The following is a 55340-nucleotide window of genomic DNA, read 5'->3' as shown; positions in this document are numbered from 1 at the left end:
GGGCCGCCGACAGGCTCGCCGCGGCCGCGCGGGCCGCCGGGCTGCCGGTGAGCATCCATCGGCCTGCCCGGATCAGCGGCGACACCGCCACCGGCGCCTGCCCGCCCGGCGACTTCCTGGGCAGGTTCTTCGCCACCTGCGTCACGCTGGGCGCCGTCCCGGACGGCGAGCGGTTCGACATGACGCCCGTGGACCACGTGGCGGCGGCGATCGTCCACCTCGCCCTCGGCCGCGCCACCGGCGACTTCCACTACTACAACCCGCGCACGCTCAGCTCCGCCCACATCGTCGCCGGTCTGCGGGAGCGCGGCCTCCCGCTGCGGCTGATCCCGGGCGCCGACTGGCGCGCCGAGGTGCGCGCGCGGCTGGCGGCCGGCGAACCCCTCCCCGTGGCCGCCTACCCCCGCTCCTTCACCGAGTACGGCCCGGCCAAGGGCCCCGCCTTCGACTGCACCCGCACCGAACACACCCTGGCGGAAGCCGGCCTGACCTGCCCGCCCGCCGCCACCCTCCTGGACGGCCTGCTCACCCACCTGATCACCTCGGGTGAGCTTGACGCCGCCGGCCCTCGTGAGCGTTGAATAGGCGAGCTCACAAGTACCACAGGAGACACCAACACATGAACACGCCATCATCCGTCCGGATCGGAGCTCTCGCTCCGCTGACCCGGCCCGGGTGGGCCGAGGCGGGCCGCCACCTGCTCGCCGGGCTCGAACTGGCCGCCGGCGAGGTCAACGACGCCGGCGGGATCGGCGGACGGCCGCTCGAACTCGTGGTCCGTGACACCGCGGCCGATCCGCGGAAGGCCGCGGCGGCCGTGGACGAACTGGCCGGTATGGGCGTGGCCGCCTTGGCGGGGGAGTACCACAGCGTCGTCGCTCGAGCCGCCGCCGCCCGGGCCGACGCGCTCGGCCTGCCGTACCTCTGCTCGTCGGCGGTTCTCGACGCGCTCACCGAGCACCCGACCGACTGGGTCGCGCGCCTGGCACCGGCGCAGTCCCGAGGCTGGCGGATCTACGCCGACTACCTCCGCGGCGCGGGCCACAGCCGCATCGCCGTGGCCGCCCAGCCGAGCGTCTACTGGGCATCGGGGGCCCGCATCCTCCGGGAGCACCTCACCGTCATCGACCTCGACATGGGCACGCTCACCCCCGCCGCCGTGTGCGACGAACTCGCCGGCAACGGCGCGACCGCCCTCCTGCTCCTGGTCGGCCACCCGGACCCGGCGGTGCCGATCGTCAAGGCCGTGCGAAGCGACCCGCGCCTGTCCGAGATCATGATCGGTGCCCCGGCCGGGCAGCCGGAGCTCCCCGAATGGGTGGCGTCGCTGGGCGAGGACGGCGCCGCGATCCCGTTCCTGCGCTACCTGCCCGAGCGCCTCAGCCCGCTGGGCGCCCGCGTCGAGAGCGCCCTCCGCGATCGGCTGGCCGAAACGCCGTCGTTCGTCGCCTTCGAGGGCTACGACACCGTCACGGTCCTGGCCGACGTGCTGCGTTCCCGGGGCGTGGACCGGCCACGCATCGCCGAGGCCTGGCCGAGCGTCGCGGTCGAGGGCACCCGCGGCCAGATCCGGTTCTCCCGCACACCGGGCATCGACGTCTGGCAATGGGCCTGGCCGCCCATCCAGGTCGCCGACCGGGATCCCGCGGAACCCGGCCGCTTCCGGATCCTCCACACCGGCTGAGGGTGGTGGAAAACTCATTGAACGGGGCGGGAATGCCGCACTAAGGTGCCGTCACGACTTCGACGTGAGGACATGCGCTTGACCCCGCCCGCTCTTTAGACCTGACCCCGCTTCCCGACGCCGCGCAGCCGCCGGCTGCTTCGGCGTGCCCGTCAGGTCTTGAGAGATCATGTCTTCACAACCCCATATCGATCATGTCGTGCTGCCCTGGAACGTCCGGCGCACCCGCCTGCCCCTGCTGACGCTGCGCTGCGTCGGCTGCGGGGCGGCGTCAGCCACCACGGGCGAGGGCCGCTTCCGCGTCAACGCCAACGGCAAGCTCCTCGACGTCTGGCTGCTGGTCCGCTGCGTCTCCTGCGACCGGACCGGCAAACTCACCGTGCACGAGCGGGCTCCGGCCCGCTCCGTAGCGGACCTTCAGGCGTATGAGAACAACGATTGCGAGCTGGTCGCGCGCTGGTTGCTCGACCCGCTCTTCGCCCGGCGCAACCGCTTCAGCCTGGACTGGACGGACGCCTGGCGCCTTGTCACGCCGCCCGAGCCGCCGGATCCATGCTGGCCGGTGAAGGTGGAGGTGTCCTTCGCCGACCCGGTGCCCGTCCGGCCCGACAGGCTGATCGCCCAGGCTCTGGGCATCAGCCGGGCGGAGATCGACCGCCGCATCAAATCCGAAATATCCCTCGTCCGCCGGATCAATACGGACTTCTCGTTCATCGTCCTGCCGGCGGACTGACCGGCACCTTCGGGCCCGCCCTCCGCGAGGAGGGCGGGCCTCAAGGCCGCATCCGGGCTATCGCACCAGCACGATCGAGTTGATGGGAGTGAAGTCGTACGGCGCGTAGGCGCCGACGCCCCGCAGCACGGGGTAGCAGTCGGTGCCGTTGTAGCCCTTGCATATCTGGAAGCCGGCGCCGCCGGTCTGGCTGTTGATGAGGATCTTGATGCCGATCACGTTGGACAGGTTGTGCGGCCCGTAGGAGTACCAGATGTTCCTGCGCGCTATGGAGCCGTCCGGTTCCTGGAGGCAGACCGCACCGCTGGGGCAAGTGGCGGCGACGGCTGACTGGGTGACTGGTTCGGCCCGCGCGGGGCCGGTTGCGGACAGGGTGGTGGCCACGGCGCCGATGACGGCCAGGCTCATCATCCGTTTCATGGATCTCCTCTGTTCGGCGAACTGCGAGTCGATCTCGGTCTACCACCCAGGTATTGATTGGCTTCAGGGCGCGCGGAAAAGACAATCAATTCCAATCAACCTCGGGGCTCAGCCGCCGGGGCCCGTCGGCTGGATCGGCGCGCCGTCGCCGTTCGTCGGCAGGTCACCACGTTCGACGGGGCTTCGCGGCGGTGCGGGTGTCCCGTCGCCGACGGCGGGCCTGGCGCCCTCGGCCGCCCGCTTCAGCACCGCCCGGTCCACCTGCCCGGCCTGGCAGGTCAGCCGGATGTAGAGGCCGGCGCGGACCGCGACGTACTCCTGATTGCCCTCGTGCTCGGTGTACCAGCCGTCACCGTCGCGCTCGCAGGTCCCCACGCACTCGTACGGCGTCCGGTCGACCCGTGACTCCACCTGCCTGCCGTCCGTGGAGGTGTAAACGGCGCCGAACCCGTCCTCGCCGACCGCGCCCACCGACTGCTCGGCCAGCTGGAACCCGGGCAGCTCCACCACGTACATCAGCTCGGGCGCCACACCCTGCCGGGTGGCCTGGTCGATGACGGCCTGGCTCAGCGGCGAACCGGAACCGCAACCGGACAGCACGATCAGCGCCAGCAGCGCGACCAAGGAACGCATCCTTCCACTGTGGTCCACGAGGATGTCACCGAGGTCACGGCACCGCGATGGCGGGGGCCACGCGGGCTGATCCGATGCCGCGATCGGGCTTGCCGAGCCGGAACCGTACCCTGCCCTTGAGCACGGTGCCGGACTCGGCCAGACCCTCGGTGAGGCCCTCCCCGGGGAAGAGGGTGAACGTCCATCTCTCGTTGGCTTCGCAGTCGGGCAGGTCGCGCCCACCCTGCAGCACCCGCGCCCCCCAGAGCTGACGGATCATGAGAGGCCTGGTGTCGGTCCCCGCCACCGTGTACGCCGCCGCCGGCCCGCTCACGACCTGGTGGTGACTGCCCAGGGACGGGCCGTAGGCGCCGGTGACCGTGGCGACCATGGTCCACGGCCGCCCGTCGCCCACGCCGAGGACTCCCGAGGGCAGCCGGTCGTCGAACACGTCATCCGCAGGCACGCCGAGCTGACCGGCCCGCACCTCCGCGGGCATCGGGCGGCGGGTGTCCAGCTTGCCGGGGTCCGGCACCAGCAAGATCCCATAGGTCGTCTCGTCGGCGAAGCGGGCCGAGGCGAAGTGCTCGCGGAGGGCGCTTAGCGCACGTTCGGCGACCTCCCACGACTCGTCGGGAAAGGCCGTCGCCAGATACCCGGGCGTCACCGCGGGCAGCCCGGCCCGCGCCACCGCCTCGGCCACCGGCGCGCACGTCGCCCATCCGGACTCGGCCAGCCTCTCCACCTGCTCATCCTTCACCGACATCACCCCGGAACCGGAAACCGCTCATCCCCGTACGTTATGCGCAGCGGTCATACGGAGTTCGCTTCCACCGGGTCGCGGAGAGAGCGGGCGGCGCGGATCACCCAGGTGGTGGCCGCCGCGGTGGCGAGCAGCACCGCCGCGGCGGCTGCCAGGGTCGGCGCGTCGGGGTGGATGAGGGACTGGCCGCGTCCGGCCTGCCAGGTCACGGTCGCGACGAGCCCGGCGTAACCCAGGGCCGCGACGCCGACCAGCCGGGCCCGGACCTTCTCCTCGCGCAACCACGAGCGGCGGGCGGCGAGGGCGGCCAGCAGGGCGGTGAACAGGAGCAGCGCCTGGATGCCGTGCAGGGCGAAGAAGTGGGGGACACGGAAGTCGCCGCCGGTGACGCTCCAATGGGTCAGCGGCATGCCGTTGCCGTCGGGGTCGCCGATGCCATGGCCCTGATACAGCGGTACGGCGTGGCCGTTGGCGTCGGTGACCGTGCGGGGGTGGATTTCGGTGGTCATCCAGTAGAGGGGGACGATCATGCCGTAGACGGCCAGGGCGAGTCCGGCCCGGATGGCCCGGTTGAGTGCCGGTCCGCCGGTGCGCTGCAACAGGACGGCGACCGCCACGACGAGCTGCGTGATCAGGATGATCATCACGCCATAGGTCAGGACGGGCACCAGGGCCAGGGTGATCGGGTCGGTCTGGTCGGCGTTGAAATGGCTGACCGTGCCGCGGGCGGCCTGGACGGTGATGGCCCCGACCTCCACGATCGCGGTCAGCGCGAAAACGGTGCCCATCCACCAGCCCAGCCGCCTGGCCCTGGTCAGTTTGCCCAGCAGCCAGGCCAGCGTGGCGGCGTACAGGCCGAAGGCGAAGCCGAACTTGAGCGGCTTGACCCAGACCGGCTCGCCGAGGAGCGTCCGGTCGTCCACCAGGAGACCGGCCAGGCAGACGAGCATCAGTACGGCCATGACGGTCGCGCAGGCCATCAGCGGGCGATGCCGGACGCGGCCGTCCGGGCGCGGAGTGTGTCGGGTCATGGCAGGCAGTCTGGCGACGCCGCCGACACGGAAACAGTGGCCGGAAAACCATTTACCGCAGGTTTCGTGCCAAACCTTCACCGCTGGCGTTGCATGGACAGGGCCTGCCGCCAGTGCTCGGCCGCCTGGGCCATGTCGTGGCCGAGGAGCTCGAAGAACTGGCTGGTGGTGTGGAGCCGGTCGCCCGTGGGTGTGTCGGTGCCGAAGATCCCGGCGCCGTGCCGGGTGGTGGCCGCCCACATCGCCATCGACCGGGCGCTCGCCGCCCAGGTGCGATACCAGACGTCGACGTCCACGACGTATCGCATCCGGCGCGCCTCGCGCTCGCGGGCGACCATCTCCCTGCCCTCCAGCCACCTGATCGCATGGGAGATCGTCGCCGGGCTGACCTGGAGGTGCTGGACCAGCTCAGCGGCGGTGAGGCTGCCGCCCTCGCTGGTGAACAGCGCGGCGAACACCTTGGCCGTCATGGGCGCCATCCCGGTCTCGACCATCATGGCGACGAACTGCTCTTCGAACTCGCGCATCGTGGGGGTGTCACCGGCGTGGGCGGACGGGACGCCGGTGTGGGGAGCGCGCCTGCGCCGCCGGGCGCGCCAGCTCGTCGCGTGCTGCGCGCGGGCGGCCAGATAACCGTGCGGGCCGCCGTTCCTGGCGATCTCGCGGGTGACGGTGGATCTGGAACGGCCCAGCCTGCGGGCGATCTCCGCGTACGTCAGTCCGGCCGCCAGCCCCTCGGCGACGCGGCGGCGATCCTCGGCCGTCAGCCGGTCTCCTGGCATGTGACTTATCTTCCCGTTGTTGCACTCAGCTGCACATTCATTGCACCAGTATAGGGGCGTCTACCTGCGCAAATGAGTTTCGTGAGTTGTCTCCGTCCAAGCGCAATCCTAGCCTTCTCCGCAGGAAGAAGAGGAGAGTCACCATGGAAAAGGTCGTCATCGTCACGGGCGCCTCCGCCGGGATCGGCAAGGCCACCGCCCTCGAACTCATCCGCGCCGGGCACGTCGTCTACGGCGCCGCCCGCCGCGTCCACAAGATGGACGACATCCGCGAGGCCGGCGGGCACGCGCTGGCGCTGGACGCGCGCCGGCCGGAAGACCTGGAACGGGTCATCAGCACCGTCGTCGAGGAGCAGGGCCGCATCGACGTGCTGGTCAACAACGCGGGCACCGTGTTGCACGGCGCGGCCGAGGACGTCTCCATCGAGCAGGCACGCGACCAGTTCGAGGTCAACGTCTTCGCCCCGGCGCGGCTGGCGCAGCTCGCCCTGCCGTACATGCGCGAACGGGGCTCCGGCACGATCGTCAACATCTCCTCCATCGGGGGCGAGATTGCGCTGCCGCTAGGCTGCTGGTACTACGCGACCAAGCACGCGCTGGAGGCCTACTCCGACACCCTGCGCATGGAGGTCGAGCCGTTCGGCATCGACGTCGTGATCATCCAGCCCGGCATCATCAAGACCGAGTTCGAGGACCACACGCCGAGGGACCTGCGCGAGATCTCCGGCGCGACCGCCTACGGCGCCATGGCCGAGGCGATGGCCGTCCGCGCGGAGTCGCAGCTCGGCGCCGACAGCCAGGGCTCCGACCCGAGCGTCGTCGCCATCGCGATCCGGGAGGCCATCGAGGCAGGCAAGCCCGCCACCCGCTATGCGGTGGGCTGGATGGCCGAGCGGCTCCTGGAGCTCAACAGGACGTTGCCGGACCGCGAGTTCGACAAGCTCGTCACGAACTTCTCCGGCAAGTAGGCCGGGCGATGCCACAAGAACCGAACCCGCGCAGGTGGTGGGCGATCGCCGCGCTGGTGCTCACGTCGCTGGCCGTGGGGTTCGACGTGACGATCCTGAACCTGGCCCTGCCGAGCATGGCGACCGAACTGGGCGCGGGCAACGCCGAGCTGCAGTGGTTCGTCACCGTCTACACGCTGGTGTTCGCGGCCGGCATGATCCCGGCGGGGGTGCTCGGCGACCGCTACGGCCGCAAGAAGACGCTGCTGGCGGCGCTGGTCATCTTCGGGATCAGCTCGCTGGCCGCCGCCTACGCCCCCTCGGCCGGGGTCTTCATCGGGGCGCGTGCCGTACTCGGGCTCGGCGCGGCGCTGATCATGCCGACGATGCTGGCGCTGATCCCGGCGATGTTCACCGCCGAGGAGCGGCCCAAGGCGATCGGGACGCTGGCGGGCGCCTCGATGCTGGCCTTCCCCATCGGCCCGGTGCTCGGCGGCTGGCTGCTCAACCACTTCTGGTGGGGCTCGGTCTTCCTGATCAACATCCCGGTGGTCGTCGTGGCGTTCCTCGCGGTCGCCGCCTGGCTGCCCGAGTCGCGGGCCGAGCGCCGCAGGCGGGTCGACTGGGGCGGGCTGGTGCTGTCGTGCGCGGCGCTGACCGCGCTCACGTACGGGCTGATCGCGATCGGCGAACGCGGCTGGGGCGACGCCGCCGTGATCGCGCCGCTCGCGTCCGGGGCGGCCGCGCTGGCGTTGTTCGTGCTGTGGGAACGGCGGGCCGCCGAGCCGCTGGTGGACCTCTCGCTGTTCACCAGCGCCCGCTTCACCGCCGGCACCGCGGTGGCGACGGTGGTCAACTTCACCATGTTCGGCGTCCTGTTCACGCTGCCCCAGTACTTCCAGGCGATCCTGGGGACCGACGCGATGGGCAGCAGCCTGCGGCTCCTGCCGCTCATCGCCGGGATGCTCGCCGGCATGCTGACGGCGAGCAGGCTGAGCCGGACGATCGGCCCCAAACTCGCCGCCGCCCTGGGCCTCACGCTCCTGGCAGTAGGCCTGTTCTACGGAGCCACCACCGGTACGACGAGCGGCACCGCGATGACGGCCACCTGGACGGCCGTATACGGACTCGGCCTCGGCTTCGTCCTGCCCACCGCGATGGACGCGGCGCTCAGCGCGCTGTCGCCGGGCAACGTCGGCGTCGGGGCCGCGGTGAACCAGTCCATCCGCACCCTGGGCGGCAGTTTCGGCGCGGCGATCCTGGGCTCGATCCTGACCTCCGCCTACCGCGCAGGCGTGCCGGAACAGGCCCGCGAGAGCGTCTTCGCCGGCCTGGCCACGACCTCGGCCGACACGGTACGCGCCGCCTTCATCCACGGCCTGGACCTCGTCCTGGTCACCTGCGGCGCCCTGGGAGCCGCCGGAGTCCTGCTCGCCCTGGTATGGCTGCCCGCGTCCTCCACCCGCCCCCGGCACAGGTCGCCGGAGACGATCCGTACACCCGTGGGAGGAAGCGGCTGACGCGAAGGATTCTCCGTGGCGCAGTTATGACATGACCGAAACCGCCACCGCGATGACTTGTCGGCGCATCCGACCCTTGATCGACTCTCTTCGTCAGGAAGAGAGGAAGACAATCATGGTAGGCAGAACCTTACTCGCGGCGGCCGTCCTCGCGACGGCACTGGCCGCGACCCCGTCGGCAAGCGCGGAGACACCCCCACCCGACACTGCCGCCGCGAAGAGCGTCACGCTGGTCACCGGCGACCGTGTGAGCGTGGACCGCGGCCGGATCACCTTCACGGCCGGTCCCGGCCGGACGAACGTCCGCTACATCACCGAGGGCACCAAGGACGACTGGACCCTCATCCCGCTCGACGTCGCGGGCGACGTGGCCAGGGGTGTTCTCGACCGCAACCTCTTCCGGGTCCCGCAGCTGATCAAGGACGGTATCGGCGAGAAGCAGCTGCCGCTGATCGTGCAGTACCGCCAGGGCGCGGCACCGATGACAGCGCTGTCCGGCGCACGTCCGCTGGCCTCCATCAACGCCGTCGCCACGCCCGGCGCCGCCTGGGCTCAGCTCAGCCAGGACCGGTCGGTGCAGAAGGTGTGGCTGGACGCGCCGGTCAAGGCGACGCTCGACCGCAGCGTGCCGCAGGTCGGCGCGCCGGAGGCATGGAAGGCCGGTTTCACCGGCGAGGGCGTGAAGGTGGCCGTCCTGGACACCGGCGTCGACGACCGCCACCCCGACCTCGCCGGGCGGGTGGACGCGGCGGCCAACTTCAGCGAGAGCGCCGACGCCATGGACCGCGCCGGTCACGGCACCCACGTGGCCTCCACCATCGCCGGTCAGGGCGTGGCGGGCTCGCCCGCCCGCAAGGGCGTCGCGCCGGGAGTCCGGCTGCTCAACGGCAAGGTGCTCGACGACGGAGGCAGCGGCTACACCTCCGACATCATCGAGGGCATCGACTGGGCCGCCCAGCAGGGCGCCAAGATCATCAACATGAGCCTCGGCGCGCCCGACCAGGCGGGCCTGGACCCGCTGGAGCAGGCGGTCGAGCGCTACTCCGCCGAGCGCGACATCCTCTTCGTCATCGCGGCGGGCAACGAAGGCCCGCGGGCGGGCAGTCTGGGCAGCCCCGGCAGCGCCGACGCGGCCCTCACCGTCGGCGCCGTCGACTCCGCCGACAAGCTCGCCGGCTTCTCCAGCCGTGGCCCCCGGGCCGGCGACTTCGCGCTCAAGCCCGACCTGACCGCTCCCGGCGTCGCCATCGCCGCGGCCAAGGCGGGCAGCGCCGAGCACGTGCGCATGTCCGGAACCTCGATGGCCACCCCGCACGTCGCGGGAGCCGCGGCCATCCTCGCCCAGCAGCACCCCGGCTGGACCTCGCGCGAGCTCAAGGCCGCCCTGGTCACCACGGCCAAGACCGGCGGCAGCGTCTGGGAGCACGGCACCGGCCGTCTCGACGTGGCCAACGCGGTACGCCAGAGCGTCACGGCCGACGCCGGCACCGTCGCCTTCGGTCACCTGCGCTGGCCGTACGAGGACAAGCCCATCGCGCGCACCCTCACCTACCGCAACGCCGGCACCGCGCCCGTCACGCTGAACCTCGCCCTGGAGGCCACCGACCTCGCGGGCAAGGCCGCGCCGCAGGGCGTGTTCACGCTGAGCGCCGCGCAGGTCACCGTCCCGGCGGGCGGCAGCGCCCCGGTCACCGTGACCGCCACGCCCAAGGCCGCAGCCACCACCGCGTACGGCGGGCGGATCACCGCCACCGCCGAAGGCGTGACGCTGTCGACGCTGACCAGCTTCGGCAAGGAGCCGGAGAGCTACGACCTGCACGTCAAGCTGATCGACCAGCTCGGCACCGTCCCCGACGACTCCGAGGACTTCATGCCGATGACCTTGATGCCCGAGGACGGCGGGCCGCTCATCCAGATGGGCATCAACCACGGCGACAGCGAGGGCCCGATCCGCGTGCCGGCCGGCCGCTACCTGGCCTACACCGTCATGCGGACCCAGTTCCCCGACCGGCGCGCGGAGCTCAGCGTCGTGCCGATCACCGGACTGGAGGTGAAGGCCGACCGCGAGGTCGTCTTCGACGCCAGGACCGCCAAGATGATGGACGTCAAGACCGACCGGCCCGACGCCAAGACGGCCGGCGAGGAGTTCGTCTTCTTCCAGAAGCGCCAGGACGGCCAGGAATGGGCGGCCAGCTTCTCCATCGACCGCTTCTCCCTGCCGCGCAACGTCCCGCCGGACCCGCTGCGCTTCCGCGTCGCGCCCACCACGGCCAAGACGTCCGGGTTCCGCTTCGAGACGTTCACCCAGCTCGCCGCCCTGCGCTCGGACGGCACGTTCACCAACAGCCCGTACGTCTACAACCTCGTGCTGCGCAAGGACGGCGTGGTCCCCGGGGAGCTGCGCACCCGTGACCGCGAGCTGGGCAAGGTACGCGCCGACCTCGCCACCCTGCGGGCCGAAGCCACCGGCGCGCCCGGCGCCGGACCCATGGCGGGCGGACCCCTCGGCGACGGCTACACCGGCTGGAGCCAGGTCGTCACCGCCCTGCCCGTGACGCAGTCCTGGTACTTCACCCCCGGCATCCCCTGGGAGCGCGCCTTCGAGACGATGCCGAACGGACGGCTTCACCAGACGATCGAGTACGCCGACGCGCGCACCTTCCGCGCCGGACGCGAGGAACACGAGCGATGGAACTCGGCGGTCGTGGGTACGGCCCTGCGTGAGCGGACCCTCGTCACCAGGACCGACACCGAGTTCGAGGTCGGCAACCTGCCCATGTGGCACGCGGCCGGGCGCGACCGCGTCACCGGCAGCAGCGACTACGGCGACGGCACCACCACGCTGCTGCGCGACGGCAAGGTCGTCGCGACGGCCGGCCAGTTGCCCAACTACACCGTGAACCTGCCCGTCGCGCCCGGCTCGGGGCGCTTCCAGCTCCGCGTCGAGGGCACCGCCGACCCCAGGGCCAGCGAGCTGTCGTCCAAGCTCACCACCGAGTGGTCGTTCACCTCGGCGGGCGCGGGCCCGGTCCCGCTGTTCGTCCTGCGGGCCGAGCCCAAGCTCGACCTGAACAACGCCACCCGCCCCGGCCTGATGACCCTGCCGCTACGGCTGGAGCGCATGGAGGGCGCGACCAAGCCGATCACCAAGGTGACCGCGGAGGTCTCCACCAACGGGACCTCGTGGCACCGGGTCGCGGTCGTGCCTACCGGCCGTGACAGCTGGCACGCGCTCCTGCTGAACCTGCCGCGTACGGGCGACTCGGTCTCCCTGCGGCTCACGGCGCGCGACAGCGCGGGCGCCACGGTCAGCCAGACCGTCGAGCGCGCGTTCCGGGTGCGCTGAGTCCCGGGCTGATCCGGTGGAACCGCGGCTCCACCGGATCAGCCACGACAGTCCCACCTCGGCCAATACTCTCTGTATGTAGCTAGCTACAGAAAGAGAGGTCTCATGTTCGTAGCCTTGGTGGGCGTCGCCGTGGCGCTGGTCGCGGCCACCGTCGCGGGCTTGGCCGCCTACCTCGCCGACCGGGCCATCTCCCAGAAGGTCCGGCAGGACTTCCGTGAGGGCAGCGGCCTGGTGAGCGGCATCATCGGCACGCTGTTCGCGATCAGCGTGGGTCTTGTGGTCGTCGCCTCCTGGAACCAGGTAAACTCGGCCACCCAGACCAGCTCCACCGAGGCCAGCAACCTGGTCGACGTCTACTGGTACTCCCGCAGCCTGCCCGAGCCGCAGCGCGAGAAGCTGAGGCGCCTGGCCGACGAGTACACGACCACGGTGATCCGCCAGGAATGGCCGCTCATGGCGGAGCAGCGAACGTTGTCGCCGGCCGCCTGGCGCTCGGTCGAGCAGTTGCGCGCCTTCTTCCAGACCATCGAGCCGACAACCTCAGCCGCATCCACCCGCTACGGGCAGGCCATGAGCCGCGTCCAGGCCGTGCTCGACGCCCGCAGGACCAGAGCGCAGATGGCCGACACCGGCGTGCCGCCCCTGCTGTGGATCGCCCTGGCCGGCTGCGGGCTCACCGTCGTGGTGCCGGCGGTCGTGTGCGGCGGCCCGGTCCGCAAGGTGCACATCACGATGGCGGCCGTGGTCGGCGGGCTCGTGGGCATGGTGCTGTTCCTGGTCTACCAGCTCGACTTCCCGTTCAGCGGCGGCGTGACGGTCTCGCCGGCCGCCTTCGAACAGGCCCTCGACCGCTTCGCCAGCATCCGCTCGCTCGGCACCGGCTAGACCGGGTAGTCAGCGCTCGGTCGCCGCCTCCAGCACGAAGACGGGGATCACCCGCCCGGCCTTCGCCTGGTATTCGGCGTACGGCGGAAACGCGGCGACCGCGCGCTCCCACCACTCGGCCTTCTCGTCCCCGGTGATCTCCCGGGCCGTCATGCCCTGGCGGACGGGCCCGTCCTGGAGTTCCACGTAGGGGTCCGCCTTGAGGTTGTGGAACCAGACCGGGTGAACCGGGAAGCCGCCCTTCGAGCCCACGGCCGCGTACCGGCCCTCGTGCTCGACGCGCATCAGCGGGACCTTGCGGATCTTGCCGGTCTTGGCGCCGCGCATGGTGAGAATGATGACGGGCAGTCCGGTGTCCCAGAGCGTCGTCCCCTCCGTGCCGCCCGAGCTCTCGTACAACTCGACCTGTTCGCGCACCCACCGCGCCGGACTCGGCCCGTACTCGCCCTCAAGGGGCATCGCGTCCATCACAACCCTCCCTTACCCGACCCGGGAGATGCTCGACCACTGTCAGTCGGTGTGTTCTCGCTTGGCGGCCGCGGTGTAGGCGGCGTCGAGGCGCTCCAGGGGGCTTGGGCCGTTGTGCGGTTTCGGCGGGGCGCCGAGGTGGTGGACGCGGAGTTCGTCCATGAGCTCCTCGAGGAACGCCGGACCCTCATCGCGCATGAGCTGCTGGCGGATCCGGAGCTCGTCGCTGCCGGGGCGCCAGTCGAGGCCCCAGTCGCCGAGGGCGTAGATGATCGGAAGGGTCTGGATGCCGGCTTCCGTGAGGCTGTAGCGGGCGCGCTGTCCTCGCACCGCGGTGCCGCGGGTGAGGATGCCCGCGTCGAGGAGGCGGACGAGGCGGTCGGCGAGGATGTTCGACGCGATGCCCTCGATCGACCCGGTGAGCAGCGCCCGGAAGTAGCGGCGGTCGCCGAAGATGACGTCGCGCAGCACGAGCAACGACCAGCGATCTCCGAGCACCTCGACGGCGGCGTTGATCGGACACCCGGACCGTGGTTCCACGATTCCTCCTTGACGGGCATTTCGCCACCACTATAGTGATTGCAAAACGCAATCACTACGGGGAAGAGGAACGATGGGCCGCTTCGTCTATTCGATGAACGTCTCCCTCGACCTGCGGATCGAGCAAGTTCCCGGAGACAACGGGGCCGGCGAGTGGCTTCGCCTCGACGAGGAACTGCACCGCGAGGCCAACGCGCGGACGCGGGCGCTCGCGCTCATGGTCCACGGCCGGGTCTACTACGAGCTCATGGAGGAGTCCTGGCCGCAGTCGCCCGAGGACGCGTCGCTGCCGGACTTCATGCGTGAGTACGGCGAGATCTGGACGGCCAAGCCCAAGGTGCTCGTTTCGCGCACCCGGCGCAGCGCCGGTCACAACACCCGGATCATCGGCGGAGACGACGCGATCGAGCAGCTCGCCGCCCTGCGGGCCGGGACCGACGGCGACATCAGCGTGGGCGGCGCGGCGCTCGCGACGCAGCTGCTCCGGGCCGGGTTGCTCGACGAGCTGATGCTCTGGACCCACCCCGCGATCCTCGGCTTCGGCAGGACGCTGTTCGACGACTACGACATTCCGATCGACCTCGACCTGATCGAGCAGCGAACGTTCAACCAGGGCGTCACGATGCACCGTTACGCCCTCCAGGATGTAAAGGAGGCGAGCCCATGCTGACGCAGGTCGCAGAGGGTGTGCTGGTCCACGAGAGCGAGTTCGTCCAGAGCAACGCCATCGTCGTGCGGGGCGGGGCCGGTGTGCTGCTCATCGACCCCGGGGTGACCGGCGCCGAGCTCGACTGCCTCGCGGACGACCTTCACAAGCTGGGCCAGCCCGTTGTGGCAGGGTTTTCCACCCATGCGGACTGGGATCACCTGCTCTGGCACCCCCGGCTCGGCGATGCGCCCCGTTACGGCACGGCGCGCTGCGCGGACACCGTCCGGGCTCAGCTGTCGGAGCCGGACGCCGAGGCCAAGGTCGCCGAACACCTGCTCGACACGGAGATCGCCGGGCAGGTCCCGCTGGACATGTACGGCCTCATCACCGCCCTACCTGCCGAAACCGCACAGGTTCCCTGGGACGGCCCCAAAGTCCGGATCATCGAGCATCAAGCCCACGCGCCGGGCCACGCGGCGCTGCTCATCGAAGAACGCGGGGTCCTCGTGGCCGGCGACATGCTCTCCGATGTCCTGGTTCCGATGCTCGACCTGGAAGGCGCCGACCCGATCGAGGACTACCTCGCCGCGTTGCGGCTGCTGGAGGCCGTGGCGGGCGAGGCCGACGTCGTCGTCCCGGGCCACGGTTCCGTCGGCGAGGCAGGCCAGGTGCGCGCACGGATCGAGCTGGACCGGGCGTACGTGCTCGCCCTGCGTGAGGGCCGGGATCCCGGCGACCCGCGCGTCGGCCCATCGGCCAAGCCCGGCTGGGAATGGGTGAGCCACGTGCACACAGGACAACTCCAGAGCCTCGCGCCCGGGTTTTCGGCACCCGGGACCCTCAACTAGGCTGACGGGGCGAGGGGAGTACTTCGTAAGAGCCGGCCCGGTCAATACGGACGTGATGTGACGTCCCCGGGCGGCCACCTGCGTGAACGCGGGTGAAGGAGACCTCGAACGGCCGTATACGTTCGAGGAGCCTGTGTTGGCAACCGTACTTTCCGCTGACCTGACGACGATCGGCACGCCGGCGTTGTGGGCGATCACCGTGGCCGCGCTGGCCGTACTGCTGAGTGTGGACTTCGTCCTGACGCGGCGCCCGCACGAGGTGCGCATGCGTGAGGCCGTGGGCTGGTCGCTGTTCTACCTCGCCCTGCCGGTGGGGTTCGGCGTCTATCTGTGGCAGGCGTTCGGCACCACGGTCTCGGTGGAGTTCTTCACCGGATACGTGGTGGAGAAGTCGCTGTCGGTGGACAACCTGTTCGTCTTCATGCTGCTGCTGTCGGCCTTCGCCGTCCCGGCCGTCTACGCCCAGCGGGTGCTGCTGTACGGCATCATCGGCGCCCTCGTGCTGCGGGCGATCTTCATCGCGCTGGGCGCGGCCGTGCTGCAGAGCGGGACCTGGGCGTTCCTGCTGTTCGGCGGCATCCTCATCCTCACGGCGGGCAAGGTGATGAAGGACGCGCTGGCCGGGCACGAGCAGGAGGTCGACATCTCCCGCATGCGCTCGGTCCGGCTGCTGCGGCGCTTCATGCCGGTCACCGACGACTACCGGGGCTCACGCCTGGTGGTGCGGGAGGGCGGGCGCCGCGCGCTCACGCCGCTCGCGCTGGCCATGGTGGCCGTCTTCGTCACCGACATCGTCTTCGCCGTCGACTCCGTGCCGGCCGTCTACGGCGTCACCGAGGACCCCTTCCTCGTCTTCGCCACCAACGCCTTCGCCCTGCTCGGCCTGCGGGCGCTCTACTTCGTCCTCCAGGGCGCCCTGGCCAAGCTGCGCCACCTCAACCACGGCCTGGCCGTCATCCTGGCGTTCATCGGCGTCAAACTGGTGCTGCACTGGGCACACGGCATCTGGCCCGTCATCCCCGAGATCCCCACCCTGCTGTCACTCGGCGTGATCATCGCGGTCCTGGTCATCGTCACGATCACCAGCCTGACCGCCAACCAGCGAGACGACAGCCCACGGCCCTGACATCAAGACGTCCGTGGGTCACGGCGTTCGCGGGACGAGCAGGCCGCGGTTGAACGCCTCGGTGACGGCGGCGGCGCGGTCGTTCACCCCGAGCTTGGTGTAGATGTTCAGCAGATGGGACTTGACGGTCGCCTCGGTGATGAACAGCCGGGCGGCCGCCTCGCGGTTGGTGTTGCCCGCCGCCACCAGTTCCAGGACCTCCAGCTCGCGGGGGCTGAGCAACTGCGGAGCGGGTTGCCGCATGCGGTTCATCAGCCGGGCGGCCACCGTCGGGGACAGCACGCTCTCGCCCCTGGCCGCGGCCTGCGCACCGCGCAGCAGTTCCTCCCGGGGGGAGTCCTTGAGCAGATAGCCGGTGGCGCCCGCCTCGATCGCCGGCAGCACGTCGGTGTCGGAGTCGTAGGTCGTCAGGACCAGCACGTGCGCGGTGACGCCCAGCCGTGACAGCTCGATGATCGCGGCCAGCCCGTCCATGACCGGCATGCGCAGGTCCATCAGGATCACGTCGGGCCGGAGCTCCTGGGCCAGCCGTACGGCAGCGGCCCCGTCCGCGGCGGCGCCCAGCACCTCGAATCCGGGCGCGGAGGCGAACATGCTGCTCAGCCCGTCCCTGACGACAGGATGGTCGTCGGCGATCAGCAGCCGGATCATGTGCCGCTCCCGGCCGGACAGGGGACGCAGGCCGAGATGCCGGCCCCGGCGCCGGGCTCGGACTCGACCCGCAGGCTGCCGGACAGTCCCTCCACCCGTTGCCGCATGATCGTCAGGCCGAACCCGCCCGCCTCCAGGATCGCGGGGTCGAAGCCTCTGCCGTCGTCGCGCACGTCCAGTGCCACCTCCTGCTCCAGATAGGACAGCGTCACCCCGACCCGGCTCGCGCCCGCGTGCTTGGCCACGTTGGCCAGCGCCTCCTGCGCCGTGCGCAGCAGCGCGAACTCGGCCTCCGGCAGCATCGGCCGCGCCGTGCCGGTCGTCGTCACCTGGACGGGCAGGCCGTGCAACTTCGACCACCGGCCGGCGACGGCGACGAGCGCGTCGCTCAGCCGGGCGGTCTGCAGCGGCTCGGGCCGCAGCGCGTCGACCGAGCGCCGCGCCTCGGCGAGGCTCTCCCGCGCCAGGTTCTTCACCGCGTCGAAGGGCCGCCGCCACGGCGCCGGGACCTCGTGCATCTGCTCGGCCGCCTGGAGTTGCGCGATGATGCCGGTGAGTCCCTGCGCGAGGGTGTCGTGGATCTCGCGGGCCATCCGCTGGCGCTCATCGAGTACGCCCGCCTCCCTGGCCTGGGCCAGCAACTGGGCGTGCAGACCGGCGTTCTCGGCGAGCGACACCTCCAGCAGCCGGTTCGTCCGGCTCAGCTCTTCGAGGGTCTGCTCACGCCGTTCCTCCTCCTTCTCGGCCAGCCGCAGGACCCACGCGCAGCCGCACATCAGGGCGATGTTGAAGGCCACGATGGTCACGTACATCGCCACGCCGAGCGTGTCCGTCTTGGGGATGCCGGACGCCTGCGCCGTACCGGCGAGGACCGCCGCGGCGCTGACGCCCAGCAGCCGCCACGGCCAGCGCAGGACCGTGAAGGAGTAGATGTACGCGGCGGGAGTGAAGAGCCCGAAGGCGGGGTGACGGGCCACCAGGACCGCGGTGATCACGATCAGCCCCGCGACGAACACGCCCATGATCCACGGCCGGTCCCGCCAGCCCGGACGCAGGGTGAACATGCCGAGGATCCACGCGGCGGCCAGCGCGCACAGGCCGAGGTCGATGGGCAGGGAGCCGCCCGCCCAGTCCTCCACGATCAGCAGGATCGCGACGAGGAGCGCCAGCAGCGCGTAAGGAACCACGTTGACCAGAAGGAACGGCGGCTCTCGCGAAACTTTGCTGCTCAAAACTCCCCTCTCTCCGCGCGATTCTATTCCCAGCGGAACCAGCGGACCGCGACGAACCCGCACACCGCCGCGTACGCGGCCAGCGTCAGCAGCTGCACGACGGACGGAAAGTCACCCAGGTACGCGTTCTGGAACGCCCCCATGCCCGCGCCCAGCGGCGTGAAGGGGGCGATCTCGCGCAGCAGCGGCGGCATCTGCGAGATCGGGCCCCAGAGCCCGGCGAAGAAGATCAACGGGAAGAACAGCACCGTGCCGATCGCCGTGGCCGCGGCGCGGCCGGGCGCGAGCGCGGAGATCAGCAGGCCGATCGCGAGCAGCGCCGCCGCCGCGAGCAGCCAGGCGAGGGCGAAACCCAGAGGGTGTTGCGGCAGGTCGACGCCGAAGCCGAGCCAGGCCGTCGCGAGGAACAGCACCATCGCGATGACCGCGATGGCGAGGTTGGCCACGAGCTGGCCGGCGAGCACGCGGGCCGGGCCGACCGGCGTGGTCCGCATGCGCCGCAGCACGCCGTTCTCCCGGTAGCCCGCGAGCGTGGCCGGCAGGGAGGCCGTGGCCAGGATGGCCAGATTGAACAGGATCAGGACAGGAACATAGAGGTCGAAGTACGTCAGGCCGCCGCCGCCCTCAACGAGCTGCCGCAGATCCGGGACGCTGGCCAGGATGATCAACAGGATCAGCGGGAAGCCGATGCCCCAGAGGGGCGCGACCTTGTCCCGGACGCACAACGTGCTCTCGGCCTTGACCAGCCGCCAGGTCGCGGAACCTTGCAGAGTTGACATGATTGTGAGGTCCTCTCGGTGATGTGTTAGCGGGCGCCGGATTCGAGGCGTTTGCCGGTCAGCTGGACGAACGCGTCCTCCAGGCTCGCCTGCTCGACGCGCAGCCGTTCCGCCACGATCTGGTTGCGGGCCAGCACGGTGGTGACGGCGTTGAGCGCGTTGTCGGAGCCGCTGACGATGACCATGTCGCCCTGGCGGGTGACGCCGGAGACGTCGGGCAGGCTCGTCAGCAGGCTGTCGTCCATCGGCCTGGACGGGCGGAACCGGATCCGCTGCCCGATGCGCGCCCGCTCGGTCAGCCCGGCCGGGGTGTCCACCATGACGACCCGGCCGGCGTCGATCAGCGCGAGCCGGTCACACAGGCGTTCCGCCTCTTCCATGAAGTGGGTGACCAGCACGATCGTCACCCCTCGGGCGCGCACGCCCTCGATCAGGTCCCAGGTGTCGCGCCGGGCCTGCGGGTCGAGGCCGGTGGTGAGCTCGTCGAGGATCGCCACCCGGGGGCCGCCGACGAGCGCCAGCGCGATCGAGAGCCGCTGTTTCTGGCCGCCGGACAGCTTGCCGTACCTGGTCTTGGCCTTGTCGGCCAGGCCCAGGTCGTCCAGCAGCGCGCGCCAGTCGGCGGGCCGGGGGTAGAAGGAGCTGTAGAGCTCCAGGGCCTCGGCGACCTGGATCCGCTCGGGGAGGTGGCCGGCCTGGAGCTGGACGCCGAGCCGCCGGGTCAGCTCGGCCTGGTCGCGGAGGGGGTCGAGGCCGAGCACCCTGATCTCACCGCGATCCGGCCTGCGCAGGCCCTCGACGCACTCCACGGTCGTCGTCTTGCCGGCGCCGTTCGGGCCGAGGATGCCGAAGATCTCACCCTCCTGGATGGTGAGCGAGACGTCGTCCACGGCGACCTTGTCGGCGTAGCGCTTGTGGAGGTTGCGTACCTCGATGACTGGTGGCATGCCCGTCCTTCCGGTGATCTGCTGTGGCTCATCAGCCTGCTATGACCAGCGGTTTTCCGGCATCGACCAGTGGACGGGACCTGGCACTCCACCGATCGGTGGAGTGCCGCCCGCCGGACGACGGGTCGCGCGTCACCGGCTCGGGTGGTTCCAGAGCGTCACGCGCCGTTGTCCAGCCTCTTCAGCCGCCGGCGGATGCGTTCGGCGGCGCCGACGAGGCGAAGGATCCTCCTGGTTCCGGGATCGTCGTGGAGGGCGAGCGTGCTCACGTACTTCATGATCGTCACGCCGATCTGGCGGGTCGTCTCGTCGTCACGGCCCCGGGTCTCTTCGAGGCCGGTGAGGACGGAGAACCAGAGCACGAGCACCATGACCGTGTGGCCGGCCCGCCACTCCCGGTCGGCGTCGAGGTAGGCCTCGGCCAGGTTCCACTTGGCCTGCAAGGTGAGGGAGTGGTGCCTGCCCAGGGCCCGTTCGGCGTCCGTGATGAGCTGCCGGTAGTGGGCGAAGGTCAGGCGGTCATCCTCGCGCCGGGCGTACAGGCCGCCGAGTTCGAGCCGGGTCTCCAGGGTGTCGAGGGTGCCGGGGCCGAGCACCCGCTGCTTGTCGGCGACGAGCCGTTCGAACTCGGCGATCGTGACATCCAGGGGATCGAGCGGCGTGCGCAGCTGGGCCAGCGTCGTCCGCATGGACAGCAGGGCCGGGTGGCCGGAGCCCTCGTGCGCGGCCATCGTGCTGTCGAGGAAGGCGACGGCTTCCTGTCTCGACACCGTGCGCGCCAGGTGGACGCCGTAGGCGACCGCGAGGTCGGCCGAGGTGTCGTCGAGCTCGGCGAGGCCGCCCGCCGCGACGAACGCGGCGAAGTGCGGAGCCAGCCGGTCCGCCGGCTCCGGTCCGTCCGTCCAGGCGGTCCGTAACGTGTGGCCCGCCTGGTGCCGGGATCCGGGGACCTTGCTGACGGCCTGGACGAGCCGGTGCACCGAGAGCGCGTCGCCGGACCGGGTGACCAGCCCGTACGCGGCGAGGTGCCCGAAGGCGGCCACGTATGCGTCTTCGTCCGGGAACAGGCTGGTCGGGATGTCGTCGGGGGCGAGCCAGGCCAGGGTGGCGAGGATCCGCCCGGGAAGCGGCCCGTGCCGGGCGGCGATCCGGTCCAGGGTGACCTGCCAGGTCCGCGCGACGGTCCGGTCGAGGTCCCCGCCCGCGGGCGTCCAGTCCAGCACCGCGCCGTCGCCGGAAAGGCACCGCAGATACGTGCGCGCGGAGACCTGGTTCTGGCCGATGTAGTGACCGGCCATCTCGATCGCGAGCGGCAGCCCGCCGAGCGCGTCGCACAGCTCCTCGCCGCCGTCGAGCAGGCCGCGATCGGCCACCCGCCTGTCCAGCATCTTTACGGCATCGCCCGCGGACAGCACACCCAGCCGGATGGGCGTGGCGATGCCCTCCCAGCCGACGCCCTGGCGGCTGGTCACCAGGAACCGCCCGCCGGGCAGCGAGCCGATCAGCTCGGCGACCTCCGGCGGCCGGGTCACGTTGTCGAGGATCAGCAGCCAGCCCTGGTGACTGGCGAGCCACTGCATGGCCCACTCGACGGGCCGCTCCGGCGAGCCCTCCGGATAGAGCTGCCTGGCCAGCGCCTCCAGGCCGAAGTCGATCTGGGCCGGGTCCTCGGCGTCGATCCACCAGATGGGGTTGCGCCGGCCGACCTGGTCCAGCGCGTACCGTCCGGCGAGCGTGGACTTCCCGATCCCGCCCAGCCCGGTCAGCACCAGCGCGGTCCCGCCGGAACGCCGCCTCATGGCCTTGGCCAGTGCCGCGTGCTCCTTCTCCCGCCCGACGAACAGGCCGGCGGCCGCGCGGGTGGAGCGCAGCCGCAGGACACGGGCTGGCGCCTGCACCGTCGTGGCCGGCACCTGGGGTGGGGCCTGGACGATGTTGTTGACGATGTTGATGGCATCCGCGCCGGTGTTGATGATGCCGCTGTTACGCCAGACCCGGACCTTGTCCGCCATCAGCCACCTCCTCCAGCGCATTGTTCGCCGGGATCATCCACCGCGCCAGGGGCTACGGCCTGCCCGGCGAGGTGATCGAGCGTACGTCCGGCCTGACCTCCGCCCCCGCGACCTCACGGGAGGTGCCGGGCCCAGTCGGTCGTGGGGTGGCGGGGGCCGAGTATGCGGGTGGCGAGGGTCACCGCGCGGGCGGCGCATGCGGCGGCCTGGCGGGTGTCGCCGACCGCGTGGTGGGCCAGGGCCAGGTTGCCGAGCCGTACCACCAACTCGGGATTGTCGGCGGCCAGGGCGCGCTCGGTGAGGTCCAGCGCCTGGAGTTCCAGCGCGAGCGCCTGCTCGTGATCGCCCACGCCGGCCAGCGCGGCGGCCAGGTTGCCCAGGTGGCGGCCGAGGTCGGGGTGGCCGGGCGGCAGCGTCACGGTCGCGATGGCCAGCGCGCGGCGGGCCATCGGCAGCGCGTCGGCGGCGCGCCCGAGGTCGATGTAGACGGCGGCCAGGTTGCCGACCCGAGGCGCCAGGTCGCGGTGGCCGGGGCCGAGCGAGGCCTCGGCGATGGCGACGGCGCGCACGGCGTGCTGCAGGGCGTCGTCCCTGCGCAGGCCGCTGAGCGTGGCCGCGAGGTTGGTCAGGAAGCCGATCAGCGCGGGATGGTCGGGGCCGAAACGGTCCTCGGCGAGCGTCAGCGCCCGCTCGGCCAGCGGGAACGCCTCCTTGAACCGGGCGTGCAGGTTGAGCAGGCGGCTGGTGTCGCGAAGGAGCCTGCCCAGCGACATCGAAGTCTTGTGCACCGGCATCAGCGAGGCCACGGCGACCGCGTGCGGATGCAGCGACAGGCCGTCCGGCCACTCGTCGAGGGCGAAGGCGCGGCGCTCGGGCAGCCGCGTGAGCAGCATGGACAGCGCGTCCCTGGCCGCCGCGTCGAGGAGGTGGGCGTCCCTGGCCTCCGCGCGTACCGCGCTCTGCACCAGCCGGTGGATGGCGACGCCGCCCGCGCTGCGCTTGACCAGGCTGTAGGACGCCAGCAGCGCCAGGTCGCGCAGGGCCGCCTCGTCGAACAGCGTGAGCGGGATGTCGTCGGGGGCGAAGCACGACAACGCACGCAGAAGCGCCAGCGCGGTGGGGCTGGTCTGCTCGACCTCCCGCATGCTGATCCGCCAGATCTTCGAGATGGTCTGCTCGGGGTCGCCGCGGTGCGCCACGGGCGCGTAGAGGTCGAAGGTCTCGTCCAGTTTGGTGAGGTACGCGGCGACGTCGCCGTGGGTTTCCTCGATGTAGGCGCCGGCCTGTTCGATGGCGAGGGGCAGACAGCCGAGCGCCGCGGCCAGGCGGGTGGCGGGTTCGCGGTCCTTGCCGCCGGCCGCGCTGAGCATGAGCAGGTCGGTGGCCGACTCCAGGGACAGCACGTCCAGGGCGATGAGCTCACGTACCCGCCAGGCCCGCGCGCCCAGGTCGCGCCGCGTGGTGACGATGATGTGGCCGCGCATCTGGGCCAGGAGGTCGCGTACCTGGGCGGGGTTGTGCACGTTGTCCAGGACCAGCAGCCAGCCGTCGTGCTCCAGCAGCCAGGCCTTGGCCCAGACGGCGGCCTGGCGGGTGGGCACCTCGACCGGGTGCTCGGGCACGAGGAAACGGGTGAGCTGGGCCAGGCCGGCCTCGATCTGCTCGGGCGACTCGGCGGTGATCCACCAGATGACGCGGTAGTGCTCGCGGTTGGCCGTGGCGTACTGCAGGGCCAGTTCGCTCTTGCCGACGCCGCCCAGGCCGTAGACGACCTGGGAGACGACGACCGAGGCCGCGCCGGTCAGCGCGGTGCCGAGCGTGGCGAGCGCGTCGGCGCGGCCGACGAAGTCGAGGGCCGGCGGCTTGGTGAGGTTGCTCAGCCTGCGCGGCGCCGGCACGTCGCCGGGGCGGGGGAGCGGCAGGGCGGAGGTGCCGAGCTGGGCGCCGTCTCCGGTGATGATAATGCCGGAGTTGGCCCCGCCCAGGGCGGCGGAACGCGGGCCGGTGGGTACGTTCAAGTTCAGCGGGCGCACCTCCCAGGGCTCCAGCCCGATCGTAGCCCTCAGATCGACTCTCCGGCTGGAGATCGACGATGGCCGGCCTGCTGGGCTTGGCGGCCATGTCGGCGCCCGTTCAGACCGCGGCGCAGATCACCGGGACGACGTCGTCGACACCTTCCGTTCCTGACCGATTTGCCGCCGGTCAGCGCGGTCGGATAGGAAGCTTGCATGCTAAAGGGCAACAAGGTCGGGCTCAGGGCACGGCACGACGAAGACATCCCGATCCTGCGGACCGAGCTCTACGACGACGTGGTCAACTCCTCGCGGGCCGAGAGCCGGCCGTGGCGGCCGGTGAAGCCCGGCGCGCAGGATTCACGGCTCGTGGTGACCGACGACGATCCGGCGCTCGTCCAGTTCTCCGTGATCGAGCTGGACGGTGGCACGCTGGTCGGCACCGCGACGTTCTGGGGCATCGACAACCACAGCCGGTCCGCGCACATCGGGCTGGGGCTGCTTCCGGCGGCCCGGGGCAAGGGCTACGGCACCGACGTGGTCGCGGTCCTGTGCCACTACGGTTTCGTCGTGCGCGGTCTGCAGCGGCTGCAGATCGAGACGCTGGCGGACAACGCCGCGATGCTGGGCTCCGCCGAGCGCAACGGCTTCGTCCGCGAGGGCGTGCTGCGTTCCTCGGCCTGGGTGATGGGCACGTTCGTGGACGAGGTGCTGCTCGGGCTGCTGGCCCACGAGTGGAAGCCGAACTCTTCCTGACAAGCGGGTGTACGGCCACGCCGTCGCGTCGTGTAGCTGATCCGCCACTCTGGGGTATCTTCTTGCTGAAGAAAATAGTCATGGCCCGCGGGGGGTGATGGTCGTTCCCCGCGCAGGGCCAGGGTGATCATCGGCTTCCGCGACCGCGGGATCCTTCTCCACCCGCGAGTCTTAGGAGCTGGCATGGCAACAGGCACCGTGAAGTGGTTCAACGCCGAAAAGGGTTTCGGCTTCATCGAGCAGGACGGCGGCGGCGACGACGTCTTCGCGCACTTCTCCAACATCGCCGCCCAGGGTTACCGGGAGCTGCAGGAAGGCCAGAAGGTCTCCTTCGACATCGTCCAGGGGCAGCGCGGCCTCCAGGCGGAGAACATCGTTCCTTCCTGACATGTCTTCACGGCCCCGAGGGTGGGCTCCACCCTCGGTGGATCAACGGCGCAGCCGGGCGTCGATCCAGCGCAGGACGTCCGGGGCCGACGACTGGATGATCTGGAAGTGGTCGACGCCGGGGTAGGTGATCAGTTTCGCGGGCGTGCCGAGTGCCTGGGCGCGCTCGGCGGCTTTCGCGGTCTGCGCCGGTGACACGAGGACGTCGGTGAGTCCCTGCGTGACCAGCATCGGCGCCGTGGAGCGCGCGCGGGGGACCGCGTTGTCGCCGAGCCACCCGCGCAGCTTCGCGGCCGCGGTGCCGGTGGCCGGGGTGAACTCGGTGCCCGGCAGGTTCAGCTTGATGAGCCGGTTCGTCAGTTCCGTCATGCACGTGGTGTGAACGCGCGGGTACTCGCGGCGGGCCCGGGGCCCGAGATAGTCCGCCAGGCGCAGACCGCGATGCCGGGCGGACAGCCCGGCCAGGATCGCCATGTAGTAGCCGTGGTCGAAGGGCTGCAGCCGAGACAGCTGGTCCACATACGGCCGGTTGTCGGTGATCGGGGCGAGCGCGACCGTCCCCCGGAAGTCCAGCCCCCTGCCATACCCGGCGGCGATCTCACCGGCCGCCATGGCCGCGTGCCCGCCCTGGGAGTGCCCCACCGTCAGCCACACCCGGGAGACGTCGGGGCTCAGGTCTCTGGCGGCCCGGACCGCGTCCACGACCGAACGGGCCTGGCTCTCGGCGATCAGATAAGGGTGTACGCCCGGCGTTCCCAGCCCCTCGTAGTCGGTCGCGGCGACCACGTAACCCCTGCGCACGAACCCGGCGAGGTAACCGGGATAGCCATAGCCGCCGAGCTCACGGTCACGCGACGGGCTGCAGCGATCGCTGACACCCGTGGTGCCGTGCGCCCAGGAGACGACCCGCCGGCCGCCCGGCGGAGCCGTTCCCGATGGCAGGAACACCACGCCCGTCACTTCGATCCGGCGACCTTCCGGTGAGGTGGACAGATACCGGACACGAAACCCCGAAGCACCGGCGGCGGCCAGCTCGCCGGACACGGCGATGGGGCGGCTTTCCAGCAGCGTGCCACCGGCGGCCATGGCAGGTCGGGCCGGTGCCGTGAGCAGCGCGGCCAGCAGGAGGGCGACCATCATCGTTCTCATCGAGCCACCCCGAGCGTCACGCGAAGCTGGTCCAGCAGAAGGTCTCGCAGATCCTGTACGGCCGGCTGCGGCTGAGCGAGCACCCTGGGATAGAGCAGGCCGTCCAGCGTGGTGACGATCAGATCGGTGATCACCGCGACCTCGTGCCGGGTCCGGAACGCCCCGCTCTCGATTCCCGCGTTCAGCACGGCCTCGAAGGGCGCGCGATAGCTCGCCTGCAACTGGTGACTGTCCGCGCGGAGCGCTTCGTCGTAGGCCGCCGCCGTCCAGAACTCCATCAGCATCCGCCACACCGGCACCGGCGTCGCGAAGCCCCGATCTACCAGCCCGGCCAGCTGATCCCACGGGTCGGTCAGTTCGCCGACCTCCGCCCGCATCGAGTCCACCTCCGCCCGGGTGGACGTGCGCAGCGCCTCGACCAGCATGTCCTCGCGCGTGCTGAAGTACACCTGCAACGTGCTGATCGCCACGCCACTGGCCTCGGCCACGTCCTTGAACCGCGTCTGATGGAACCCGCGCTCGATCATCACCTCGACCACGTGCCCCAGCACATCCTGCCGCCGCCCACGGGCCCGGCCTCTGCCTCGTTCTCGAACCACCATGGCCGTACTGTACCAAAAACCGGTACCGCGATACCGATCCGGATATTTGAACGATAGTACTACTTGTACTATCGTTCAAATATCTAGCTGGAGGAGGACGTATGTCAGAGGTCGCCGGAGCGCGCGAGTGGGCAGGCCTGGCGCTGCTGGCGCTGCCCACTGTGCTGCTGGGCCTGGACGTCACCGTGCTGTACCTGGTGCTGCCGAGCATGGCCGGAGCGCTGGACCCGTCGGCGACGCAGACATTGTGGATCATGGACGCCTACGGGTTCCTCATCGCCGGCCTCCTCATCACGATGGGAACGCTGGGCGACCGGATCGGCCGGCGCCGCCTCCTGGTGATCGGGATGACGGCCTTCGCGCTCGTGTCGGTGTTCGCCGCCTTCGCCCCCAGCGCCGAGCTGCTGATCCTGGCCCGAGCGCTGCTGGGCGTCGCGGGGGCGACGCTGATGCCCTCGACGCTGTCGCTGATCTCCAACATGTTCCGCGACGTGCGCCAGCGGGCGGTCGCGATCGGTGTGTGGGCCACGATGTTCGCCCTGGGCATGGCGGCCGGACCCGTGGTCGGTGGCGCGCTGATCGACGCGTTCTGGTGGGGCGCGGCGTTCCTGATCGCGGTCCCCATCGCGATCGTCGTCCTGGCCGGCGCGAAGGCGCTCCTGCCCGAGTACGCCGACCCGCGGGCGGGGCGGCTGGACCTGGTCAGCGTCGCCCTGTCCATGGCGGCGATCCTGCCGGTCATCTACGCCGTCAAGCACGCCGCCGCCGACGGCGTGGACGTGACCGCGGTGCTCCTGTTCGCCGCCGGCGTGATCGCCGGTGTGGTCTTCGTGCGCAGGCAACGCGGCCTGACCTCGCCGTTGCTGGACGTCACCCTGTTCGCCAACCGGGCCTTCTCCGCGGCGCTGACCGTGCTGCTCATCGGGCTCGTCGGCGTCGGCGGCACCATGTACCTGGTCACCCAGTACCTCCAGCTCGTCGAAGGCCTCACCCCCTTCACCGCGGGGCTGTGGATGGGGCCACCGGCCCTGGCGATGTTCGCCGCCGCCATCGGTGCGCCGCTTGTCGCCCGGCGGGTGCGCCCGGGGCTGGTCATGGCCGCCACTCTCGCCCTGTCGGTGATCGGGTACGCGCTGCTGGCGACGGCCGGCACCGGCAACGCGGTGGCCGTGGTGACCGGGTTCGCCTTCATCTACCTGGGACTGGGCGCGATCGCCGCCCTGGGCACCGACATGGTCGTCGGCGCCACGCCGGTCTCGAAGTCCGGATCGGCAGCCGCGATGTCCGAGACCGTCCAGGAGCTCGGCCTCGCCGTCGGCGTCGCCCTCCTCGGCAGCCTCAGCACCGCCCTGTACACCGCCGGCATGACCGCACCGGCGGACGCCTCACCGGAGGTCGCCGACCGCCTGACCGGCAGCCTTTCCGGCGCGCTGTCGGTCGCCGGAGAGGTGCCCGCCGGGGTCGTGGGGGCGGCGCGGGAGGCGTTCACCACCGGGGTGAACATCGCCTCGGCCGTGGGAGGCGTCGCCATCGTCGTGGCGACCGCGCTGTGCCTTGCGGTCCTGCGGCATGTCCGCCCACTGGGCGAGAACGTGGAGTGAAGCGGGACCGTTACTTGGGCCGGTCGCGGATGGCCTGGGCGTGCTCGGTCAGCAGGTGGCGGAAACGCTGGAGGAGGTCGGCCAGCCGCCTGAGGTCGTCCTCCGAGGTGCTCCCGAACAGTTCCGTGGTCGCCAGGAAGAAGTCGTCGAACAGGCCGAACGCGCGTTCTGCGCCCAGCGGCGAGGCGTGCATGAGAACGCGGCGGCGGTCCTTCGGGTCGATCTCCCTGGCCGCGTAGCCGCCCGCCTCGAGCCGGGAGGCCATCGCGCTGATCGCGGCCGTGGTCAGGCCCAGAGCGGCGGCGATCTGGCCGGGGCTCATCGGGCCGTGGCGCACGAGCAGGTTCAGGCACATGAGGTCGGTCTGGTTGATCCCGATCTGCCCGGCGGACGCGTTCCCGATGAGGTCGAGCGCCATGCTCAGCTCGAACAGCTCGCCCGTCAGCTCGCGGGCCAGCTCATCCTTCGGATCCTTCGACAAGTTGATACTCAAATCGATTGACTATTAGATGATTTGAGTAAATGCTATCACCGTGATGGACTCTCGCCACCTTTACAACCTCGGCTACCGGCTGGCCCGGATGCCCTGGGAGATCGGGCCGCGGGCGGAGCTGGTCGAGCTGGTGCGTTCCGGACGGCTGGCGCCGGGCAGGGCCGTCGACCTGGGCTGCGGCACCGGGGCGAACGCGATCTTCCTGGCACGGCACGGCTTCGAGGTCACCGGTCTCGACTTCGCCTCCGCCGCCCTGGCCAAGGCGCGCAAGAACGCGGCCAGGGCCGGAGCCGGCGTGCGCTTCGTCGAGGACGACCTCACCCGGCTGCGCCAGGATCATGGCGACTTCGACGTCCTGGTCGACTACGGGACCCTCGACGACCTGTCGGCGGCCGGCCGCGATCGGTACGTGGCCAACGTGGTGCCGCTGGCCCGTCCCGGCGCGCTGTTTCTGCTGTGGTGTTTCGAGTGGGCGCCGCGCCGCTTTGAGAGGCTGCGGCCCATGGCGCCCGGCGAGGTGCGGGAGCGTTTCGGCGGCCACTTCGCCGTCGAGCGCCTCACCAGGACGACGGTGACCGGCCGCCGGCGCCTCATCCCCGGCCACGCCGCCTACCTGATGACCCGGCACGACGAGGTGGACCTGCCGTGACCGCCCAGATCGCGATGGCGTGGGCCCTGGCCGGGCTCGTCGCCGCGCTCGCACTCGTCCTGCTCTCCGGGCGCATCGGACGGGAGCGGGCGGCGTCCTGGCTCGTCGTGCTCGGCCTGGTCGTGCTGGCGCTGGAGGAGCCGTTGCTCACGCTGTTCTGGTCGGTCGCGGGGCCCGGCGCCGACCGGGACGGGATGGCCACGCTGGTCACCGAGCTGGCCAGGGCACACGTCCTGGACAGCGCGGCCATGGCCGCCGGGCTGCTCGTCCTGCTCGGGTGGATCGCGCTGACCGCGTTCCGGCGGGGGGAGCGCTGGGCGGTCGGAGTGTTGAGCACGGCGTGGGTGGTGGTCGCCGCGATCGTGGTCACGACGACGCTGGCCGTGCACGGCAGGGGGTTGCCGGTCGGGCCGGGCAGCGGGTTCGGGTGGGAGCAGCTCGCGGTCGGGCTGCTCGCCTGGTTCGCCGGGTTGTGGGTGATGCGTCAGGCGTCGATGAGGCCGTGCTCGGTCAGTTCCCAGTAGTGGCGGCGGCTGGGCCGTACGAGCTGCCAGAGGGCGCGGTAGGCGGCGACGCTCATCAGCGCCCAGTAGACCGGCACGAACAACATCGTCCGCACCGCGGCGTGCAGCCCGCGCTCCAGGCAGCCCGCCATGTAGCCGTGCATGAGCAGCAGGTTGCCCGCCAGCATCGAGGCCACGGCGGTGTACAGGACCGGGCCGGGGAACAGCCCGGCGATCGGGGCCGAGCCCGCGACGAGGTAGAGCGCGGTCATCGCCCAGAAGATCGGGTTGAGCAGCGTGGTGAGGGTGGAGAAGCCGACCGCGAGCTGGAACGCGGCGAAGCCGCGCGGGCCGAGCTCGCGCCACAACCGCACCGGCGCGCGCATGTGCACCAGCCAGGTCTGGCAGTAGCCCTTGATCCACCGGCTGCGCTGGCGCAGCCAGTTGCCCAGCCGGCAGTTGGCCTCCTCCAGCGTCACCGACTCCATCATGCGCACGCTCCAGCCGCGCCTGGCGATCCTGATGCCGAGGTCGGCGTCCTCGGTGACGTTGAACGGATCCCAGGCGCCGAGGTCGCGCAGGGCGCTGGTGCGGAAGTGGTTGGAGGTGCCGCCCAGCGGGATCGGTAGCCGGAAACGGTCGAGGCCGTGCAGGAACAGCCCGAAGTTGTGGGCGTACTCGGCGGCGAAGCAGCGGGTCAGCCAGTTCGTCCACGGGTTCCAGTACTGCAGTTCGGCCTGCACGCACACCATCCACCGCGGCGAGCTGCGGAAGGCCGCCACCGCCTTGCGCAGTTGGAGGGGCTCGGGCTGGTCCTCGGCGTCGAAGATGACGCAGAACTCGCCGCGCGCCTGCCGCAGCCCGACGTTGCAGGCCTTGGGCTTGGTACGCGGGTGCCCGGCCGGGATCACCACGACCTCGAAACCCGGCGGCAGCCCGGCGGGCAGCGCGCCCCTGGTCTCCTCGTCGTCCTCCTCGACCAGCAGCAGGATCTGCCGCCGGTCGTGCGGGTAGTCGAGCGCGGCCAGCCGGTCGAGCAGGGCGCGCAGGATGTTGCCCTCGCGGTAGAGCGGCACCAGCACGGTGTACACGGGCAGTTCGTCGTCCGGCGGCAGTTCCCCCGGGCCGAACCGCATCACGTGCGAACGGTCGTGCCCATAGGTCAGCAGCACCTTGAACGCGATCACGGCGACGTAGAGCACGCTCGCCGCAGCGGTCAGAACCAGGCCGGTCAGGGCGGGGTCGGCCACCGCGGCCACGCCCGCCAGCAGCGCCGCGCCGGTCGCGGCCAGCGCCTGGCCACGGCTCAGCAGCCGCCGGGCGCTGTCGTGCTCCGGTACGCCCGTCGTGGGCAGCGTCCGCTGGGTCATGCCGAGCTCCCGATGCCGGAGAAGCGGTAGATACGCCGGTACGCGTCCTCGTAGACCAGCGTGTAGCGATTCAGCTCCGGCGATTCGCCCAGAGCCCGCCAGACCGGATCCTGATGACCCGGGGTGCGCCGCAGGTGGATCCAGCGGACGTCGCTGGCCGCCGGGTCGCGCAGCGCCGGTTCCCATCGGCGGAAGCTGCCTTCGTACAGGATCGAGGAGAGCGGCAGGTGGGAGTCGAACGTCATCGTCTCGTTGCCGAAGGAGGCCATGAGCACGCGGCCGCCGTCGTAGTGCGTGCGCAGCCACTGCGCGGCGGTGCTGTTGGCGCGCTCGACGCCGGTCGCGCGGAAGGCCTCGGCCTCGCGCCTGGTGTCGATGCCCGAGGCGGCGGCGGTCACCGCGCAGGCGACGACCACCGCACCGGCGAAGACGTGGCCCAGCGTGCGCAGCCGGGCGGCGGGCACCCGGGCCATCCTGAGCCGCAGGGCGGTGACGAGGGTCCTGACCTCGGCGGCCAGCCCCCCGGTGAACAGCGCCACGGGCAGCAGCATGACCAGGCCGAAGCGGACGTTGTACAGGCTGCCGGTGACCTCTTCCACGTGCAGCGGGCGCTGGCCGCCGTACAGCGCGTACACGAAGAAGGGCGCGAACACCAGCAGCGCGAGCGGCACCGGCGAGCGCCGCCGCATCAGGTGCACGGCCAGCCCGGCCACCCCGAGCACCGGCAGCACCGGCCCCATGTTGCCCACGACCGCGTAGGCGTAGGTGAGCGCCGACATCATCCAGTCGCCGGTCGTGACCTCGGCGCCCGACACCCACAGCGAGGGCTTGGAGAACTCGCCGCGGTGGAAGAAGAACGGATCCCCGAAAATCACCGTGTTCCAGGCCAGCCAGCCCGCGATGCCCGCGCAGGCGAGCAGCCCGTAGAAAATCACGTGCGCCTCGGCCCTGCGCAGCCTGCTGCCGCGCGGCGAGCGGGTCCAGGTGATCGCGATCACGACGGCCGCCGCCGTCGGGACGAAGAACCACGCCTCGTAGCGGGTGAGCGTGGCCAGCAGCGACGCCACGCCCGCCGAGGCCAGGTGCCTCGGCGCCCAGGTGCGGCACCAGCGGGTGAGGTGATAGGTGGCCGCGGCCAGGCACGCCAGCAGCGGCAGCTCGGTCATCGGCGTGCTCTGCAGGTAGAGGGCGCTCGGGCAGAGCATGAACACCCCGCCCGCCGTCAGGCCCGCGGCCCTGCTGTGCGTGAGCAGGCGCGCGGTCCCGTACAGGTAGCGGGTCGTCAGCACGTAGGCCGTCATCGAGATGAGCGAGCCCGCCAGCCCGGACAGATACCAGGAGTCCACCCAGACCAGCGGCAACGCCACCAGATGTGGGAACGGCAGCCAGACCCCGCCCAGCTGCGCGAATCCCGGCGTCGGCGACTCCAGCACCCGGCGCGAGATCAGCAGGTGCGAGACGGCGTCCGGGTAGGACAGCGGCACGTCGGCGAAGTACACGCCACCGGCCACCGACAGCACGACGGCGACCACGGTCAGCCAGGCCAGCGCCACGTCCCGCGGGCGGACCAGCCGCTGCGCGGCGCGCCCGGCCGGGCTGTGGCGGAACATGCCCGCCCACAGCCGCCCCAGGCCCACCAAGGAGCGCAGCACGACCGCCGGGCGCAGGCCGGTCTGGTGGCCGTGCTCGCGCGGGAAGTGGTCCACCGGCCGCTGCACCACGCGGGCGCCCCTGGCCTGGATCTTGGCGAGCAGCTCCGGCGAGATCGTGGCGGCGTCGCCGCGCAGCGTGACGTTCTCCAGCAGCCGCCGGTCGAGCAGCTTGTACGCGCAGTCCATGTCACGCACCCGGATGCGCAGCAGCGCCCGGCACAGGCGCGTCCACAGCCAGCCGAACATCCGGCGCGCCGGCGGGTCGGCGCGGCGCTGACGGTAGCCGATGACGGCGTCGGCCCGTTCGGCGCCGGCCAGCTCCACGAACCAGGGCAGCTGCCTGGCGCGGAACTGGCCGTCGGAGTCGGTCAGGAAGATCAGCTCGGCGTCGGTCGAGTCCAGCGCGGCCTGGATGCCGGTGCGTACGGCCGCGCCGTACCCCTGATTGGCGGGATGGTGAACCACGAGCACCCGGCCGGGGAAGCGCCCGGCCAGCCGCTCGGCCACCTCGCCCGTCGCGTCCGATGAGCCGTCGTTCACCACGATCACCTGGTGATCGGTTCCTTCCAGGACGGTCAGGAAATCCACAACCGTCGATTCCAGGCTGCCCTCTTCGCAATAGGCGGGCATCACCACGGCCAAGCTCACCAGCATCTCCAGACGCAGGCTCGGACTTACTCGACCTGACGGTTCATGTCAGGCAGAGTGGATCAACGGGCAGGGTATACGGCGTTTCCGCAGGTTGGACGGGGACGCGCCGACAATGCGAGGGGATGGCGATGGGCGTGTGGATGGCCGGGATGCTGATGGCGCTCCTGCCGGTGGTGCCGGGTCCCGACTCCGGATTCGTGCGCGCCGAGGGGACCCGGCTGACGCTCGACGGCCGGCCGTACGTGATGGCGGGGCTGAATGTCTACAACGCCGCCAGTGACGGCAACTGCTGGTATCCCATGTCGCTGGGCAGGTCGCTGCGCCAGATGCGGGGCAACGTCATCCGCGTCTGGTTCTTTCAGCGGCTGGCGACCAAGGACGGCAGGCGCGACTGGCGCGCGCTGGACCGCGTGCTGGCCACCGCGCGGCGGCACGGGGTGAAGGTGCTGCCCGTGCTGACCGACCAATGGGGCAAATGCGAGTGGAGCGGCTACAAGACCGAGAGCTGGTACCGGGGCGGCTACCGCGAGATCGACCCCGGCGGCACCGTCTCCTACCGCGACTGGGTGGCCGAGGCCGTGCGGCGCTACCGCCACGACCCGGCGATCGCGATGTGGACCCTGGTGAACGAGGCGGAGGCCAAGCCCTCCGGCGCCGCCGACTGCGGGCCGGGCGCGACCGGGGCGCTGCGCGGCTTCGCCGACGACGTGGGCGCCGTGGCCAAGGCCGCCTCGCCCGCGCACCTGCTCACGCTCGGCACCATGGGCGGCGGCCAGTGCGGCACCGCCGCCCAGAACTACCGGGAGGTCTACGCCTCACCCGCGCTGGACGTGTGCGAGTACCACGACTACCACGAGCCGGACGAGGCCATCCCGGGCAACGAGTTCGACGGGCTGGCCGTACGGCTGGCGCAGTGCGAGGCGCTGGACAAGCCGTTGTTCGTGGGGGAGGCGGGTATCGACCCGAAGGCGACCGGCGGGCTGCGCGGCCGGGCCAGGGCCTACGCGGTCAAGATGTCGGCGCAGTTCGCCGCGGGGGTGGTCGGGTTCGTGGTCTGGGCCTGGTGCGACGCCGGGCGTACGGACGGCGACGCCTTCGTGGTACGGCCGCGCGACCCCGTGCTCAAGGTCCTGGACAGGTGGACCCGCCGGAAGCCCCGGTTGTGACCTGGGCGTATCGGCGGCAGGATGGCGGGGTGCAGTCCTGGGCGAGAATTGTCTGTGTGGTTCTGGTGGTCGCGTTGGTGGGGGGTGCGCTGCTCGCGGCGGTCAACGCCGTGGTCGGGTCGCTCTGAGCGTCAGCGGCGGGCCTGGAGTATGCGGCCGGTCTCGGCCAGGAGCTCGCTCTGGCGCAGGCGGTCCTCCGGGAACGGCATCGCGATGACCCGGTGCGCGCCGGCCTCGGCGAGGGCGGCGAGCCGTTCGGCGGCTGCCTCGGGCGGGCCGGTGAGCAGGCCGTCGCGGGCGTCCTGCTCGGTCATGCCGTACTCCATCAGGGATCGGGCCTGCGCGTCGAGAACGGAAGGCGGCAGGTCGCCGAGCCCGGCGCTGAGACCGATGGTGATGCGGGGCGCGGGACGGCCGTAGGCGGCGGCCAGCTCCGTCAGGCGGCGGGCGTGCTCGGCGACGTCGGCGGGGGTGGCGAAGGCCGGGTAGGACTCGTCGGCGAAGCGGGCGGCGCGGCGCACCGGTCCGGCGCCGATGAGGATCGGCGGCATGGGCGCACCGGGCGACAGCGTGATCTCCTCTCCGTTGAGCGTGGTGGGTTTGCCCTCGACCAGGCCCGGCAGGATCTCCAGCGCGGCGTCGGTGCGCCGGGCGCGTTCCGCGTAGGGGACGCCGACGGCGTGCCAGGCGGCCTCGCCGTGCACCGGGCCGCCGGAGCCGACGCCGAGCAGGATCCGGCCGCCGGACAGGTGCTGCAGGCTGGCGATCTGCTTGGCGGCCCAGGCGACGGGGCGCAGGGCCAGGATCATCACGCCGAAGCCGAGCTTGACGCGTTCGGTGACGGCGGCGGCGGTGGCCAGGACGATGGTGCTGTCGAGATAGGGGCGTACCGGGATCAGGTGGTCGCCGACCCAGATGGACTCCAGGCCGAGGTCCTCGGCGTGCCGGGCATGCTCGCGCACCCCGGCGCTCTCGTCCACGCCGAACGACGGCAGGGTCACGCCTAGCTTGAGCACGGTGTTCTCCCTTGATCAATGGATGTCTGCGCCCAGCCTGCAATCTCAAGCATGGTTGAGGTCAATCTCGGCGCAGGACGGTTCCGGCGATGGCCGCCCCGATGAGCGCGCAGCCGGCGGCGGTCAGCCCCGTGCGGTAGGCGGCGGCGAGCAGGCTGCCCAGGACGGTGACGCCGAACGCGATGCCGAGCTGCTGGTGGGTGTCGTTGAGCGCCGAGCCCATGCCCGCGCGCTCCGGTGGCACGGAGCACCGGCACGATGCCCGGCGGCGTGTGGCTGCGCGAGCCGCCCGCCCCGCAGCGCTCGCCGCGCACCCGCCGAGCGCGGACGACGGCTGGGACGCCCACTTCACGCGGGGCATGGACTTCTTGCTGGCGGGTCTGGAGTCCTACCGGTCCTGAGGGCTCCCACAGGTCCATGCCGTCGATCTTGATGACCTCGGCATGGAGCTGGCAACCGGGCGGGCGTCTTGACGTGCGCCTGACGCGCGGAGATCCTTCAGGCCGGATCGGCGGAAGGGCGGCCCTGCCATGCACTCTCCACCCGCGGCGGCCGAGCCCGCCGGCCAGTCCCGGGCGGGTGGGCGAGGTTCGCTGGGCTGGCGCGATCCGCTGTTCCTGGCCTCGCGGCCCAGCCGGGAGCGGGTGTGCCGGTTCGTGGCGATGCTGCTGCTGTTGCAGAGAGCCAGCTATCTGCTGCCGGCGGGCGCGAGCCTGCTGGCCGCCGAGGCGCTGTTCGCCGACCTCGGCCGCAACGCCGCCCTGCTGGCCCTCGCGCTGGCCTGGAACGTGACGTTGTTCCGCTGGGTCGCCCGCCGGGGCTGGTTCGCGCCGCTCGCGGTGGTCATCGACGTGGCGGCCACCTGCGTGTTCATGGTCGCGGTGACGGACGCGTGCCTGCCGGGTTCAGCCGCGTGCGTGTCCAACTGGTCCTCGCACGCCCTGCTGGCGACGGGGGCGCTGATCGGCGCGGTCAGCCGCCGCGCGATCCACTTCGCCGCCCTCCTGCCCCCGATCATCGTGTACGCGCTCGCGCACGCCGCCGACCTCGGCCAGCGCTACCCGTTCCTGCTGGAGCTGGCGGTCCGGGTCAACAGCTACGTCTGGTTCGCGATCATCGTCTTCTTCATCCGCCGCTACCTGGCAGCCCAGGCCACGCGGCTGGACGGCCTGGCCGAGCAGCGGCTGGCCACGGAGGCTGAACGGGTGGCGGAACGGGTGGCCGAGCACGCCAGGCTGGCCCACTTCCGGCAGCTCCACGACACCGTGCTGGCCACGCTGACCGCGATCGCCCGCGGCGGCCTCGACCACCACACCGAGGAGGTACGCCGCAGGTGCGCCTCCGACGCCTCCTATGTCCGGGCCCTGATCAGGCAGGACGCCGCCGGATCCGCCAACGGGCTGAGCAGCGGCCTGGCCAGGGCGGTGGCCAGGGCGGCCGGGCTGGGACTGTGCGTGCGCTACGCCGCCGAGGCGCTGCCCGAGGACCTGCCGGCGGAGGTGTCGGTGGCCATGGCGGAGGCGGCCGAGGAGGCGCTCAACAACGTGGCCAGGCACTCCGGCGAGCGGGAGGCCTGGCTCACCGCGGTCGAGGTGGACGGGGTGGTCACCGTGCGCGTGGTCGATCGCGGCGTCGGCTTCGCCCCTGACCTGGCCGAGCCCGGCTACGGCCTGCGTTCCTCGGTCGTCGGGCGGATGGCCGAGGCGGGCGGCGGCGCGGAGGTCATCACGGCCCCCGGTGAAGGGGTGTGCGTGGAGCTCCGGTGGCCAGGCCGTCCTCTCTGACGCGGGTGGCCAGCTCCAGCTTGGTGTAGGCGGGCCGGCCGGCCTTGCGGTACTTGTCCTTGACACGCTCCAGGTAGTTCTTGGCGGTGCCCGGCTGCACCCCGGCGCTCCGGGCGGCGGCGGCCAGCGTCATGCCGGAGGCGTAGGCGAGCAGGACGGCGCGTTCCTGCGGGGACAGCACGGGCCGTTCGCCGTCGCGCGCGGCCAGCCAGCCCAGCGCCAGCTCCGGCGACAGCGCCACCCCCTCCTCGGCGACCTCCCTGACCTTCGCCAGCAGGGCGGCCAGGTCGTGGTCCTTGGTGAGGTAGCCGCACGCCCCGGCGTCGATCATCTGCACGGCCATGTCGCCCGAGGTCACCACGCTGACCACGAGCACCCGCCGATGCAGACGCGCCAGCGTGCGGACGTTCTGGACGGGGTCGGAGCCGTCGGCCAGCAGCAGGTCGAGCAGGACCACGTCGGCGGGGGCGGGTTCGGTGCGCAGCAGCTCGGCCACGGTCGCGGCGCACGCGGTCAGCCGGACCTCGGGCACACCGTCAAGCCACGCCGTCAGCCCGTCGATGAGCATGCGGTCATCGTCAATCACAGAAAGGGTGATCACTCCTGTCTTTCCCATATCCGGAATGTCGTGTCAAGTGCGCAGTTATTACGCCTATCGGTGACGGACCCGGCGGCAGAACATGGCGCCAAGTCCGAGAAAGGAGCAAGCATGACCGTCACGCTCGAGAGGGCCGAAGAGATCATCCTCGCCTGGAGGACCGGCGAAGAGCCGGACAGCCCCGTCGGCCCCCTGCTGCCCGGCATGTACGTCGAATCCGAGATCACCATGACCGGCCCCGGCCACTCAGGAAAGTGCGGGACCGCCTGCTCGGGCTCGCGTACCCGTTACTGCTGCTGAGCGGGGACGGGAGCACATGGCCGGTGAGTTCGATCCCCCGCTGGACCCGCTGATCGCGGCGCCGCTGGCCGGTCTGGAGGCCCGGCTGGGGTCGCTCACCGGCCTCGCCGCGGCCGAGCGCGCCGCCATCCTGGCCGGCTCCGCGCAGTGCGTCGAGGAGGACGTCCGACGCAAGATCACCAGAGTGCTGGTGCTGGAGCTGAACGCCGCGCGCCTGTCCGGGAAGCTGAGCGCCCCGAGCTCGGAGGAACGCTGGCTGGAGTGGAAGGACGCCGTGGCGCGACCGGCGTTCTGGCAGGCGCTGGCGGAGCCGTACCCGGGGATGATGGGGCGGCTCATGACGGTGATCCGCAACCGGTGCGCGGCCGCGCACCGCTTCGCGGCGCGTTTCGCCGCCGACCGCGCGGCGCTGTCCACGCTGCCCGGCGCGCCGGAAGGGGAGCTGGAGCACGTCGAGTTCGGCGCGGGCGACAGCCACCGCGGCGGGCAGACCGTCATTCTGGTGCGCGGCGCTGATGGCCGGGTGATCTACAAGCCGCGCTCGCTGGCCGTGGACGCCGCGCTGGCCGAGCTGCTCACGCATCTCGGCGTGTCGACCATGCGCGTGCCCACGGTCGTGACCAGGCAGGAGTACGGCTGGGCCGAGCACATCGGGCACCGCCACTGCGCCGGCGACGGCGAACTGCGCGCCTTCTACACCGGGATGGGCCACTGGCTGGCGCTCATGCGCCTGCTCGGCGGCAGCGACCTGCACGCCGAGAACCTCATCGCGGCCGGCCCGCGGCCCGTCGTGGTCGACTGCGAGAGCCTGTTCGCCCCGCACGCCAAGGCCCGCCCCTCCGGCTACGGCCAGGCCGTCGACCTGGCCGTGGAGCTGGTGGACGCCTCGGTGATGCGGACCGGGCTGCTGCCGGGACGCGGCGTGGCCCTGGGCTGGCGGGGCGTGGACATGTCGGCCGCCGGCGCGCTGCCGGGGCAGCAGCCGCAGGTCGAGCTGCCCGTCGTGCTCGGCGCGGGCACCGACAGCCCCCGCATGGGCACGGAACTGGTCGAACTGCCCCCGGCGGCCAACCATCCCAGCCCCGAGCCGGTGCTCGGCCACTACTGGGACGCGATCATCGCCGGGTTCGACGAGCTCGACGCCCGCCTGGCCGACCTGGACCGCTCGGGCAAGCTGGAGCCGCTGCTGGCGGGCTTCGCCGACTGCCCGGTGCGCGCGGTGCTGCGCTCCACCGAGTCCTACGCCGAGCTGGGCCGCATGCTGTGGCACCCGGTCGCGCTGCACGACGAGGCGGGCGCCCGCGCCAAGGCCGCCGCCCTGCTGGCCAAGATGTCGGAGAACGTGCCCGGCGCGCCGGGAGACGCCGCCATCATCGCCGCCGAGGTGGACGAGCTGTGCGACGGCGACATCCCGATGTTCGACACCACGCCGCGCGCCGGCATGCTGCGCGGCCCGGCCGGCACCCGGTGCGGGCCCGAGCTGGATCTGGTCGCCGACGCGGTGGCCCGATGGCGGGCCCGCGACCACGCCCTGGACCGCGGGGTGGCGCAGGCGGCCCTGGTCAGCGCCTACCTCAACGAAGGCTGGATGCCGGAGGACCAGGGGCTGTCGCCCGGCGTGATCCGTACCGACCGGCTGGAGTCGCGCCGCAGGACGGCCGCGGCCGGCATCATGCGCGGCGTGCTCGGCAGCGCCGTACGCGGCGGCGACGGCACGGTCACCTGGATCACGCCCCTGCTCACCCCCACGGGCTGGGCCGTGCAACCCCTGGCCGCCGACCTGTACGGCGGCGCCCACGGCGTCGCGATCCTGGTGAGCGCCTACCTGGCCGAGAGCGCGGCGGGCCGGGCCGACCCCATCGACGGCCTGCGCGAACTGCGGACGGCACTGCTGCACACCATCCGCCTGGCCGAGGACCGCGACGCGGAGAAGCGGCAGGAGGGCATCCCGCTGCGGCCCGAGCCGCCCGGCGCCTACCTGGGCATCGCCTCGCAGATCTGGGGCTGGCTGCTGCTGCGCTCACTCGGAGCCGTGGGAGACGAGGCGCTGGCACGCGCCCGCGCGCTGGCGGCCCTGCTGCCCCCGGCGATCGAGGCCGACGACGCCTACGACCTGCTGTCCGGGATGGCCGGCGCCATCGTCCCCCTGCTGCGCCTGGCCGAACAGAGCGCGGAACCCCGCTGGACCGAACTGGCCGCATCGATCGGCGCCCGCCTGGCCGCCCTCGCCGAGCACCGGGAGGGCGGCGTGTGCTGGCCCAGCCCCCGCTTCCCCCAAGGACTCGGCGGCCTCGCGCACGGCGCCACCGGCATCGGCTGGGCCCTGTCGCGCCTGCCCGGCCGGCGCGAACTGGCCGACGCCGCCTTCGCCTACGAGGACGCGCTCTACGACCATGACCAGCGCGGCTGGCTCGACCTGCGCGGCGACGGCCACACCGCCGCCGCCTGGTGCCACGGCGCGGGCGGCGTCGGCATCGTCGCCGCCGACCAGCTCGCCCGCCACGGCGGCGGCCCGTGGCGCGAACGCCTGGCCAGAGCCGCCGCCTCCTGCTGGGCTGACGGCACCGGCTGGAACCACACGCTCTGCCACGGCGACCTCGGATCCTGGGAGGTGATCGAGCACGCGCGGGCCGCCGGCGTCGCACCGGTCGGGCGCGAGCCGCTGCTCGCCCACATCCTGGGCAGCCTGGAGACCAACGGCCCGATCAGCGGCCTGGCCAGGGACGCCTTCGCGCCCGGCCTGCTGCCCGGCCTCGGCGGGGTGGCCTACCAGCTGATGCGCGCGCACCCGGGCAGCGCGCTGCCGTCCGTCCTGCTCCCGGACCTGGAGTGAGATCGCGTGGAGGATGACCTCGTCGCCCCCTACTGGCACCTGGACCGTCCCGACCCGGCCTCGCGGCGCACGTTGCGCCGCCTGCCCGCGCTGACCGCGCCCGTCCTGCGCCTCATCTGGGACAGCGGGCGCCGCCCGGCGCTGGTCATCCTCGCCCTGCAGCTCGCCGCGGGCGCCGCGACGGCCAGTGGGCTGCTGGCCACCGCCTCGGTGCTGGACGACCTGCTCGCCGAGGGCGCCGCGCCGGAACGGCTGGCCGCCGCCGTGCCGGGCCTGGCGCTCGTCGCCGCGATCGTGGCGCTGCGCGCGGCGGCCGAGGCCGCGGTCGAGCTGGCCAGGGCGCGGCTTGAACCCGCGCTGCGGCGGGCCGCGGAGGAACGGCTGTTCGCCGCCGCGCTCGGCGTGCGGCTCGCCGACTTCGACGACGTGGACTTCTACGACGGCCTGCACCGGGCCCGCGACCGCGGCCTGTTCCACCTGGACCGGGCCGTGGCCAACACCATCGACCTGCTCGGCGCGGCCTGCGGGGTGACGGCGGCGGCCGCCGGGCTGGCCGTCCTGCACCCGCTGCTGGTGCCGCTGCTCGTGCTCAGCGTGATCCCCGAGGGCTGGGCGGTGCTCAGGGCCGCCCGGCACGGGTACGGCGGCATGCGCGAGATGGTCACGCTCAACCGGCGGGTCGACATGCTGGCCGACCTGGCCACCGAACGCGAACCGGCGGCCGAGGTGCGGGCCTGCCAGGCGCAGCCGTACGTGCTGGACGAATACCGGCAGGTGGCGAACGTCCTGCAGAAGACCGAGACCCGGGTGGGCCTGTCCATGGCCCGGGTCAGGGCGGCAGGGCGGGCAGCGGGCGGGCTGGCCATGGCGGGGGTGCTGGCGGTGCTCGGGCTGATGCTGCACTCCGGGTGGATCGCGCTGGCCGCCGCCGGGACGGCGGTGATCGCCGTGCGGGTGGCCGCGACCGCGCTCAAGCAGCTCGCCCAGGCCGCCAACCAGCTGTTCGAGCAGTTCATGTACGTGGCCGACTACCACGACTTCCTCGCCGACGCGCACGCGCGCCGCGCCCCTTCAGGAGGTACGGCGGCGCCCCGCTCACCGGAACGCCTCACGCTGCACGGCGTCGGCTTCACCTACCCGGGCAGCTCACACCCGGCGCTGCACGACATCGACCTGACCATCCACGCGGGCCAGACGATCGCGCTGGTCGGCGAGAACGGCTCCGGCAAGACCACGCTGGCCAGGCTCCTGGCCGGTCTCTACCACCCCAGTACCGGCGCCCTGCGCTGGGACGGCCTCGACACCTCCGATCTGGACCCCGCCTCGCTCGCCGACCGGGTCGTGCTGGTGCCGCAGCACCCGCTGCGCTGGCCGCACGACGCCAGGACCAACGTCCGCATGGGCCGCCACGACCGCCCCGACCCGCACGACCACGCCCTGCGCGAGTCCGCCGCGCTGGCCGCAGCCGACGACGTGGTCGCCGAGCTGCCCAACGGCTGGCGGACGCTGCTGTCGAAGCAGTTCAGGGGCGGTCACGAGCTGTCGGCGGGGCAGTGGCAGCGGCTGGCGGTGGCCCGCGGCCTGTTCCGCGACGGCCCGCTGCTCATCTGGGACGAGCCGACCGCGCCGCTGGACGCCAAGGCCGAGTACGCCGTGTACGAGACGCTCCGCAAGATCGCGGGGGAGCGGACCGTGGTGCTCATCACCCACCGGCTGACCAGCGTGCGGCACGCCGACCGGATCGTCCTGCTGCACCGGGGCCGCGTGGCCGAGCAGGGCACCCACGAAGAACTGCTCGCCCTGCACGGCCGCTACGCCGAGCTGTACGCGCTGCAGACCGGCAAGACGGCCAGCCGATGAAGCTCATCCACCCGGGCGAGCCCGGCTACCAGGCCAGACGCAAGGCGTTTCTCGGCACGCTCACCGAGCGGCTGCCCGCCCTCATCGCCTGCTGCGCGACGGAGTCCGACGTCGTGGCCGCCCTGGACCTGGCGCGCGCACGGGGGATGCCGTTCGCGCTGCGCGGTGGCGGTCACAGCTTCGCCGACCATTCCTCCACCACCGGCCTGCTCATCGACCTGTCCGCCATGAAGACGCTCGTGCCCGGCCCGGAAGAGGTCAGGGCCGGCGCGGGCGTACGCGTCGGCGAACTCGCCGAGAGCCTCGCCGCACACGGCCGGCTGGTCCCGTGCGGCTGGTGCCAGGACGTGGGCGTGGTCGGAGCGGTGCTCGGCGGCGGCTACGGCGTGCTCAGCCGCCTGTACGGCCTGGGCGCCGACCACCTGCTCGCCGCCCGCGTGGTCCTGGCCGACGGGCGGATCACCGACGCGCCCGAGGACCTGCTGTGGGCGCTGCGCGGCGCGGGCGGCGGCAACTTCGCCGTCGTCACCGAGGTCACGCTGCGCACCCGCCCCATCGTGCCGATCACCGTCGTCCAGGCCATCTGCCCGTACACCCGCGCCGCCGACCTCGTCGAAGCCTGGCAACACCACCTGCCCGAGGCGCCCGGCGAGGTGAACCTGGAGATCGCCGTCATCTGCGGCGACGAACCGGAGGAAGAGCCCTACGCCGTGCTCTTCGGCGCCGTAGCCGGAACCGAGGAGCAGGCCCGCAAGGTCCTCGCCGACCTCCCGCCCCTGGAACAGGTCAGCCTCACACCCCTGGACGGCCCGGCCGCCGCCCGCCACCACGCCTACGCCGACGGCGGTCCGGGCGCCGTCACCGACCTGCCTCCGGGCGAGCGCCCCGGCCTGCGCCTGAACAAGTCGGGCTTCTTCCCCGGCCGCCTGCCCCGCGCCGCCATCGACGACCTGCTGGAACGGCTGGCCGCCGACCGCGTCTACGGCGAGATCCGCGACCTGGAGTTCGTCCCCTGGGGCGGCGCCATCGCCCGCGCGAACGGCGGCGCCTTCGCCCACCGCACCCCGCGCTTCCTGCTGAAGCAGTCCGTCCAGGTGGGCTTCCGCGCCACCGGCGAACGCAGGCACGAGGCCCACGCCTGGCTCTGCGCGTCCTGGGCACGGCTGACACCCTGGACCCGCGGCGTCTACCCCAACTACCCCGACGCCGACCTGCCCGGCTGGCCCGCCGCCTACCACGGCGAAAGTCTGGAACGCCTGAGAGAGGTGAAGGCCGCCTACGACCCCGGCGGATTGTTCGCATTCGCGCAGTCACTGTGATCGGCCGGTCTCGCACGGTGGGAGACTTGCCCGCATGACCGGTCCGCAGGTTTCCTTCGACGACGTCCTCGCGGCGCGGGAACTGCTCACAGCGGTGACCGTGCGCACCCCCGTGCTGCCTTCGCGGGTGCTGTCCGACCTGGCCGGCGGCCCCGTCCACCTCAAGTGCGAGAACCTGCAGCGGTCGGGCTCGTTCAAGGCGCGCGGGGCGTTCGTCCGCATCGCCAGGCTCACCGAGCGGGAACGCGCCCGCGGCGTCGTCGCGGCCAGCGCCGGAAACCACGCCCAGGGCGTCGCCCTCGCCGCCGGGCTGGTCGGCGCCAAGTCCACCGTCTACATGCCGGAGGGCGCCGCGCTGCCCAAGGTCGAGGCCACGCTCGGCTACGGCGCCGAGGTGCGCCTCGGCGGCCGCTCCGTGGAAGAGGCGCTGGCCAGGGCGCACGAGCACGCCGCGGAGACCGGCGCCGTCGTCATCCACCCCTTCGACCACCCCGACGTCATCGCCGGTCAGGGCACGATCGGCATCGAGATCCTCGACCAGCTCCCCGACACCGCCACCATCGTCGTCCCGATCGGCGGCGGCGGGCTGGCCGCCGGGCTCGCGCTGGCCGCCAAGTCGCTGCGGCCCGGCATCACGGTGGTCGGCGTGCAGGCCGAGCGGGCCGCCGCCTATCCGCCGTCGCTGGCCGCCGGGCGTCCCGTGCTGCTGGAGCCGTACCCGACGATCGCCGACGGGATCGCCGTCGGCCGGCCCGGCGACCTGCCGTTCGAGCTGATCCACTACCTGGTCGACAAGGTCGTCACCGTGACCGAGGAGGAGATCTCCAAGGCGCTGGTGCTGTGCCTGGAGCGGGCCAAGCAGGTCGTCGAACCAGCCGGGGCGGTCGGCGTGGCCGCGCTGATGGCCCACCCCCGGGCGTTCGAGCCGCCGGTGGTCGTGCTGCTGTCCGGCGGCAACATCGACCCGATGCTGCTGGCCCGGGTGCTGCGGCGCGGCCTGGCGGCGGCCGGACGCTACCTGGCGGTGCGGGTCCGCCTGCGCGACCGGCCGGGCGCCCTGGCCGCCCTGCTGACCGATCTGGCGGCGCTGCGGGTGAACGTGCTGGACATCGTGCACGAACGCGTGGGCTCCGGGCTCGACGTGGACGAGGTCGAGGTGCAACTGCAGCTCGAGACCCGCGGCCCCGACCACGCCGAGGACGCGCTGGCGGCGCTGCGCAGGGACGGCCACCGCCTGGTCCTCGGCTGAACCTAGGCGCAGGTCTTCGTGGCCGGGGCGCAGTGGGTGACCTCGGGGTGGCGTGGCGACGGCCGTTCCAGGAGGGGCTGGGGCCTGGCGCGCAGGTGCAGGTCGAGGAAGGCGCGCACATAGGTGCGGGTGAGCTCGGCCGAGCGGGCCGCCGTGAGCGAGCCCGGCGGTTCCAGGCCGAGCGCGCCCGCCAGCAGCGGCACGTCGGTGAACGACTGGTGGTCGCCGCCGGGCAGCACGAGCCAGCGCTTCCAGCCGGTCAGCAGCTTCCAGTCGCGGTCCCAGGAGATGTCGCGGCCGCCCGGCTTGTGGCCCGCCGAGCCCAGGAACAACATCGGCCGCGCCAGCCCGCCCTTGGGGATGCGGGCGTAGGTGGTGCCGTCCATGTCGATTCCGGCGCGTACCCGCGAGTCCTTCACCATCGCCGCCAAGGCCCCGGCCCCGCCCATCGACTGGCCGGCCATCGCGATCTTGGCCGGGTCGATCAGCGAGGAGCCTTTCCACGCCGGCTCGTCCCCGGTCAGCCGGTCGAGCACGAAGGAGACGTCGGCCGCCCGGATCCCGGAGACCTTCGTGCCGAACCCGAAGTCGGTGTCGCTGTCGCAGGCCACGCAGTCGGCGACGCGCCCGCCGGGAAAGGTCGTCGCGTAGTTCTCGTAGGTGTGGTCGACCCCCGCGACCACGTACCCGTGGCTGGCCAGGTCCTCGGCCAGCGCCGTGAGCGTGGTCCTGGGCATCGTGAACCCGGGGGAGAGCACCACCAGCGGCAGGCTCCCGTCCCGCCCGGCCGGCGCCGCGTCCGCGAAGGCGTGCGTGCGGGTCCTGCTCAGGATGTCGAGCGGCGCGCCCGTCATCCGCTTTCCCTTCAGGGTCAGCTCCGACTCCTTCACGCTCATGTACGGCGCCGCCCGCCCGGAACGCTCCCGGGCCGGATACCACACGGTGACCATGAGCTCCCTGGCCTTCACCTCGGGAACCCACGGATCGGCCCGCGAGTCGTCGGTCAGATGCAGCACGGTCGCGCCCACCGGACGCGCACCCGTGGGCGCGGGCAGCACGGCGGGCCCGCTCGGCGTCGACGGAGTGGCCGGCGCCCCGGCCGACCGGGGCTCGACCGGCGCCGAGCAGGCCGAGACGGCCAGCGCCACGAGCCCGGCGGCGAGCCCACCTCGCAGCAGCGGCTTCAGGCTCATGACGCACTTCCTCCTGGCAGCAGGGTCAGGGCTTTGGCCAGGGCGGCATCCCGCCCCGCCGCGGCGTCCTCCGCGGTCGCCGGCACATAGTGGTCCGGCGCCACGCCCACCCGGTCGACCACCTCGCGGTTGGGCGCCAGGTGGTGCTTCGCCGGGAACGACAGCATCGTGTTGTCGCGCAGCAGGTACGGCTGCGCCGGCCCCGACACCGCGCCCGCGCTCCGCGTGCCGACCAGCTTGCCGAGGCCGTGGTCCTTGACCGCGGCGCTGAAGTGCTCGCACGCCGAGGCGCAGCCGCGGTCGGTGAGCACCACGAACGGCAGGCCGAGCAGCGGGACGCTGTCATCGGTGCGCATGGTGTCGCAGGCGCCGTCGGCCGCGCACTGGTAGGCGGTGACCTTGCCGTGCGCGAACGCGCCGAGCAGCCGGTTCACCTCGACGGGGCTGCCGCCGCCGTTGCCGCGCAGGTCCATGACCAGACCGGTGAGCTCGCCGCCGGTCTTCAGCCTGGAGATCGCCTTGAGCACCCGGTCGGCGGCGTCGGGGCCGAAGCCGCGCAGCCGTACGTGGGCGACGCCGTCGCCGAGGCGGACCGCGCTGACGGTCCGCATGGCGGCCGGGTCGGGCTGGAACAGGCCGGGCTTCAGCGTCACCTCCCGGCGGCGGCCGGTGTCCTGGCGCAGCACCCGCAGCCGGACCGGGTCTGCCTGCGGATAGCGCGGGTAGAGGGCGGTGATCGCGGCGGGGGTGACGGCATCGCCGACGAAGGGGGCGGAGCCGTTCACCGACTCGATGATGTCGCCGGGCCGCAGCCCGGCGCGCTCGGCCGCGCCGCCCAGCACGGACGTGACGAACAGCGGGGGCAGCGCGGTGCCGGGGTTGCCGCCCACCTGGGGGCCGAGGCTGGGCTTGAATCCCAGGCCGTACTGCTCGTCGTCGTAGGCGCTGGGCGCGCGCTGGAGGTCGTGCGCCCAGCGGGCGTGGTTGTCGTTCAGGGCGTCGACGATGGCCTGCAGGGTGGTGGCGGCCAGCCGTTCGCGCAGCTTCGTGTCCTGCGGCAGCAGGTCGGTGAGGCGCCGGTAGAGCTTCTCGAACGCCGCCCAGTCGGCCGTGCGGTCCCCGCTCATCGCGGGCATGGTGGCCTCGGCCAGGTCGTGACCGCTGCGGTTGAGCTCCTGGGTGAAGGCGAGGAATCCGGCGTTCAGCAGCGTGCGGGCGTCCAGTGTGGGCCCGCTGTAGTAGCGGGACAGGATGCAGAGGTAGGCCTGCTCGACGACGTCGATCGTGGTGGGAGTCTCGGCGGCGGGCGGGGCGCCGCGCGGCGGTTCCGCGCACACCGGCGGCCCGCCGGCGCTCGTCTGGCCGGGCAGGGCGCGCGGCGGCGTCTGGCCCGTGCAGGCCGCCGCCAGCAGGAGGGCGAGCCCGGCGGCCACGGTCTTCGCGCTCATGACAGGCGCCTCCTGATCCACCAGAAGCAGAAGCCCGTCAGGCCCAGCGTGAGCAGGGCGTAGGCGCCGGTCTCGATCGCCTGGAAGGTCCAGAACCGGGTGAACGGGTGGTAGATGGCCTGCTGCCGGTAGCCCAGCCGGTTGACCTCGGCCAGGCACGCGCCCATCCCGCCCTCTCCCGGCGCCGCCACCGAGGGCGGCGCGCACGGTCCCGAGGTCGCGGAGATCGGAACGATGGTGCCCGCGTCGTCGCTGCTCATCGGGCGGCCGGAGGGGTCGACCAGCTCGCTGGACAGGACCCAGGCGCCGGTGTGGCCGGGGATGGCATTCTCCAGGGCGACCCGGGGACTCGATCCGTCGCGGGGCAGGCCGAAGACGTCGATGTTCTCCTGGCTGAGCTGGAAGGCCGAGGTGACCGGGGCCTGCAGGTGGGGTCTGGCCAGCAGCGGCACGAGGATCTGGAGTGCGGCGAAGACGGCCAGGGTGACGGCCATCGCGGTCAGCGTGCGGCGCAGGAGCATCCCGACGGTCACGCCCAGCATGAAGGCGAAAGCGGCGTACCCCATGGGGACGATGCCGCGCGCGCCGAACACCAGCGGGTCCATGAGCGCGAACCCCGGCGCGGCCGAGCTGTCCAGCGGGCCCGACCACCACGTCACCACGAGGCTGCCCAGGCCGGCGGCGGCCACGGCGGCCAGGCCGATGACGGCGAGCTTGACGGCCAGCCAGCGGGCGCGGGTGATGCTCTGGTTCCACACGAGAAGGTGCGTGCCGGCCTCCAGTTCGCGGGTGATCAGCGGCGCGCCCCAGAACAGGCCGGTCAGGGCCGGCAGGACCAGGCCGACGACGGTGACCAGGAGGAAGGAGGCTTGGTTGTCCTCGAAGAACCGGTCGAAGAAGCGCGCGCAGTCGCCGCCCTCGCCGGTGCAGGAGGCGACGCCGGCGGAGTACTCCGCGGCCAGTCCGGGGCCGGTGATGGCCAGGACGGCGGCCAGGACGAGCAGGATCGCGCCCATCATCGCGGCCGCGCCGCGGAACTGGCGCCAGGTCAGCCAGATCATCGCTGGACCTCCAGGACCGCGCGCCGGGGCTCCGCGGGCATTTCCATGTAGGCCAGGACGAGGTCCTCCAGACTGAGCCGGCTGACCGTCCAGGCGGGGTCGTGGATCGGGGACTCGGTGCGCACGATGAAGGTGCTCTGCCGTTCGGTGTGGCGCGCGCTGACGATCTCCTGGTCGGCGGGCAGCCGGTCGGGGTCGCGGCGGGGGCCGGTGAGCCGGTGGTGGGTGGACAGGAGCCGGTCGGCCTCGCCCGCCACCCGCACCCGCGAGTCGACCAGCACGACCAGGTAGTCACACGTGCGTTCCAGGTCGGCGACCAGATGGGAGGAGAGCAGAACGCTGAGCTCGTGCTCGACGACCGCCTCCATCAGGCCCTGCAGGAACTCGCGGCGGGCCAGCGGGTCGAGCGAGGCGACCGGCTCGTCCAGGATCAGCACCTCGGGCCGCTTGGCCAGGCCCAGCGTGAGGGCGAGCTGGGCGCGCTGGCCGCCCGACAGCCGGCCCGCCTTGTGGGCGGGGTCGAGGCCGAGCGCGGCGATCCGGTCGCGGGCCAGCGCGGCGTCCCAGCCGGGGTTGAGCCGGGCGCCCAGCCGGAGATGGTCGGCGACGCTCAGCCCCGCGTAGACGGGGGTGTCCTGGGCGACGAATCCCACCTTCGCGAGCTGGGCCGGACCGGCCGCGGGCAGGCCCCCGAGGACCGTGATGCTGCCCGACGTCGGCGCCAGCTGGCCCGCCGCCATCTTCAGCAGCGTCGTCTTGCCGGCCCCGTTGGGACCCACCAGCCCGACGACGTGCCCGGCCGGGATCTCGATGGTGCAGTCCCTGAGGGCCCAGCGCCGGCCGTACCTTCTGCCCAGCTCGTGGGCCTGCAGGACAGCGGTCATGCTATGTCCTCCTGTGCGGCGGTCCGAAAGGTGTTCATGAACAGCGCCTCGATGCTCTCGTCGTCGAGACCGGCAAGCCGGGCCTTGGCCAGCCAGACGCGCAGCTCCCTGCGCAGCGGGGTGTGGGCGGCCAGCGAGGCGTCGGTCAGCGTCCTGGTGACGAAGGTGCCGACGCCCGGCCGGGCCGCCACCAGGTCCTCGTGCTCGAGCTCCCGGTAGGCCTTGAGCACCGTGTTGGGGTTGATCGCCAGGTTCGCGACCACGTCCTTGACGGTGGGGAGCTGGTCGCCTTCGCGTAGCAGGCCCAGCCGCAGCGCCTGCCGTACCTGCTGGACGATCTGCAGGTACGGCGAGACGCCCGAGCGGCCGTCCAGATGGAACTCGATCACCGGTTCTCCCATTTATCTAGTCTCCTAGGACTTTAGGATAACGGATATCAATGGAGCGTAAGTAGTGCTCGTATAGGATTTGCGATAATCTCGGGCCGTGACACGCGTGGTGATCGTCACGGGCGGCGGGAGCGGCATCGGCGCGGCCGTGGCCAGGGCGGCGGACGACGACACCCGGGTCGTGATCTGCGGGCGGCGCAGGTCGGCCCTGGACCGGGTCGCGGCGGAGACCGGCGCGCTGCCGATCGTCGCCGACGTCACCTCAGAGCAGGATGTCGGCGCGCTGGTCGCCGAGGTGGTCGCGTCCTTCGGGCGGCTGGACGGCGTGGTGGCCAACGCCGGGGTGATGCGCGCGGGCACCGTGCTCACGCTGACGCCCGAGGACTGGGAGACCAGCCTGCGCACGAACCTCACCTCCGGCTACCTGCTGGCGCGGGCGGCGCTGCCCCATCTCATCGCCGCTTCCGGGGCGTTCGTCGCGGTGAGCTCCATCGCGGCGCTGCGGGCGCCCGCGGGTGCCTCTGCCTACGCCGCCTCCAAGGCCGGGCTCACGATGCTCACCCAGACGCTCGCCGCCGACTTCGGCCCGCAGGGCGTGCGGGCGAATGTCGTGTGCCCCGGCTGGGTGCGCACCGAGATGGCCGACGAGGAGATGCGCGAGTTCGGGCAGCCGCTGGGGCTCGGCCGCGAGGAGGCCTACGCCGAGATCACCAGGCTGGTGCCGCAGCGCCGTCCCGCCGCCCCCGAGGAGGCGGCCGCCGCCGTCGTGTGGCTGCTGAGCGGCGCCGCCTCCTACGTCAACGGGGCGGTGCTGACCGTCGACGGCGGCACCACCCTGCTCGACCCGGGCACGCTCGCCTTCGACTTCGTCATTCGCCCGCGTGACGGCTGAGCCGGTATTCGTGGGGCGCCAGCCCGTACCCTTCCTTGAACACCCGGCTGAAGTGCGCGGCGTCGGTGAACCCCCAGCGCGCGCCGATGGCGCGCACGGCCACCTCGCGTGAGCGGGGGTCGAGCAGATCGCGGCGGCAGCGCTCCAGGCGCAGGTCGCGGATGTACCTCGACACCGTGACGCCCTCGGCGCGGAACACCTTGTGCAGGTATCCGGGGGAGACGTGGCAGGCCGCGGCGACCGTCTCCGGGCCGAGCCCGGGCTCGCCGAGACGTGCCGCGATGACCGCCTTGACCCGCTCGCGCAGCACGGGCGCCGGAGCGGTGGTGTGTTCGCCCAGGCAGGACGCGTAGAGCGTGGCGACCAGGTCGACGACGTTGTCGGCCAGCCGGGCCGCGGGCGCGCCGCCGATCTCGTCGAGGTGACCGGCGAGGTTCACCAGCAGCGGGCAGACCACGCCGCCCAGCCCACGCCCGCCCGCGATCCGCCGCGCGGTGACCTCGCGCATCGCCCGCTGCGGCAGGCGCAGCTCGCCGCGCGGGAACATCACCACGATCACCCTGCACGTTCCGTCGAAGACGACCTGGTACGGCCGGCTCGTGTCGTAGATCGTGAGGTCGCCGGGCAGCAGGGGAGTGTCACGGCCGTCCTGCCGGATCCGCACCCGGCCGCTGACGGGCAGGCTCAGCTTGTAGAAGCCGGGCCCGGCCGAGCTCCTGATGTGCCGGTCGGTGCGTTCGGCGCGGTGCGGGCCGGCGGTGACCTCGGTGACGAGGACGTGGCCGATCTGGCGGCCGGTGATCTCGCCGGAACAGTCCCGCCGGAACTCGAAGTCGAGCGGGACGAAGCTTTGGGCGACCGTGTGCCGCCAGAGCTCTTCGCGATCCCGCGCCGGGACGTCGCTCGTCCGGAGCCTCATATAGGAAACCGTACATGAACAGGCAACGAATGGATGCTCCCGGACAAGGCGCGATCGGCGGCCCGCGTTCATGCTCAGGACATGACGATCACGCTGGAGGGCTCCTCGACACCCCGGCTGCGCGCACCGGGCCGGCTGTTCATCGGCGGCACGTGGCGCCCGGCGGCCGACGGCCGCGAGTTCGCCACCCTGGACCCGTCGACCGGCGCCGAACTGGGCACGGTCGCCGAAGCCGGTGCGGCCGACGTCGGCGCGGCCGTGGCCGCGGCGCGGACCGCGCTGCACGACGCCGCCTGGGCGCGTATGTCCCCGTCCGCGCGCGGACGCCTGCTGTGGCACCTGGCCGACCTGATCGACGCGCACGCCGACGAACTGGCCCGCCTGGAATCCCACGACCAGGGCCAGCCGCTCGGCATCGCGCGGGAGATCTCCGTCGGGGGCACCGCCGAGCACTTCCGCTACTTCGCCGGCTGGACCACCAAGATCGAAGGCGCGACGATCCCGGTGTCGCTGCCCGACGTCATGCACTACACCCGCCGCGAGCCGGTGGGCGTCTGCGCGCTCATCACGCCCTGGAACTTCCCGCTCATGATCCTCGCCTGGAAGCTCGCACCCGCGCTCGCCTGCGGCAACACGGTGGTGATCAAACCGGCCGAGCAGACGCCGCTGACCGCGCTGAAGCTCATGGAGCTGTGCGAGCGGGCCGGCTTCCCGGCCGGCGTCGTCAACCTCCTGACCGGCGGCCCCGACACGGGCGCGGCCCTGGCCGCCCACCCCGGCGTGGACAAGGTGTCGTTCACCGGCTCCACCGAGACCGGCCGCAGCATCCTGCGGGCCTCGGCGGGCAACCTGGCCCGCGTCACCCTCGAACTGGGCGGCAAGACCCCGGTGATCGTCGCGGCCGACGCCGACATGGAACGGGCCGTGGCCGGGTGCGTCCAGGGCGCGATGTTCAACAGCGGCCAGGTGTGCGCGGCGTACGCGCGCTTCTACGTCGACGCCCGCCGGGCCGACGAGTTCACCGAACGCGCCGCCGACCTGGCCCGGCGCATCGTCCTGGGCGCCGACACCGGCCCGCTGATCAGCGCCGAGCACCTGGGAAGGGTCGACCGGTACGTACGCGAGGGCGTCGCCGCCGGGGCCACCTTGCTGACCGGTGGCGCCCGCGCCGGCGGCCCGCTCGCCGGCGGCTACTTCTACCAGCCCACCGTCTTCGCCGGGGTCGGCGACGACATGAGCATCGCCAGGGAGGAGATCTTCGGCCCGGTGATGTCGGTCCTCACCTATGACGACCCGGCCGAGCTCGCCGGGCGCGCCAACGACAGCTCCTACGGCCTGGCCGCCTCCATCTGGACCGACGACCTGACCACGGCCCACCGGCTGGCGGCCGACATCCGGGCGGGGACCGTCTTCGTCAACATGCTGCACACCCCCGATCCGGCGGCGCCGTGGGGCGGATTCAAGAGCAGCGGGTTCGGTCGGGAGATGGGCGCGTACGCGCTGGAGGTCTACACCGAGGTCAAGGGCGTCTTCATCAACCTCGCGCCCCACTGAGCCCTGTTACAAAGTGACGCTTTTAGACCGAACCCGATCGAGTTTGCCTGTCTCGCGCATTGACTTCGAGTGAAGTGGCTGTAAGGCTCACGGTGAGAGAGCGCTCTCACGCCGAGTCCGCCCACCCCCCGAGAAGGACCTGCCGTGAGACTCACCCTGTTAGCCGGCGGGGCGCTCCTCGCCGCCCTCGTGATCGTCCCGTCGTCCCCGGCGCATGCCGTACCGACTCCGCCCGATTCCTCCGCCGCCGACCAAGCTCTCCAGCGCGACCTCGGCCTGACCCCCGCGCAGGCCCGGATCCGGCAGGCGCACGAGGCCGCCGCTGCCGTGATGGAGCGCCAGGTGCGCGGCCGCCTCGGCGACCGCGTCGCCGGCGCCTGGTTCGACGCCACTCAGGGACGGCTCGCCGTCGCCGTCCTGACCTCCCGCGACGCCGACCTCGTCCGTACGGCGGGCGCCCTGCCCGTCCAAGTCTCCCGCGACGCAAAGGACCTCGCCGCCACCAAGGCCAGGCTCGACAAGGCCGGACCCGGCGAGAACGTCCACTCCTGGCACGTCGACCCGGCCGCGAACACCGTCGTGGTGTCGGCCGCCGACACCGCCTCGGCCGAACGCTTCGTGAAGCAGGCCGGAGTGGCCGGCCGGGACGTGCGGATCACCGTCTCCGAGCCGCCGCGCACCCTCTACGACATCCGCGGCGGCGACCAGTACGTCATCAACGGCAACACGCTCTGCTCGGTCGGCTTCGCGGTCAACAACGGCGGCTTCGTCACCGCCGGCCACTGCGGTGGCGCGGGCAGCCCCACCCTCGGCTACAACAACGTCAACCAGGGCACCGTCGCCGGCTCGTCGTTCCCGGGCAACGACTACGGGTGGGTACGCGCCAACGGCGACTGGACGCCCCGCCCGTGGGTCAACAACTACGGCGGCGGCAGCGCCGTGGTGGCCGGATCGCAGGAGGCCGTGGTCGGCGCCTCGATCTGCCGCTCCGGCCGTACCACGGGCTGGCGCTGCGGCGTCGTCCAGGCCAAGAACGTCACCGTCGACTACGGCGGCGGCGCCCTCGTGTACC

At 72.0% G+C, this 55340-nt stretch carries 53 protein-coding genes and 1 pseudogene (2 of these 54 running past the window's edge); 26 read left to right on the top strand and 28 right to left on the bottom strand.

Annotated features, from left to right (window positions below; genetic code table 11):
• The 3 genes from HNR40_RS23455 to HNR40_RS23445 form a co-directional block, all read left to right on the top strand.
• Positions 1–581: the final stretch of a non-ribosomal peptide synthetase gene (locus HNR40_RS23455; RefSeq protein WP_184964762.1), read on the top strand. It extends 3553 nt beyond the left edge of the window; only the last 581 of its 4134 coding nucleotides appear in the window; the start codon falls outside the window, past its left edge; its stop codon occupies positions 579–581.
• 38 nt (positions 582–619) lie between these two features.
• Complete coding sequence (locus tag HNR40_RS23450) at positions 620–1684, top strand: ABC transporter substrate-binding protein (RefSeq protein ID WP_184964760.1); 1065 nt, start codon at positions 620–622, stop codon at positions 1682–1684.
• 199 nt (positions 1685–1883) lie between these two features.
• Complete coding sequence (locus HNR40_RS23445) at positions 1884–2417, top strand: DUF1062 domain-containing protein (protein ID WP_312896486.1); 534 nt, start codon at positions 1884–1886, stop codon at positions 2415–2417.
• A 57-nt stretch (positions 2418–2474) separates the two neighbouring features.
• Here HNR40_RS23445 and HNR40_RS23440 read toward each other — a convergent pair whose 3' ends face one another.
• From HNR40_RS23440 to HNR40_RS58170, 6 genes and pseudogenes are all read right to left on the bottom strand, one after another.
• Positions 2475–2837, bottom strand: coding sequence for a hypothetical protein (locus tag HNR40_RS23440; protein WP_221340734.1), 363 nt, complete (start codon positions 2835–2837; stop codon positions 2475–2477).
• Positions 2838–2945: 108 nt separating this feature from the next.
• Positions 2946–3470 carry a hypothetical protein gene (locus HNR40_RS23435; protein WP_184964756.1) on the bottom strand — a complete coding sequence of 175 codons (525 nt, stop codon included), beginning with the start codon at positions 3468–3470 and terminating at the stop codon, positions 2946–2948.
• A 34-nt stretch (positions 3471–3504) separates the two neighbouring features.
• Positions 3505–4209, bottom strand: coding sequence for a hypothetical protein (locus HNR40_RS23430; protein WP_221340733.1), 705 nt, complete (start codon positions 4207–4209; stop codon positions 3505–3507).
• A gap of 53 nt (positions 4210–4262) precedes the next feature.
• Positions 4263–5243, bottom strand: a complete 981-nt coding sequence (locus HNR40_RS23425) for a hypothetical protein (RefSeq protein ID WP_184964751.1) — start codon at positions 5241–5243, stop codon at positions 4263–4265.
• A gap of 77 nt (positions 5244–5320) precedes the next feature.
• A complete protein-coding gene (locus HNR40_RS23420; RefSeq protein ID WP_512699314.1) occupies positions 5321–5872 on the bottom strand; it encodes a GbsR/MarR family transcriptional regulator in 552 nt (183 codons plus the stop codon).
• An 18-nt stretch (positions 5873–5890) separates the two neighbouring features.
• Positions 5891–6025 (bottom strand): annotated as a pseudogene (locus HNR40_RS58170) (helix-turn-helix domain-containing protein); the annotation flags it as partial.
• 143 nt (positions 6026–6168) lie between these two features.
• Between HNR40_RS58170 and HNR40_RS23415 the strand changes: the two are divergent.
• The 4 genes from HNR40_RS23415 to HNR40_RS23400 all read left to right on the top strand — a co-directional run bounded on the left by HNR40_RS23415 (position 6169) and on the right by HNR40_RS23400 (position 12726).
• A complete protein-coding gene (locus tag HNR40_RS23415) occupies positions 6169–6993 on the top strand; it encodes an oxidoreductase (protein WP_184964747.1) in 825 nt (274 codons plus the stop codon).
• Positions 6994–7001: 8 nt separating this feature from the next.
• Positions 7002–8492, top strand: coding sequence for an MFS transporter (locus HNR40_RS23410; protein ID WP_221340732.1), 1491 nt, complete (start codon positions 7002–7004; stop codon positions 8490–8492).
• Positions 8493–8607: 115 nt separating this feature from the next.
• Positions 8608–11838 carry a S8 family peptidase gene (locus HNR40_RS23405; RefSeq protein ID WP_184964745.1) on the top strand — a complete coding sequence of 1077 codons (3231 nt, stop codon included), beginning with the start codon at positions 8608–8610 and terminating at the stop codon, positions 11836–11838.
• Between the two features lie 105 nt (positions 11839–11943).
• Positions 11944–12726 (top strand): bestrophin-like domain, encoded by a 783-nt coding sequence (locus tag HNR40_RS23400; protein ID WP_184964743.1) that lies wholly within the window; start codon positions 11944–11946, stop codon positions 12724–12726.
• 9 nt (positions 12727–12735) lie between these two features.
• On the opposite strand, the gene HNR40_RS23395 is transcribed toward HNR40_RS23400, so the two are convergent.
• Positions 12736–13185 (bottom strand): nitroreductase family deazaflavin-dependent oxidoreductase, encoded by a 450-nt coding sequence (locus HNR40_RS23395; protein ID WP_184965346.1) that lies wholly within the window; start codon positions 13183–13185, stop codon positions 12736–12738.
• 51 nt (positions 13186–13236) lie between these two features.
• Positions 13237–13734, bottom strand: a complete 498-nt coding sequence (locus tag HNR40_RS23390; protein ID WP_184964741.1) for a winged helix-turn-helix transcriptional regulator — start codon at positions 13732–13734, stop codon at positions 13237–13239.
• A 73-nt stretch (positions 13735–13807) separates the two neighbouring features.
• Here HNR40_RS23390 and HNR40_RS23385 point away from each other — a divergent pair, with 73 nt between their 5' ends.
• From HNR40_RS23385 to HNR40_RS23375, 3 genes are all read left to right on the top strand, one after another.
• Positions 13808–14404, top strand: a complete 597-nt coding sequence (locus HNR40_RS23385; protein ID WP_184964739.1) for a dihydrofolate reductase family protein — start codon at positions 13808–13810, stop codon at positions 14402–14404.
• Complete coding sequence (locus HNR40_RS23380; RefSeq protein ID WP_184964737.1) at positions 14398–15231, top strand: MBL fold metallo-hydrolase; 834 nt, start codon at positions 14398–14400, stop codon at positions 15229–15231. Before HNR40_RS23385 ends, HNR40_RS23380 begins: the two co-directional genes overlap by 7 nt.
• A 136-nt stretch (positions 15232–15367) precedes the next feature.
• Positions 15368–16357 (top strand): TerC family protein, encoded by a 990-nt coding sequence (locus HNR40_RS23375; RefSeq protein ID WP_221340731.1) that lies wholly within the window; start codon positions 15368–15370, stop codon positions 16355–16357.
• An 18-nt stretch (positions 16358–16375) separates the two neighbouring features.
• On the opposite strand, the gene HNR40_RS23370 is transcribed toward HNR40_RS23375, so the two are convergent.
• The 6 genes from HNR40_RS23370 to HNR40_RS56460 all read right to left on the bottom strand — a co-directional run bounded on the left by HNR40_RS23370 (position 16376) and on the right by HNR40_RS56460 (position 23996).
• On the bottom strand, positions 16376–17008 hold the full coding sequence (locus HNR40_RS23370) for a response regulator (RefSeq protein ID WP_184964733.1): 633 nt from the start codon (positions 17006–17008) through the stop codon (positions 16376–16378).
• A complete protein-coding gene (locus HNR40_RS23365; RefSeq protein ID WP_184964731.1) occupies positions 17005–18240 on the bottom strand; it encodes a sensor histidine kinase in 1236 nt (411 codons plus the stop codon). The genes HNR40_RS23370 and HNR40_RS23365 overlap by 4 nt, the downstream gene beginning before the upstream one ends.
• A gap of 23 nt (positions 18241–18263) precedes the next feature.
• Complete coding sequence (locus HNR40_RS23360) at positions 18264–19019, bottom strand: ABC transporter permease (RefSeq protein ID WP_184964729.1); 756 nt, start codon at positions 19017–19019, stop codon at positions 18264–18266.
• A gap of 26 nt (positions 19020–19045) precedes the next feature.
• The gene (locus tag HNR40_RS23355) at positions 19046–19966 is read right to left on the bottom strand and encodes an ABC transporter ATP-binding protein (protein WP_184964727.1); all 921 of its coding nucleotides are present in this window, start codon (positions 19964–19966) and stop codon (positions 19046–19048) included.
• Between the two features lie 158 nt (positions 19967–20124).
• The gene (locus HNR40_RS23350) at positions 20125–21978 is read right to left on the bottom strand and encodes an AAA family ATPase (protein WP_184964726.1); all 1854 of its coding nucleotides are present in this window, start codon (positions 21976–21978) and stop codon (positions 20125–20127) included.
• Positions 21979–22091: 113 nt separating this feature from the next.
• A complete protein-coding gene (locus tag HNR40_RS56460; protein ID WP_184964724.1) occupies positions 22092–23996 on the bottom strand; it encodes a tetratricopeptide repeat protein in 1905 nt (634 codons plus the stop codon).
• Positions 23997–24206: 210 nt separating this feature from the next.
• On the opposite strand from HNR40_RS56460, the gene HNR40_RS23340 reads away from it, so the two are divergent.
• Both HNR40_RS23340 and HNR40_RS23335 read left to right on the top strand, forming a co-directional pair.
• Positions 24207–24746, top strand: a complete 540-nt coding sequence (locus HNR40_RS23340) for a GNAT family N-acetyltransferase (protein ID WP_184964722.1) — start codon at positions 24207–24209, stop codon at positions 24744–24746.
• A gap of 183 nt (positions 24747–24929) precedes the next feature.
• Positions 24930–25133: a cold-shock protein gene (locus tag HNR40_RS23335; RefSeq protein ID WP_184964720.1), complete on the top strand. Its 204-nt coding sequence runs from the start codon at positions 24930–24932 to the stop codon at positions 25131–25133.
• Positions 25134–25175: 42 nt separating this feature from the next.
• On the opposite strand, the gene HNR40_RS23330 is transcribed toward HNR40_RS23335, so the two are convergent.
• Positions 25176–26282 carry an alpha/beta hydrolase family protein gene (locus HNR40_RS23330; RefSeq protein ID WP_184964718.1) on the bottom strand — a complete coding sequence of 369 codons (1107 nt, stop codon included), beginning with the start codon at positions 26280–26282 and terminating at the stop codon, positions 25176–25178.
• Positions 26279–26884 (bottom strand): TetR/AcrR family transcriptional regulator, encoded by a 606-nt coding sequence (locus HNR40_RS23325; RefSeq protein WP_184964716.1) that lies wholly within the window; start codon positions 26882–26884, stop codon positions 26279–26281. The genes HNR40_RS23330 and HNR40_RS23325 overlap by 4 nt, the downstream gene beginning before the upstream one ends.
• Before the next feature lie 101 nt (positions 26885–26985).
• Between HNR40_RS23325 and HNR40_RS23320 the strand changes: the two genes are divergently transcribed.
• Positions 26986–28485, top strand: coding sequence for an MFS transporter (locus HNR40_RS23320; RefSeq protein ID WP_184964713.1), 1500 nt, complete (start codon positions 26986–26988; stop codon positions 28483–28485).
• A 10-nt stretch (positions 28486–28495) separates the two neighbouring features.
• On the opposite strand, the gene HNR40_RS23315 is transcribed toward HNR40_RS23320, so the two are convergent.
• Positions 28496–28966 (bottom strand): MarR family winged helix-turn-helix transcriptional regulator, encoded by a 471-nt coding sequence (locus tag HNR40_RS23315; protein ID WP_184964711.1) that lies wholly within the window; start codon positions 28964–28966, stop codon positions 28496–28498.
• A 55-nt stretch (positions 28967–29021) separates the two neighbouring features.
• Between HNR40_RS23315 and HNR40_RS23310 the strand changes: the two genes are divergently transcribed.
• The gene (locus tag HNR40_RS23310; RefSeq protein WP_184964709.1) at positions 29022–29627 is read left to right on the top strand and encodes a class I SAM-dependent methyltransferase; all 606 of its coding nucleotides are present in this window, start codon (positions 29022–29024) and stop codon (positions 29625–29627) included.
• Positions 29624–30151 carry a hypothetical protein gene (locus HNR40_RS23305; RefSeq protein WP_184964707.1) on the top strand — a complete coding sequence of 176 codons (528 nt, stop codon included), beginning with the start codon at positions 29624–29626 and terminating at the stop codon, positions 30149–30151. Before HNR40_RS23310 ends, HNR40_RS23305 begins: the two co-directional genes overlap by 4 nt.
• Here the strand turns inward: HNR40_RS23305 and HNR40_RS23300 are convergent.
• Positions 30112–31500, bottom strand: a complete 1389-nt coding sequence (locus HNR40_RS23300) for a glycosyltransferase (protein WP_184964705.1) — start codon at positions 31498–31500, stop codon at positions 30112–30114. The genes HNR40_RS23305 and HNR40_RS23300 overlap by 40 nt on opposite strands.
• The gene (locus HNR40_RS23295; RefSeq protein WP_221340730.1) at positions 31497–33800 is read right to left on the bottom strand and encodes a glycosyltransferase; all 2304 of its coding nucleotides are present in this window, start codon (positions 33798–33800) and stop codon (positions 31497–31499) included. The genes HNR40_RS23300 and HNR40_RS23295 overlap by 4 nt, the downstream gene beginning before the upstream one ends.
• Before the next feature lie 125 nt (positions 33801–33925).
• On the opposite strand from HNR40_RS23295, the gene HNR40_RS23290 reads away from it, so the two are divergent.
• Positions 33926–34969: a glycoside hydrolase 5 family protein gene (locus HNR40_RS23290; RefSeq protein WP_184964701.1), complete on the top strand. Its 1044-nt coding sequence runs from the start codon at positions 33926–33928 to the stop codon at positions 34967–34969.
• Positions 34970–35100: 131 nt separating this feature from the next.
• Here HNR40_RS23290 and HNR40_RS23285 read toward each other — a convergent pair whose 3' ends face one another.
• Together HNR40_RS23285 and HNR40_RS23280 are read right to left on the bottom strand one after the other, a co-directional pair.
• Positions 35101–35985 carry an LLM class flavin-dependent oxidoreductase gene (locus tag HNR40_RS23285; protein ID WP_184964699.1) on the bottom strand — a complete coding sequence of 295 codons (885 nt, stop codon included), beginning with the start codon at positions 35983–35985 and terminating at the stop codon, positions 35101–35103.
• A 61-nt stretch (positions 35986–36046) separates the two neighbouring features.
• Complete coding sequence (locus tag HNR40_RS23280; protein ID WP_184965407.1) at positions 36047–36229, bottom strand: hypothetical protein; 183 nt, start codon at positions 36227–36229, stop codon at positions 36047–36049.
• Positions 36230–36257: 28 nt separating this feature from the next.
• Between HNR40_RS23280 and HNR40_RS56455 the strand changes: the two genes are divergently transcribed.
• Positions 36258–36386: a hypothetical protein gene (locus HNR40_RS56455; protein WP_281395460.1), complete on the top strand. Its 129-nt coding sequence runs from the start codon at positions 36258–36260 to the stop codon at positions 36384–36386.
• A gap of 129 nt (positions 36387–36515) precedes the next feature.
• Positions 36516–37769, top strand: coding sequence for a sensor histidine kinase (locus tag HNR40_RS23275; protein ID WP_184964697.1), 1254 nt, complete (start codon positions 36516–36518; stop codon positions 37767–37769).
• On the opposite strand, the gene HNR40_RS23270 is transcribed toward HNR40_RS23275, so the two are convergent.
• Complete coding sequence (locus HNR40_RS23270) at positions 37711–38355, bottom strand: response regulator (RefSeq protein ID WP_221340729.1); 645 nt, start codon at positions 38353–38355, stop codon at positions 37711–37713. The genes HNR40_RS23275 and HNR40_RS23270 overlap by 59 nt on opposite strands.
• Positions 38356–38478: 123 nt before the next feature.
• On the opposite strand from HNR40_RS23270, the gene HNR40_RS23265 reads away from it, so the two are divergent.
• From HNR40_RS23265 to ilvA, 5 genes are read left to right on the top strand one after another with little or no spacing between them, the layout of a single operon-like run.
• Positions 38479–38667, top strand: coding sequence for a DUF6229 family protein (locus HNR40_RS23265; RefSeq protein WP_184964695.1), 189 nt, complete (start codon positions 38479–38481; stop codon positions 38665–38667).
• Positions 38668–38683: 16 nt separating this feature from the next.
• On the top strand, positions 38684–41500 hold the full coding sequence (locus HNR40_RS23260) for a type 2 lanthipeptide synthetase LanM family protein (protein WP_184964694.1): 2817 nt from the start codon (positions 38684–38686) through the stop codon (positions 41498–41500).
• Positions 41501–41506: 6 nt separating this feature from the next.
• The gene (locus HNR40_RS57315; protein WP_184964692.1) at positions 41507–43360 is read left to right on the top strand and encodes an ABC transporter ATP-binding protein; all 1854 of its coding nucleotides are present in this window, start codon (positions 41507–41509) and stop codon (positions 43358–43360) included.
• The gene (locus tag HNR40_RS23250; RefSeq protein WP_184964690.1) at positions 43357–44679 is read left to right on the top strand and encodes an FAD-binding oxidoreductase; all 1323 of its coding nucleotides are present in this window, start codon (positions 43357–43359) and stop codon (positions 44677–44679) included. Before HNR40_RS57315 ends, HNR40_RS23250 begins: the two co-directional genes overlap by 4 nt.
• A gap of 34 nt (positions 44680–44713) precedes the next feature.
• Positions 44714–45928, top strand: a complete 1215-nt coding sequence (gene ilvA, locus HNR40_RS23245) for a threonine ammonia-lyase (RefSeq protein ID WP_184964688.1) — start codon at positions 44714–44716, stop codon at positions 45926–45928.
• 2 nt (positions 45929–45930) lie between these two features.
• On the opposite strand, the gene HNR40_RS23240 is transcribed toward ilvA, so the two are convergent.
• From HNR40_RS23240 to HNR40_RS23220, 5 genes are read right to left on the bottom strand one after another with little or no spacing between them, the layout of a single operon-like run.
• Positions 45931–47121, bottom strand: a complete 1191-nt coding sequence (locus HNR40_RS23240) for an alpha/beta hydrolase family protein (protein WP_184964686.1) — start codon at positions 47119–47121, stop codon at positions 45931–45933.
• Positions 47118–48569, bottom strand: a complete 1452-nt coding sequence (locus HNR40_RS23235; RefSeq protein ID WP_184964684.1) for a S41 family peptidase — start codon at positions 48567–48569, stop codon at positions 47118–47120. Before HNR40_RS23235 ends, HNR40_RS23240 begins: the two co-directional genes overlap by 4 nt.
• Positions 48566–49630, bottom strand: coding sequence for an ABC-2 membrane transporter-related protein (locus tag HNR40_RS23230; protein ID WP_184964682.1), 1065 nt, complete (start codon positions 49628–49630; stop codon positions 48566–48568). Before HNR40_RS23230 ends, HNR40_RS23235 begins: the two co-directional genes overlap by 4 nt.
• Positions 49627–50514 carry an ABC transporter ATP-binding protein gene (locus tag HNR40_RS23225; protein WP_184964680.1) on the bottom strand — a complete coding sequence of 296 codons (888 nt, stop codon included), beginning with the start codon at positions 50512–50514 and terminating at the stop codon, positions 49627–49629. Before HNR40_RS23225 ends, HNR40_RS23230 begins: the two co-directional genes overlap by 4 nt.
• The gene (locus tag HNR40_RS23220; RefSeq protein WP_312896485.1) at positions 50511–50903 is read right to left on the bottom strand and encodes a GntR family transcriptional regulator; all 393 of its coding nucleotides are present in this window, start codon (positions 50901–50903) and stop codon (positions 50511–50513) included. Before HNR40_RS23220 ends, HNR40_RS23225 begins: the two co-directional genes overlap by 4 nt.
• Before the next feature lie 97 nt (positions 50904–51000).
• Here HNR40_RS23220 and HNR40_RS23215 point away from each other — a divergent pair, with 97 nt between their 5' ends.
• Positions 51001–51795, top strand: a complete 795-nt coding sequence (locus tag HNR40_RS23215; RefSeq protein WP_184964676.1) for an SDR family NAD(P)-dependent oxidoreductase — start codon at positions 51001–51003, stop codon at positions 51793–51795.
• Here the strand turns inward: HNR40_RS23215 and HNR40_RS23210 are convergent.
• Positions 51773–52714 (bottom strand): AraC-like ligand-binding domain-containing protein, encoded by a 942-nt coding sequence (locus HNR40_RS23210; protein WP_184964673.1) that lies wholly within the window; start codon positions 52712–52714, stop codon positions 51773–51775. The genes HNR40_RS23215 and HNR40_RS23210 overlap by 23 nt on opposite strands.
• Before the next feature lie 81 nt (positions 52715–52795).
• Here HNR40_RS23210 and HNR40_RS23205 point away from each other — a divergent pair, with 81 nt between their 5' ends.
• Both HNR40_RS23205 and HNR40_RS23200 read left to right on the top strand, forming a co-directional pair.
• On the top strand, positions 52796–54268 hold the full coding sequence (locus HNR40_RS23205) for an aldehyde dehydrogenase family protein (RefSeq protein ID WP_184964671.1): 1473 nt from the start codon (positions 52796–52798) through the stop codon (positions 54266–54268).
• 144 nt (positions 54269–54412) lie between these two features.
• A protein-coding gene (locus HNR40_RS23200; RefSeq protein WP_221340728.1) for a ricin-type beta-trefoil lectin domain protein crosses the window boundary here: on the top strand, positions 54413–55340 show its 5' portion. Its footprint extends 569 nt past the window's final position; the window shows 928 of its 1497 coding nt (coding positions 1–928); its start codon is at positions 54413–54415; the stop codon falls past the right edge of the window.

Source organism: Nonomuraea endophytica (assembly GCF_014203235.1).
GTDB lineage: Bacteria > Actinomycetota > Actinomycetes > Streptosporangiales > Streptosporangiaceae > Nonomuraea > Nonomuraea endophytica.
Note: the sequence above shows the minus strand (reverse complement) of the source record. Positions and strands in the feature narration are given on the sequence as shown.

What these genes read in the sequence shown, in the direction of transcription:
- ilvA (WP_184964688.1), top strand. Translation starts at nt 44,714, where the DNA reads ATGACCGGTCCGCAGGTTTCCTTCGACGACGTCCTCGCGGCGCGGGAA.
- HNR40_RS23300 (WP_184964705.1), bottom strand. Translation starts at nt 31,500, where the DNA reads ATGACCCAGCGGACGCTGCCCACGACGGGCGTACCGGAGCACGACAGC.
- HNR40_RS23250 (WP_184964690.1), top strand. Translation starts at nt 43,357, where the DNA reads ATGAAGCTCATCCACCCGGGCGAGCCCGGCTACCAGGCCAGACGCAAG.
- HNR40_RS23210 (WP_184964673.1), bottom strand. Translation starts at nt 52,714, where the DNA reads ATGAGGCTCCGGACGAGCGACGTCCCGGCGCGGGATCGCGAAGAGCTC.
- HNR40_RS23240 (WP_184964686.1), bottom strand. Translation starts at nt 47,121, where the DNA reads ATGAGCCTGAAGCCGCTGCTGCGAGGTGGGCTCGCCGCCGGGCTCGTG.
- HNR40_RS23205 (WP_184964671.1), top strand. Translation starts at nt 52,796, where the DNA reads ATGACGATCACGCTGGAGGGCTCCTCGACACCCCGGCTGCGCGCACCG.
- HNR40_RS23230 (WP_184964682.1), bottom strand. Translation starts at nt 49,630, where the DNA reads ATGATCTGGCTGACCTGGCGCCAGTTCCGCGGCGCGGCCGCGATGATG.
- HNR40_RS23325 (WP_184964716.1), bottom strand. Translation starts at nt 26,884, where the DNA reads ATGGTGGTTCGAGAACGAGGCAGAGGCCGGGCCCGTGGGCGGCGGCAG.
- HNR40_RS23380 (WP_184964737.1), top strand. Translation starts at nt 14,398, where the DNA reads ATGCTGACGCAGGTCGCAGAGGGTGTGCTGGTCCACGAGAGCGAGTTC.
- HNR40_RS23265 (WP_184964695.1), top strand. Translation starts at nt 38,479, where the DNA reads ATGACCGTCACGCTCGAGAGGGCCGAAGAGATCATCCTCGCCTGGAGG.
- HNR40_RS23405 (WP_184964745.1), top strand. Translation starts at nt 8,608, where the DNA reads ATGGTAGGCAGAACCTTACTCGCGGCGGCCGTCCTCGCGACGGCACTG.
- HNR40_RS23360 (WP_184964729.1), bottom strand. Translation starts at nt 19,019, where the DNA reads ATGTCAACTCTGCAAGGTTCCGCGACCTGGCGGCTGGTCAAGGCCGAG.
- HNR40_RS23410 (WP_221340732.1), top strand. Translation starts at nt 7,002, where the DNA reads ATGCCACAAGAACCGAACCCGCGCAGGTGGTGGGCGATCGCCGCGCTG.
- HNR40_RS23350 (WP_184964726.1), bottom strand. Translation starts at nt 21,978, where the DNA reads ATGGCGGACAAGGTCCGGGTCTGGCGTAACAGCGGCATCATCAACACC.
- HNR40_RS23415 (WP_184964747.1), top strand. Translation starts at nt 6,169, where the DNA reads ATGGAAAAGGTCGTCATCGTCACGGGCGCCTCCGCCGGGATCGGCAAG.
- HNR40_RS23370 (WP_184964733.1), bottom strand. Translation starts at nt 17,008, where the DNA reads ATGATCCGGCTGCTGATCGCCGACGACCATCCTGTCGTCAGGGACGGG.
- HNR40_RS23440 (WP_221340734.1), bottom strand. Translation starts at nt 2,837, where the DNA reads ATGAAACGGATGATGAGCCTGGCCGTCATCGGCGCCGTGGCCACCACC.
- HNR40_RS23260 (WP_184964694.1), top strand. Translation starts at nt 38,684, where the DNA reads ATGGCCGGTGAGTTCGATCCCCCGCTGGACCCGCTGATCGCGGCGCCG.
- HNR40_RS23275 (WP_184964697.1), top strand. Translation starts at nt 36,516, where the DNA reads ATGCACTCTCCACCCGCGGCGGCCGAGCCCGCCGGCCAGTCCCGGGCG.
- HNR40_RS23320 (WP_184964713.1), top strand. Translation starts at nt 26,986, where the DNA reads ATGTCAGAGGTCGCCGGAGCGCGCGAGTGGGCAGGCCTGGCGCTGCTG.
- HNR40_RS23235 (WP_184964684.1), bottom strand. Translation starts at nt 48,569, where the DNA reads ATGAGCGCGAAGACCGTGGCCGCCGGGCTCGCCCTCCTGCTGGCGGCG.
- HNR40_RS23425 (WP_184964751.1), bottom strand. Translation starts at nt 5,243, where the DNA reads ATGACCCGACACACTCCGCGCCCGGACGGCCGCGTCCGGCATCGCCCG.
- HNR40_RS23290 (WP_184964701.1), top strand. Translation starts at nt 33,926, where the DNA reads ATGGCGATGGGCGTGTGGATGGCCGGGATGCTGATGGCGCTCCTGCCG.
- HNR40_RS23330 (WP_184964718.1), bottom strand. Translation starts at nt 26,282, where the DNA reads ATGAGAACGATGATGGTCGCCCTCCTGCTGGCCGCGCTGCTCACGGCA.
- HNR40_RS23340 (WP_184964722.1), top strand. Translation starts at nt 24,207, where the DNA reads ATGCTAAAGGGCAACAAGGTCGGGCTCAGGGCACGGCACGACGAAGAC.
- HNR40_RS23225 (WP_184964680.1), bottom strand. Translation starts at nt 50,514, where the DNA reads ATGACCGCTGTCCTGCAGGCCCACGAGCTGGGCAGAAGGTACGGCCGG.
- HNR40_RS23310 (WP_184964709.1), top strand. Translation starts at nt 29,022, where the DNA reads ATGGACTCTCGCCACCTTTACAACCTCGGCTACCGGCTGGCCCGGATG.
- HNR40_RS23355 (WP_184964727.1), bottom strand. Translation starts at nt 19,966, where the DNA reads ATGCCACCAGTCATCGAGGTACGCAACCTCCACAAGCGCTACGCCGAC.
- HNR40_RS23400 (WP_184964743.1), top strand. Translation starts at nt 11,944, where the DNA reads ATGTTCGTAGCCTTGGTGGGCGTCGCCGTGGCGCTGGTCGCGGCCACC.
- HNR40_RS23435 (WP_184964756.1), bottom strand. Translation starts at nt 3,470, where the DNA reads ATGCGTTCCTTGGTCGCGCTGCTGGCGCTGATCGTGCTGTCCGGTTGC.
- HNR40_RS23385 (WP_184964739.1), top strand. Translation starts at nt 13,808, where the DNA reads ATGGGCCGCTTCGTCTATTCGATGAACGTCTCCCTCGACCTGCGGATC.
- HNR40_RS23395 (WP_184965346.1), bottom strand. Translation starts at nt 13,185, where the DNA reads ATGCCCCTTGAGGGCGAGTACGGGCCGAGTCCGGCGCGGTGGGTGCGC.
- HNR40_RS23450 (WP_184964760.1), top strand. Translation starts at nt 620, where the DNA reads ATGAACACGCCATCATCCGTCCGGATCGGAGCTCTCGCTCCGCTGACC.
- HNR40_RS23335 (WP_184964720.1), top strand. Translation starts at nt 24,930, where the DNA reads ATGGCAACAGGCACCGTGAAGTGGTTCAACGCCGAAAAGGGTTTCGGC.